This window comes from Rhodococcus sp. OK519, assembly GCF_003051005.1.
Taxonomy (GTDB): domain Bacteria; phylum Actinomycetota; class Actinomycetes; order Mycobacteriales; family Mycobacteriaceae; genus Prescottella.
On record NZ_QAOW01000008.1, the window covers coordinates 230687 to 276258 of the forward strand.

The following is a 45572-nucleotide window of genomic DNA, read 5'->3' on the forward strand; positions in this document are numbered from 1 at the left end:
AGGAGCCCTAAATGGATCGTGACGATGCAGTCGTCGGTGAGCGTTACGCATACCGTGCACGGGCCGTGGACCCGCTGGTCGAGGTCGAGGTACTGAAAGTGGGAACGCAACGGCCGGCTCGGGTTCAGATTCGATGGGTTGACGAGGAGTTCGAGGGACGGCAGGAGTGGGTGCCGCCGACCCGGTTGAAGGTGGTGTGGAGCGGCGTCGAGAACTTCGTTGCTGACGAGGCCCGGTGGGCGGCTGTTCGAGAGCCGTCGCCGGGCAGGAACTGCATAGAAGACTCGGTGGTGTGGGAGATCTTCGACGCCGGCATCGACGCCGATATCGCAGAGTGCGGCTACAACGCGGATTCCGGTGTGATCAAGATCCATGACGTCACACGACTTTCGGAGCTGCTGGACATCCCGGAGGTGGAGCTTCGAGCGGATCCGCGTTCCTTCGAGCTGGGGTCAACGCTGGTTGCCTCCTGGGTGATCACCGAGCTGGTGTCACGGCGGGCGGCAGTCAAGTTCGCCGACCGGTTGTTGGAGCAGGTCGCGGTCGATGACCAAAAAGCACAGCAGGAAGCTATTCACGGCTACTACACGCGCGGCCGGAGTCGGGACGACGTCCGCCATATGTCTGCGGAGATCTGCCGGGAGGTGGACGTCGAGTACGGCGCACCTCGCCGGGCGCTGATGCGGGAGTGGTGTGGCAGCGCGGCAGTCGAGCGGCAGGACGAACTGGTGGCGCTGCGGGAGGAAGTGCTGAGACTGGGAGGGCTGGTGCAGCAGGCTGCCGATCGGTTGCGTCAGGCCGGGTTCTCCGCCGATGCACACGACCTCGAGCGGCGGTTGGGCGTTCCGGTCGACGAGGTGCGCTAGATCCTTCTCGGACGATTCGGCACGGCTAGCGGAATCTCGATCTGGGGGTCGGTGGGTAGGCGGCATCCATGTCGGAGGGCATGTATGGGTCGAGGTCGTCGTCGGTGGCGTCCGGCTCGTCCCATCGCTGGAGCTCGACGTGCCGGAGCGGGTCGAGGCGATCAGCCTCAGTAGAGACGAACAGCTGCCAGCCGCGGATCTCGCTGGCAGTCCCCGGGTTCTTGCACCTGTCGAGGAGTTCTTCAAGGTCCTGGGCGTAGGCGCGCAGCCGGCGCGCGTGGTCGAGGTCGTCGAGTTGAGAGAGAACACGGGCACGGTTGTGCGCGAGTGTGAGCTGGCGGCGCGCATCCGTGCGGGCGGTGCGCCAGAGACGTGCGAGTCGTTGTTCTTCCGCCTCATGCGCGAGGGTTCTGTCGAGGTTGTCCTGTGCTTGCCGTTCGAAGTCGTCGAGGATTTCGGGGAGTTTGTCGTCGAGAGTCCAGCGGGTGCGATCCGCCCACCGGCGAACGCCCCATTTCTGGTCGTAGTGCAGGATCAGTCGGCCGGAGGGCACCGTCACCGTGCGGGCGCTGACCCGTTGCCAGGAGTACTTCGCACTCGCCACCTCGTCGGCCGGGTATTCGTCGACCTTGTCTTCCTCTTCGCCGAGCACGTAGCGCTGGGTGTATCCGTGGCGTTGGAGCTGGAATCCCGGAGAACCATCGGGGTGGAGTTCCAGCTGGTATCCGCGGCGCAGGGTTTCGGTGGCCAACGCCTGCATGATGCGCAAGGCACGAGGACGTGCCTGTTCGGAGACCCCCAGCCTGGGCGGTTCGGCCAACAGGAGCCGCACCGCAGGGTTTTGTTCGTCGACCTCGGTCGGCACCGGTACTGGGCGGCGGGGAGTCGGGATCGGGGGCTGATCGTCGAGGTAGATGGCCAGTGGTCCTCGATCGCGGCCGGTGTGCCGCAGGTATTTCCCGTCGGGGATGAGCCCGGACCCCAACGCCGCGTGGATGGCGCGGCGCCATGCTGCGCGTTCGGCCTGGGTCGGGGATGCGAGCTCGATACGACCGTCGACGAGCAGTCTCTCCACCAGTTCGGGCGGCGAGACCGCTGGCGGCCCCGGCACCGCCGGCTTCGGTATGGGCGTCGTTCGAGGGGAGGGAAGGCGGCGGTGCTTCTTGGCCGAGAAGTGGTCATCGGGGTAGACGCCGTGGTCAAGGTAGTACCGGCCGGCGGGCTCGATGACGGCGCTCCACCCGTCTTTCTTCGACACCGCGACAAGACGCCTGTTTTGCAGAGAAAGCGCCGTGGTCTTGTAGGTGTGATCGGACCACTCACGCGGCGGGCAACCGTCCGCGATCCACCGCAAGATATCGAGCTGACGGGGACTCAACGGCGAGGACAGCGACATTCTCTACTGGTACCAGCTGCCGACCACAGATTGAGCGATGTCGGCGAGTCGGGCATCACTCACAGGTGTTGACCATGACTGGATTCGAAGACAACGTAAGGGCCAGCGCCCGGCCGGACACTTCTTCATCCGGCCGAACACTTCTTCATATGGGCGAGAAACCGCATCGGCACCATCGCCGGGAGACAGGCAACGCTTCTCCACGCTGCGGGATACCTGTGCCGGGCAGGTGTCCGCGGAGACTGCCCCCTGTTGCCTTGCGTCTGGCCCTGGTCTACTGCTCACAAGGGCCGGAGAACTACGGTCACCCCTGGTCGGATTTGGTCGAGTCAGAACCCTTATCGATCCGACGGTTTGAGTGTCTGGCTTCCGCCCGATTCGCGACCTCAGCACTCAGCTGTAACACAACACCGAAAGGCAACACCATGCCCAACAACAACATTCACGACCCGTCTGTCGAGAACGCCGACAGATCCTTCAACCTCATTCCCCTGGAGCAGGCTCCCGGTTTGGTTCTCGGGATGGTCGCCCGCTTCGCTGAAGGTCTGCCAGAACCAATGGTCATCGGCGCGAACGATCAGCCAGTGGCCGCCTTGATCCCCATCGATGACCTCCTTCGGCTTCGTGAATACGACCGGCGTGCTCTCGATTCCGAGGATGCGTTCTACTCCGAACTCGATCACCGGCTTCATCATTCGGACATCGAGCAGGCGGTGATAGACCTCGCCGACTTCGCCCGGTCTCTCGGGCCGATCGGAGAGCAGCGGGCCGACCGACGTCCCCACAACGAACAGGACTGACGAGGTACCCAGCCCCCACACTCACCCGGATTCGAGGGGCCACGGGAGCGCACAGCCCCCTTTCGCCACCCCGGCCGAACCGCGTTGTCAACGGCGGAGTGGAGGGGCCTGAGCGCAGCTCGTTCCAGGCGGTGAGGGTGTTCGCCAGCGCCTGCTGGCACCTCGCGTCCCAGACCTTGACCGCATCGGCGGTGGCGAGCCGCAGCTCCCACTCGCTGGCAGGGGCCGCGGGTGGAGCGACCCGGTTGCCGCGTTTCGGGTTCACGCAGCGTCCGGTGCGGGGACGGCACCGTGATCCTCGCCGGTGTCGGCCGCCAAGATCGCCTCAGCCAGGTGGCCGGTCAGTTTCCGGTCATCATGGCGAACCAATCCCGCCAACCGGATTTGAACCCCTGCTTGTACGAGGCCGGGAACCGCTCGGACGGCGGCAGGGTGAGCCAAGCGTCTGCATCGTCCGGTCCCGCGGCAGCTGCGTGTGCGGCGGCGGCATCCCATCCGGCTTGCTGTCCGATGTCATGGCGTTCGATGTACTCCGAGTCCTCCCATAACAGTCGACGCAACTTGTCTTTGTCGGTATCGGCGAGATGCCCGTACCGCTCCTTCGCGATTCGGCCGGTGACACCCAATTCGGAACCGATCGTGCTCCAGTCATACTGCGCATTACGGGCCGCCCAGATACCGCCGACGAACGCCACCTCGGACCGTGCGCGGACCGCAGCCCGGAGTAGACGCAGCGCCCTGATGTCACGCCATGCGACGGCCCACTCCGCAGGTGTCGGCTCCCAATCCTCGAACATGCGGCTGTACTCGTCGGCGTGGGCGATGATCTCCTCCACTGGCTTCAGCGACGGCGGTTCATCGTCGAGAAACCCGTACTGCGCCTTGACCTCGAGGACCGTCTCGTCAAGGGCGACGGCGATCGCAACCCAGCCATCACCGGCCTCCCGCGCTGCGCGGACAGCGTTGAACAAGTCGGTGTCGGATCCGCCGCGCGCCGCCAGGATCGCCCGGAAGTGCCGTGCGTCGCGAGCGGGACAATTTTCGGGATCTACGCTGTCGAGTCGATACTCGTTCTCGTCACTCACGCCCATCCCACTTCCGCAGAGCACCCTCAACCGCCTCACAGGACTGTGCGACGCACTCCAGATCGGCGGTGGGGAGCCCCTGCATGCCAGCCTTCACCCCTATCACGTCTTGTCGCAGCGATTCGTTGAAATGCCCTCTACCCCAGGATCGATAGGCATCGAGGACTGGAGGCCACCGCGGTGACAGGTTGCGCATGTCGTTACTGGTCTCGTCGGCCCAGGAGACCACCGCCAGTTCCCCCGTGAAGGGCTGCCCGACACAGTACGTCGCAAGCTCACATCCCCCGTCGGGCGTGGTCGATCACGTTGTCGACAGCGATCTCGGTGAACTGTCCCGCTTCGAGGTCCTCGAGCGGGCTGTTCCCGTCGAGCATGTCGGTCGCGGTCAGCCACCAACTCGCGGAACCGTAAGGGTCTGCGCCGACGTAGAGGCGTCGGTTCGCGTGACGGACGACGTCGTAGATCCGGTGCCGGCAGGTGTCGAACTGGAAGACCGGGTACAGGTAGTTCGGGCGGGCGCCGACGGGCAGGCCAATCAGATCGCCTGCCTGCCGGTGCTCTTGGGCGACACTGGGGGTCGAGGCAGCGGCCGGTGCCAGAATCCGGGCGACCTCCGTGGAGTCGACCACGACCAGTGAGTCGAGGATCAGCCTCTTGGCAATATCCAGGTCCGACTGCCGTGACGTGGCCATACATGCGAGGCTACCTCGAACCTGATCTAGGACAGTTCGGGCGGGAAGTCGTTGGCGCTCCGGATCGACGTGACCGCCTGGGACGAACGAGGCGAGAACGTCCTCTTCCAGGGTCCCCTTGTCTATAGGACCGTCTCCGTACACGCGGGTGAGATTGATTCTCGCGCCGAAGAGCTCGAACATGGGACCGACCCCGTACACGCGAGTGAGATGCTTCCTGATCTGGTGAGATGCACTCGACTGCAACGGTTCCCGATCAGTTCCCGGTATCACGGAGTGGGGGCGGGAGGTCCATTGCTGGCCTCTGTTGGCCTGCCTTTCGGCAGGTCTGCCGGACCCCAACACCGGGCCGGCCGTGACCGGCTAGGTGTTGGGGTGTCGCAGCGTTTAACGTCGGCCGTATCCACGGGCGACGGGGTGAGGGCGAGTGAACGGATGTTGCGGGCAGCGTTGAGATCACGGTCGAGGACTAGGCCGCACTGCTCGCAGTGATACACCCGCTCGGACAGACGCAGCGTGGCTTTTACTGCGCCGCAGCCTGAGCAGGTCTTCGAGGTCGGCACGAACCTGTCGACAATGACCAGGCATGCGCCGTACCACGACGTCTTGTAGTGAAGTTGTCGACGAAGCTCCCTGAACCCGGCGCGGCGGATCGACCGGTTCAGGCCGGCCTTGGAACGCCGACTGTTGGGCAGGAAGCTGCCCGGGTGGTCGGGGTCGGGTTTGGGGTGCGGGGCGGCTGTCATCCCAGCCACCGCCAGATCTTCGATTCCGACCGTCTCGAAGCCGATCGCGATCCGTTTCGTCACCTCATGCAAACGTCCCCGACGTCGGACCGCGTCGACGCGCTGCAACCGCGCGATCCTGCGGGTGGTCTCCACCCATCCTGCCGAGGGGCCCTGCTCATGGGTGGGGCCGCGCTGCCGGGCGGCACGGCGTTGAAGTCGGCGCAGACGCTGCCAGAAGGCGGCAGATGGGTAGCCGGCGGTCAGTTCATCGGTCGACAGCGCGACCAGCGAATGCACTCCCACATCGACGCCGACCGCTCCGGCGGTCCGCTGCCGCCGGGTGGTCACCGGCGCCGAAATCACCTCGGCAGGAACATCGAGGACGATACTGACCGTCCATCCGGTGCCGCGCCGGACGAATCGAACAGATTTGGGGATAGCACCACGCTGGATCCAGCGACGCAGCCGACGGGTGTTCTCGTGTACCCGCAGCGAACCAAGGTTGGGGACACGAATCCGGTGGCCCTGTTCGATCACCTTCCACGGATCGGTACGGCGGCCGGTGACGCTGAGGTTGAAGATCGCGAACGAGTCCTTCGAACGGCCCTTTTTCTTGAACCGTGGCCATCCGGCGGGACGGCCGTCCTTGCGTGGCTTGCGTGGTGGCCGGTCTGGAGACCTGGCACGGTCCCAGTAGCGGACGATCGCGGTGTCGAGGTTGCCGAGCGCGGTACTCATGGCGTGTCGGGGGACGCCGTGGTTCTCGGCGTGCCACCAGTGGAATCGGCTGTTCGGGTCGCGGGTGAGTTCGGTGAACCGACGACCGAGCGAGGTCCTGTTGGGACGCCGACGCAAGTCCTGGGGCGCCTGAAGCAGCGACCCCCTACGCCAGTCCACATCGCCAAGCAGGGTCTGCGCCTCGCCCTCGGTACGGGTGACCGCGCGGGCGCGCTCGCGCAGCCACGCATACTGCCGTGCTTCCCATTCGTTGATAGTGGCCAAGCCCCAGTTGTACACCGCGCGAGAGGTGCCAGCAGACCGCTCGAGCAGCAGCTGCTGACGGTCGGTCAGTGCCGCCGCATCGAGGTGAAGCAGCACTGCGCGTGAACATGTCATGTCGGCCATAACGGATTCCCTCGATCCTCGATCAGATCTCGTAGTCCTCCTTCTGGTGTAGCACCCCCAACCGATACGCAACAGAGGGAAGCGCGGAATTTCCTTCCAGGGAAGGGTTTTCGCCGATCCGAGCCGATGCTCCCTCTGACCGTGTCCGGCGCCCGATCCGTGGCGTGGGAGTTTCCGATGAACAATCCAGGAACCTCGATTACGAACAGCTGGTGGTGAATTCAACGACGCGCCGAAGCGGAGACCGCGGACTGCACCTGGCGGCAATCCCGGTGCCGGGGCATGCGAGCGGCGGAGAGAATCGAAGCAACGGCACCCGAGAACCGAAAACAGTGGGAAACAAAAGACATTCACAGAGTCCCGAAATTTCTTCCGAAGTAACGAGATCGAGTTTCCCTCCACCGCATCCCGCCGACACCGCGTGGGGTCGTTGGGCGACAGAGAAAGCGCCGCTGTATCGCCCGGCGAATCCGAGCCCGGATACCTGGCACAGACGCACTACCGGCAGCCCTCACGACAAACCTGCCACACCGCCACGTCCACCCGGACGAGGCGCCCACACCACCGCCGATCCGACACGACCGGCCCGCGACGAGGGTGAACACACCCGGGCCCACCCCGGTGGCGCGCTCGCCCCCACAGCACCCTCCGGGTGCTCACTCCGCGAGTGTCCACCGCCCCCAAATCCACCCCGACTCCGGGGCCGCACCGGCCACCCTCGCCAGCCCGGCCGACACCCGGCCGGCGAGCACCGCCAGGCGGCCGAATCAGGCCACCCGACAGGGCCGGTGACGTCACCAATTCACTCGTGCCGGATCGCCGCGCGACAGGGGTGCCAGATCGACCCGAGGCACCGGCACCGACCCCTGCCCCCGTGTCCCGGCGACGGGCTCGTGAACTCCAGGAGTCCGGCGAGCGGGGCTGCCACGTCGGCACCCGGATCCCTGGATCCGTCACCGGTGTCGCCCCGGGGGACGTCCGACCACTGCGACAGCAGTGTCGGAACATCCTTCGCGACCGGGTCGCGTCCACCCGGGTGGCGAGCGAGCGAGCTACCCGCGCATCGAGGTCCGGTCACCGGGGGGTGACACCCCTGCCGTGCCAGCGGAGCGCAGCAGGGCGGGCCACCGGGCAGCCGGCCCCACCCGTCGCAGACGAGCGCGCCAGGGGCGCGAACCAGGTCGGCACGACGCAGCGGCAGCAGTGGTTGGGAGCGAGCGAGCAACCACCCCGGGAAGGGCCGCAGGCGCGCAGCGCCGAGCACCGGTCCGGACACAGGCCGCGGCGGATCGGGCACCCCGCAGGGGTCGTCGTCAGGAGTGAACGAGAAGGCCGCCCGCGGCCGCCCGAGAGAGCCCTGGCGGCGATAAGGACCCTCGCGCAGCGAGGGCGACGAGGCGCCAGCCGAGGAGGTCGTCCCGGCTCTGCCGGGCAAACGAAGGGTGTAGTGAGCGAAGCGAACGAAACCCGAAGTGCGTCACGACTCCTTATGCCCTTTTTGATTCGAGCCATAGTAAGCGGCTCCGAGCGTCAGCGAGGGGAGCTTGCGTAGTTGGCGATCTGGGGAAACAGGCAACTTTCGCCGGTCTTGCGACCCGTCGCAGGAACGTGAGACACCCTCGATACAGGGGGTCGCAAGAGCGGCGTCGATTTCAGGTTTCCCCAGTAAGAAGCGGGTGCGTTTTGCGCCCTATGATCTACGTCACTGACGCGCATGACGCAAATGCGCCGGAGGCGGGTTTGTGGCCCGGAACCGCCGGGGAGCGCAGCAAGCGGCGGGGCCGCATCGGTGTAGTGGCGTCAGGGTCACACGGGTCGCGCCAGCGGGCCGTGCCAAGCAAGGCGCAGCCGTGGGCCGTGGCGTCAGCCGCGGCTTCCTCGTTGGGTCTGCGCCGTCTCAGGGCATGCGTGCTCGCGCGCTGACACAACATCCGCGAAGGCGCAGTGGTGTCGTGGGTCCGGTGCCCGCGCGTGAGCGCGTCTCGAAGAGCAGCTGGCGCCGGTGAGGGCCCCACGACGACACGTAGCCGCAGCGGCCGGCGACGGCAGGTGTGGTCTCGCAGCGCCGTCAGGCGCGTCCCCATCCCGCGCCGCAGGAGCGGGTGGCCGAGCCTGTGTCGAGGTCTTCTCGTCCGTCTCGATCCCCGGTGCCGCCGGTGTCGCACGGCTGCTTCGGAGGCCCCGCGAGAGGGGTGCACGGGTGCGTCAGGAGCGGGCTGGGTGACCCCGATCGGCTCGGGCAGTGCGGTGCCACCGCGCGGTCACAGGGCTCTCGTCACCGGCTCGCTGCGGGCTCTTGTCACCGGCGGCCGCCGTCCGGTCGAGGGACCTGCGGCCAGCCCCCGCAGGCGGTGGGAGCACCGTCTGGGACCGGGCGCAGACGGCTCCGGAGAGGGGGTCTGGGGGAGGGGGTGACGTCACGACTGCGCGGCCGCCGTAGGGGGCTGCCGATTGGTGTCACAGCGGCGGCCCGTGGCCGCCACCGAGAGCGCCAGAAGCGGCCGCCGTAGCCGCTTCCGTGGGAGCCACAATGCTGGGCTGGGGTCGCGTGAGCGGCACAGGTCGGCACAGGGCGGCCGCGGGGTGGCTGCCGGCGGCGGCCGCCTTCCCCGGCCGCAGGATCCTGCGGCCGGCTGACGGGAACAGGGCGGCTTCTGCGGCGCACGTGGGTAGGTCGCAGCGCTCTTCTGCGACCGGCTCCGGCGCGCAGCGTCCGGGGCCGCCAGGTCACCCATCCGTGCATGGTTCACCTGGCCCCACGTGCGCCGCAGAAGCTGCTTCGTATCGGTGCGGGAGTATCTCGGGGACGGCAAACAGAATTGGGCACGCAGTGCTCGTTTCCGGCGCCGTTTCTGGTGGGCACATGACTCCCGGAACGGGCGTCGAATGGGTATTTCATGTGCTCGGAATTCGCCTCATTCGCGTAAATGCGGATTGGGTATGGATATCACCGCTCCGAGAATTGTTCACCCGGTGCCGGCACCATTCTTGGCGGGCCGTAGAGAATCACGGGAGCGGTGCGGCCGGGGTCGCCGGCCGCCGCGAGCGTCTGCAGAAGCCCAGGTCACGGGGTTGTGGCAGTTCTGCGGCGTGTCAATGGTGTTCCAGCGGCGTCGCAGTGGCGTCTCGGCGGCCAGGGTGCAGCTGGCGCGGCAGACACGCCTCTGTGCGGATGCTGTGCGGACACTCGCAGGCGACAGTGCCGCCGCACGGCATCCGCAGCACGGTGCGTGAGTGGACAGTGAGCGGATAGTGACCGGCCGCTGTGCGTACAGCAGACGCACTATCGCCGTAGAACGACCGCTCTACGGCCACAGTGTCACCGCAGTGCCGCCGCACAGTGGCCGAAGTGGCGATACCGCCACACAACCGCCACCGTGTGGCGAATCTGCGGCGGCTATCTGTCCGTTGTACGTCCTGGCGTGCCTAGTGCGGTCGGTGTGCGGATGGTGTGTAGCCGCTCAACGGCGTATCCGCCGCCACGTCTCCGCCACTCCTCCGCCGCTGAGCAGCCGCAGTACAGCCGTTCAGTGGCGGATGTGCGGCGATACTGCGCCGCGGTGGCACCTGCTGCGCGATGACGGATGCACGGCGGAAGTACAGAAAGAGAGAACCCGCACTCTGCCTGAAGCAGAGTGCGGGTTCTGTGTTCGGTGGTGGCGCGCCGTGATGCGGTCGCCGCGTTGCCCCCGCGGCGAAGCTGCCCGCCAGGCGGCATCCTGGCCTCGTGTGAGAATCCTCCGGTGACTTCGAAGGTGCGCCGAGTGCTCACGGGACTAGCGACCGTGGCGACCGTCCTGATCGGCGGCGGACTCATGTTCGATCGTCATGAGACCCGTGACTATGCGCAGTGCACGGACGCCACGAGAGTCCTCCGCGACGCTGCTCAACTGCCGGTCGACCCGGACGTTGTCAGTGTGTCGCTGGTCCGGGCTTGTGAGGACGCGAACCGTGTCGGCCTCGTTGTGGCCGGGATCGGCTCATCCGCGAAATCTTGCGGATCTCCCGCCCGACCAGATCGTCCAAAGCCGACCGCGCATCACCAATCCGCAGCAATCGGGGTGGAACCGTTTGCAGCCGGGCTGCGTCGAACCACACAGGGCTCCGCTGTGAGCCCGGAGCAGCCGTGCTCGGTACCGCGCGCGGCGCAGAAGGACTTGGAGGGGTGCGTTGGGGGATCAGCTGGGTGTCGACACTGAGGCGTTGCGTTCGCTCGCTGCATCGTTGACGGGCGAGGGTGATCGGATCTCGGGTATCGACCCGTCCCGTCCGATCGACGCCGCCACCGCCGCAATGCCGGGATCGTCGGTCGGAGCGGCCGCGGCCCGCGCCGGGCACCCCCTGCTGCGGTCCTACCGCAACACCGCCGAGCGGCTGCGTGACATGTCCGCGAACGCGGAGGCGAACGCCCGCGGCTATGACGAAACCGACGACACCTTCCGGCGGGACCTCGCCGCCACCGGTGGGGACAATTAGATGGTCACGCTCGCACAGCTCCGCACCTGGCAACCGGATCTCCTCGCCGCGGCCGGCACCGCCGTCGCCGCAGCGAACCGCACCTTCGGCGACGCGATGCAGGCGGCCGGATCACATGTCGACACCGCCATGTCGAGTTGGCACGGCACCGCCGCCGCGGCCGCCTCGTCGCGATCCGCCTCGGAACAGGAAGCCGGACGCCGCATCACGACAGCGGTCACCGCCCAGGCCGACGCATTGACGAACGCCGCGGCCTCGATCGGTCCCGCCCGGCTCACCGCCCTCTCGATCGCCGACGAGGCGATGGCCTCCGGATTCGCGGTCGCCGACGACGGACGGGTCAGCGCCCCACCGTTCGTCAGCGGTAACCCCGTCGCCGACCTACTGATTCAGGCACAACTGGGCGAACGGGCGGCCGTGCTCGAGGCCCGGCTGATGCCTGCTCTCGCGACGGTCGGCGAACTCGACGCCCGCGCCGGCGCCGCCCTGGACGCCGCGACCGCCCAGCTCGGCGACGCCGGCGAGACCCGAGCAGGGAGTCTCGGCGCCGGCGCGCTCCCCGAGCCGGCACCCGACGCCTCCGCCGCCGACAACAAGAAGTACTGGGACTCGCTCACCGAAGAACAGCAACGCCGGATCATCGACGAGCACCCGGAATGGGTCGGCAACCGCGACGGCATCCCCTCCGCCGTGCGACACGAGGCGAACGTGGGCCGGTTCGACGACGAACGCGCCCGCCTCGAAGCCGAACGCGACCGCCTGCAGGCGAACCTCGACGACAACCTCTTCGGCGGCACGTTCACCAACGACGACGCCGCGCTCTGGTACACCGAGCAGAAACTGCGCGACCTCGAGGAGATCGAAGGCATCGTGGCGGAAAACCCCGACGGCCAGCTGATGCTGCTCGACCTGCAGTCCGGCGAACGCGGCATGGCGGCCTTCGCCGTCGGAGACCCCGACACCGCAGACCACATCTCCGTCACCACCCCCGGACTGAACACCAACATCGACGAATCCTTCAACGGCATGGTCAATGAAGCGACATACCTGCAGACCGAGGCGGAGAAACAGCTGGATCGCACCGGACCCGCCGACGAGACCGTGGCGAGCATCGCATGGTTGGGATACGAACCACCGCAGACCACCGGACCGGGAGCCCTCGACCTCGGGCGCGGCGGACTGGACGTGGCCCAGACCGACCGCGCGAACGCCGGTGCCGCGAAACTCGCCGGCTTCTACGACGGCCTCGATGTCGCGTCCACGCAACCGGACCCGCACATCACTGCCCTCGGCCACTCCTACGGATCCCTCACCACCGGTCTGGCCCTCCAAGACCCCGGCCCCGGCCAACCCGTCGACGACGCCGTGTTCTACGGATCACCCGGCATCAACGCCGACGACGAATCCGACCTCGGCCTCGCCGAAGGACACGGCTACGTGATGGAGGCCGACGAGGACCGGATCGTCACCGAGATCGGCAAGACGCACCGGTTCGGCCCTGACCCCAGCACCGCCGACTTCGAACAGCTCTCCACCAACGCAGGCACCAGCCCCGACGGCGTCACGCGAGACGGCGTCCACTCACACAGTCAATACTCACAACTCGGCGACAACGGGGAGCTTCGAATGTCGGGATACAACATGGCAGTGATCGTGGCCGGCCAACCCGAACTGGTGGTGCGCTGATGAACCGACGCACACTACCGCTACTGGCGGCGATCGCAACGACCGTGACAATCCTGACCACCGGATGCGGAGACCTCGAAACCATGGGCAACCCCTACAACCACACCGACGAAGAAATCGCTGCCGCGGCCGCCCTGCTGCCCACCCTGCCCACCCTCGAGGACACCGAGAAGCAGATCACCGATGCGGTGATGCAGATCGCCGACGCCGCAACAGCCATCGCACCAGAACTGCAGTGGGAATGGCGACGCAAGCGGACCCAGTTCAGCTGCGGCGGCGCCTTCGGCAAGACCGACGGGCTCCAGATCGACCTACAGAACTACGTCTCTCCTACCCCGATCCCCGACGCCGCCTGGCCCCGAATTCTCCAGGCTGCCCGAGACATCGCCGCGCCCCTCGGCATCACCCAGCTGAACGTCCACGTCGACGAGCCGGGCGATCACGACGTGGTGCTCACCAGCGACGACGGCAACCGGATCACCTTCGGTACAAACGTCGCCGCGGTCATCAGCGCCACCACTGGCTGCCGACTCCCCGCCCACCGGACCGACCCGACGCCGTAACGCGTCAACCCCCGATTGCCGCCCGCCCAGCACACCCGACCGACCACTCCGGGAGCGACACCATGACAAGCAGTGCACCGCTCGACGACCTCGCCGCGAAAGCACGCCGAGTCCACGAAGCGGTGACACTCGTGCGCGGACGGGCCCAATCCGCGGGCGGGCACGTCACCGCTGAAGTCGACGCCGCCGGCCGTATCACCGCGCTGACCATCACCGACACCGCCCTCGCCGGCGGCGCCGCCGCGCTCGCGGCGATCGTCACCGACACCCACCGCGCAGCGTGCGCCAAGGCCGAGAGAGCCGCGCAGGCCCTGCGTGACGAACTGGTCGCCGACCCCCGGGTCGCACAGATCGTCGCCGGAACAGGCACGAACGCCCCTGCCGCGCCGCGTCACCACCCCACACCTGTCGAGGACGACGACGCGTACTACGCCACCAGGTCGATCCTCCGGAGCATCTGACAACAGCGCTGAATCACCAGCGGAAGATGGCCGAGGACAAGACCTTGCGAGAGGCGATGCGGTACCTCAAACAGCAAGTCGCCAAGCGTCTCTGGTGAATCATGCGCGATGACTTCGAGCAGCGCTTAACCCTGCCTCGACCGCGTAACACAGATCGGGGAGTCGAGCTCAACAGTGCGGCATCGCCCGAACGCGCTGGGTAGCGTGCAGGAATGGCCGTTGCAGAGTTGGGATCGATAACTTTGGACTGCGACGATCCTCCAAAGTTGCCCGATGCCGAACGGGCACCCGGCACCGTGCCACCGAGTTCCTGGCGTTCCTGCGCAAGATCGATACCGAAGTGCCCGCAGATCTCGACGTGCATCTGGTGATGGACAACGCCTCGACCCACAAAACCCCGGCCGTGAAGCGCTGGCTCGCAGTGCATCCCAGATTCGTTATCCACTTCACGCCCACGAGTTCGTCCTGGATGAATCTGGTGGAACGGTGGTTCGCGGAGCTGACGAACAAGAAGCTTCGCCGCTCCGCTCACCGATCCGTACGTGAACTCAATGCCGACATCCGCGCCTGAATCGACGCCTGGAACGAAACCCCGCAACCTTACGTATGGGTGAAGACCGCTGAACAGATCCTCGAATCCATCGCGAACTACTGCGGCCGAATTAACGACTCAGGACACTAGCTCAGTAGCCCCCGACGGAACGCTGCCAACTCTTTTTCCAAAGTGCTGGTGCCGTTCGCCACGCGTCGCGAGGCAGCCTTGGTTGCTTCGGTGACGGCGCCACCGGCGAGACGAACGCCCGCGGTGGCGAACTGGATCGCCTCTTCAACGCTGCGGACAGGCGCCTGCTTCGTCACCTTGCGTGCGACAGTCATTCGATCAGGTCGTGGGTGGTGCCGCGCTCGAGCCTATCGATCGAGGCCAGCAGCCGACGGGCGTTCTCCGGGCTCCTGATCAGGTACGCCGTCTCCTTCAACGACTCGTAGTCGTCGAGAGCCACCATCACCACCGGCGCATGGCCAGCCCGGGTGATCACCACTTCCTCACGGTCGGCGGTGACGGCGTTCAAGGTCTCGGCATATCTCGCCCGCGACTGCGAATACGTCATCGTCTTCACGGGCCGACCCTACCTGGAAAAACACAGGACCCGCGTCTGCCGGAGGCCGCAGAGTCACAGCCCCCATCTACGTCGACTCCCAGGTGGCGGCAACGATCACGTCGGCCGCCTGCTCGATCTCGGCGTCGGTGCCCGCGCAGCCGGTCAGCCACGCCACGATCGACACCGGCCGGCCGGCCACCAGGGACGGCTGCGGCTGCGTGAGCAGCGCCTGCACCGTCAGCGGGTGCAGATCGTCGTTCAGCAGCGGCAGGACCTTCTCCAGATGAGGGACCGCGCCGACGGCGATGAACTGGGCAGGCGGCAGCAGTCGGCCCTGGCCCGACGTAAACGCCCACAGGGTGCCGTCGGTCAGGCGCTGGCGGATGCAAGTGGTGGTGACACCGAGGCGCTGCGCCGCGTCGTCGACCGACAGGGAGCTGTGCACCAGGTCCTGCATGCGGATGTCCCGGTCCACGCGAGCCGCCGTGGCGGCCGCGGGGTCGGTGACGAAACCGGCCTCGGCCAGCAGCGTGGCGTCGTGTTCGGACAGCGCAGGCCCGGCAGACGGGTCTGTCACGCAAGCCTGCGGTTCAGTTCGGCGGACACCGTGGCGACCCTCTTCGCTACCTCCGCGACCTGCCGCTTCCTTGAGCTCGCAGCGGCGATGACGGCATCGTGCACGAACGTTTTCAGCGACACGTTTTCGCGTTCGGCAGCCTCCCGCAGTTCCCTTTGCTCTTCGTCGGTGAACGTGATGTTGAGTGATGGCACGGCGGTGGTCCTTTCTCATCAGTCCCTCGCCAGGATGCCTAGTCGTTCAGCGGCCAGGCAAGGGTGAAGCCGCATCGGCGGCGGGCTCCGGGGCTCGGATCGTTCAGTCGCCGAACTCGAAACCTTGGTCGCGCTGGCTGTTAGTGTTGCTGCGCGAGCATCGAGTCAGCTCAGAAGCTTCCGACGGAGTGCCGCCAGCTCTTCCTCTGCCGTGCTGGTGCCGTTCAACACGCGTCGCGCGGCAGCCTTGTTTGCTTCGGTGACGGTGCCACCCGCGAGACGAACACCCGCGGTGGCGAACTGGATCGCCTCTTCAACGCTGCAGGCAGGTGTCTGCTTCAGCACCTCGTGCGCGAGAGTCATGCTGGCGCCCTTCTCTGTGCGGTTCGGTCGATCGCATTCTCGATTTTACGTGGTTGTTGATCAAAGCGTCGGCAGTGAGACGATCAGCGTCGACCTCGGCGGACGGCGAGGCGTCGTAGCGGATCTGCCAGCTGTGACCTGCAGTCTCCAAGTTCAGCGCGGGAGCGCGGTGAGACCGTGTTTGCGCATCAGAGCCTTCACCGCGTCATGCTCGTCGTTGATGTACGCCCGGGCGAGCAGATCGTTGACGGTGTCAGCGAGCCGCGGATCGTTCTCGTCGACGGGAACGACCAGCATCTGGCCGTGGCCGATGAGCGGGCTGTTCGCGACGAACAACGCGGTGCGCTTGTTCCCATCCTCGAACGGCTGAGCCTCGGCGAGCTCCACGAACAGATCCAGTGCGTACTCGACGACGTCATCGCAGGCCAGTGAGTCGATCAGCTGCTGGAGACCATCGTCGGTCAGCGCGGGAGGCATGTGCCGGCCGTAGCGGGTTCCGACGCCGATCTGCTGGTCGTCGGTGCGCAGCTGTCCCGGGTGCAGTGCGCCGCTGCGGGTGATCTGCGCGTTGATCGCGCGGACGTAGGGAGCATCGACCGGCTGATCGTGGTGGTCGATGACGAACTGAGCGACGTCCCGGAGGTCCTTGAGCAGCGCGAGGTCGGCGCGGGAGCAGATACCGGCCAGGCTTCCTGAGCGCAGGAAGTTCTCAGTGTCGAGGCGGCCGACAGCGAGACCGTCGAACACCTTGCCTGAGGTGTAGACGACGCCGGTCAGGTCGGCAACGATGATCATGGGCAACAGCGTGCTCCGTGCATGTGGTCGGAGGCCGGCCAGCGGCCATCCCCGAAATCACGCCAGGACCCCGTTTTCAGCTCCGCCCCCTCTTCACTCCTGATTGCTGCGCGGTTACCGATGAGAATTTCAGTTCCCGCAGCGTCTCCGGCAAAAGGCCACCTCAGCGCGTATGTCGTCGAGTGCCGGGTAGATTGACCGGCCAACTGGCCACTTGACCAGCTTGAGTAGACGGCCAGGGCGCCGAACTGGTCTGATTCGCCGGAGTCGCTAAGGTAGGCCCGCCAATCTGTGCTGCAAAGTCGAACGGTATCGGTCGACATGAGTAGATCGCCCGGCAGGACGGCCACTTTGACGGGTTTCCCGACCTGCTCAGGTCTATTCAGCGCTACCTTGCTCCGTGGCGCACATCGAGGTTCCCGGCGAACGAGTTCCGCCGCCACCTCCTGGATGCCGACCTCGAGCCGATACCCACGCGATGAACATGAACAGTCGCCAGCACTTGCTCAAGGTGCGGCTCACCCGCCGCATCGCAGTCCCACGCCACCGCCCAGCTCGCCACCAAAACGATCGCTGTCTAACTACCAGGAAGGATGAAGTAATGAACAGTCACCCTGCCTCCCCCTCAGTCGATGAGGAGCTGACTCGGCTCGTCGGCCTGCTCTCCGAGCTGTCCCGCATCGAACTCGGAGGGACCGACAACGCCTGTCACCGGGTCGGCGCAGCTGTCCTCCTTCGCCTCGCCGACCGCGACGGTAACCACCAGCCCGCCGCGCTCGGCCGCGTCGCGCTCGAAGCCCTCGTCGCGGCACTTGGCGGCGACCCTGACGCGAGTATGCCCTCCGTACCGGCTCGAACTGAGCCGGCGCCACTGCTAGAGCCGGAGACGCCCCGGCCGCTGGAGCCGGTGGTCGAGGAGCCGACCGGGCCTCCGCCGAACCGAATCTCGCCGATGCCCGACGGCAGCACCCGGGTCTACGTCGGTTCTGCAGCCAGGTTCGCAGACAGTGATCGGGCCTGGTCTGCGCAGCGCCGCGACCAGGTCGAGCTGTTCCACTGGCGGGTGACCTGGTCCTACTCGCCGCAACTACTCGCGGAGATGAAGGAACTCATCCCGGCCACCGGCCGAGCCTGGACTGGCACTGCGTGGGCGATCACCAATGGCCGCGTGACCACGCTCCTCGATCACCTCGTTAGCGTCGGGTGCACCCTCACCACCGACGACCCGGCAGTACTCGACTCGCCGCTGACCCGCGACTACTTCGAGGACGGGGTGCCGTGACCAACGTGCACCTGCAGATCGACCGCGTCACCGTCGACGGCGAGGAAATCACCCGCATCACCGCACCCTCCGTCCCGACAGCACCCGGATCGCGCAGGTGTCGTCGAGTTTAGGAACCGACGATGGCGCCTGGTGCGACGGAGTGATCGATCTCCGCGGGAGCCTGGCTTGTGACTGATGCGCCGTCTGAGATCACCGCAGCCAGGTTGTCGATGTTCTCGTGGTCGGCGTCGGCCGGGAACATCCACTGGACGTCGCGGCGGTCCGTGGTTATGCCGATGGTTGGGCGCACGGCCGCATCGTGTTTCGGGCGTGGGCGCACAAACCTGACCTCGTCCAGCGGATAGATCGAGCCGAGTTCGCCGTGCCGCAGAAGGGTTCTCGGAGTGGCGGTGACGATCCGGCGGTCAGTTACGGCCACGAAGGTGCTCGAAGTGAGCTTCTCGACCACTGCGCCGGCCTTGCTTGGACGGAGTGCGTCCCAGGTGGCGTCAACTCGTTTGGCGAGGAGCGCTGGTATGACTCCAGTGAGGTTGTGAGCTCCAGTCTCGTAGGGGAACGCGACGCTGCGAAGCGTCTCGCCGTCCTCAAGGAACCACCGAAGGACATGAAGGTACGGCTCAAGATCAAGGCCGTCGGGCGCGCACAGAGTTTCTGGTACAGCAGGCATCTCGACTGCCGGATGGAGCGTGTTGGCCAGCGGTTCGATGGCTTCGAGGAGCTGCTTGCACGTCAGTCGGGTTGCCTTCGCATCTTTGCGCTTCTTCGTGAGCGGAACCGTAGCTCGGCTGGGGAGCTCGGCGATGATCCGCAACTCACGCACGAGTGATTTCGTGAGCAGCCTGATCTCGTGGAGGGACTCTTCGATCTCGGCGGGTAGGTTCCGTGCGATCTGGTCGAAGAGCTGCGCTTCGCTCTCGTCGCTAACGCTTCGGGTTCGGGCGAGCGAAGCACGAATCGCCTGGTACTCGGCGCGTGTCTTCAGCGAACTGAGCAGCGCATACGTGTCGAAGACGATCGCTTCGGCGTTGGACTCGAGGTACTGGCGGCGCGCGCGTCCGTCCAGTTTCCCTATCTCCTGAACGTGTCCGACCACGTTCTTCCGATAGAGCTTCAACTCTTTGTGAATCATGGGGCCGCTAGAAGCGATGGGCTCCCAGACAGAGTCCGTGATGGTGTCGAGTTCGCGAGCCTCCTTGATCGCCTCATCGACGGCCTCCGTGAGCCCTTCGAGTTCGGCCCACTGCTCGTTCCGGATGGTCTTGAGTACCTGTGTGGTGATTGCGATGTTGGTGCGGACGAGACCCGAAATTTCACCGAGCTGCATCTGGAGCGCGATCATGGCTACGGCCGGACCGATTGCTGCGGCGGCCGCGGCGGCCGTCATCGAAGCCGGAATGAAGCGTGCCTGCGCGACCAGCTTGCCGTCCTTGAAGATCGCTCCGAGCAGTGCGCCGTCTTTTCCGGCCATCTGCCCGCCGCTCTTCAGCAGGGACAGCGTCGCATCGTTGACCCGGTAGAGGCCCTGCGCGCTTGATACAGCCTCCGCAACGTTTCCCACTATCGTGCCCACGTTGCCGAGCGAACCCAGAGCAGTCGAGAGCTGTGTCCGGTCGAATGATGGCACCAGATCGAGGCTGATGAGTTCGAGGCCTTCGGGGACTTCACCGAACACCACTGCGACACCGGGTGTCACCTCGACGAGGGTCATCGATGGTGCGACTTCCAGAGCATCCGAGCTGTTCTGCCCCTCTTCATCAGGCCGCATGTCGACGCTTTCGTCTTCGCTGGCAACCTCTTCAGGCGCGCCGTCCATGCGTGCTCTCCTTCTCGTCGACGAACGCAGTTTCGACTTCTTTCGACACCCCTAGCGCGAGTTCGCGATTCAAGATGTTGATCATCGCAGCACTCTAGCCCTGTCGCCCTACCTATCTGGCGGTGCGTGGACCGGTGTCCAGCGCGATTCTTCGCGCACCTTGTAGCAGCGGCGCTCAGCTCGTCCCCGCGATGATCGCCGCGCCGAGCGTGTCGCTGAGCAGATCGAGCGCTTCGAGGTGCGGGTCCGCCGGTGGCGGGCCGGCGGCTATCGTTGCTGCCCATATCAGTTCGTTGTCGCGTGTGTCGAGGCCAAGCGCAGCCGGGACAGCCAGCGTGAAGTCGCGCTGATGTGCATCGCTGCGATCAGGCGGCGGCGGTCCGAACCGGTTCGCGAGCCACGCATGCCAGAGCAAACGCTCGGCACGGTGCCTCAGAGTACGTTCGGTCGCGACCATGTCGAGTCCTGCAGCGTCAGCCACATCGTCCAGTGATCGTGCTCCGGGACCCACAGTGCCCTTCTGCCGGGTAATCAGTCCGGCAACCAGCAGATCCGTCAGGATCGCGTAGCCGGTCGACCGGCTGACCCTGGCGGCCGCGAACGCCGCGTCCACGGTGCTCACCTGACCGCTGTGGATGAGGTGGTAGATGGTCCGGCCGCGCAACCCCAGCACGCTCCAGGCCTGGTGAACAGGCTCGACGCGGGCCCGCCCGATCGCGGCACTGTCGGGCGCTGCAGTTGCAGGCGTGGTCAGGGCGTACCGGTCGGGGAGCTGACCTGCACCGCGGGCGACACGCAGCACCGGTGACCCCGGAGTGTCTCGGAGCAGTCGCAGCGCCGCCCACACCGTGGACTCCGACATGAGCCCGGCCGCGTGCGACAGGCTCCGGCCGCCGATGGCTACCACCGGCACACCCTCGACGAGCTCGCCGGCCAGAGCAGAGGTGTAGGCGAGAGCCTGCACGACGGCAAGCAGGATCGGTCGCTGGCGGGATCCGGGGAACTCCTGATCGATCCAGGTTTGTGCGGCGGCGAGCCAGCGGCGTCGGATCGGATCGCTGCGCGAAGAATCGGTCCCCCTGCACCCCCCTGTGTGCTTGTTCTCGTGCGTGAGATCACGGAATTGGGGGGCTACGCTCGCGGCCCAGGTCAGAGCCTTAGCAACGTCCCCCCGCAGGGATTTAGCAATTAGACGCGGGGCCACGTACCGGGCGTAGGCCTTGCGCAGGCCGGCGTAGTCGGCGGTCCCGAGCGCAGCCTCGATGTCGGCGGCGCTGGCGCCACGCAGCACGACGCTGCTGATCACCGATTGCCTGGCCTCGGAGGGCGACGGCCAGCGGGAGGAGTCGGTGATCTTGCCGGTCCGCGCGAACGTGGCCACCGGCGTCGGTATGGCGCTGGTCAGGCGGTAGCGGGGATGCAGGCGGCGGTCGTCGCCGACACCGACGAGACGCTCCTCGCAGGCCAGCGCAGCCTCCACGACCGCGACCGCAGTGCGAGGACGAGACCGACGCGCATCGGCGCCGCCGAGCAGAGCGACCAGGCGGGCGGCAACACCGTGGTCGGATCGCAGGGTGAAGGCCTCGACTGCGGCCGCGAGGGGGCCGTCGAGGCGTCGGTGGCCGCCTTCGCGGCACAACGACCCGGGGACGCTGATACAGCCGTGCGAGTTACCGAGCATCGGGGACTTGTCGAAGGTCGGCAGGCGCTCCTCGAGCGCATCCAGCAGTTCTCGGAGGTCCTCGACTCGCAGTGGCGTGTCGGTGGGCAGCGGTACGAGCACGTGCCGGCCACCGCTGGTGGATCGGTCGGTGACCGTGCGTCCGCCGCACTCGTGCAGCCACGCCAGGATCCGCTCGACATCCGCGTCGACCTGGGCGGCGCCGTGGCGCTTCGCGTCGAAGTCGAGCGCCAGCAGCACGGTGCGGCCGTGCTTGTTGTAGAGCGGCACGGCTGCCGGCGAACCGGGTAGTCGGCTCTTCAGGCCGGACGAGGTGGCGAACTTACCGTCGTCGCTGGGCTCGGACAGGCGCATGGAGCGCCGCGCGGCCATCAGTGGGGCGAGGAATCGCCACACGACATCGGGCGACGACTCGCCCCCACGTCCGTTAGATCTTGAACCTATGTCAGGGTGCGTTGTACCCTGAGACCTGTCTGGCAAGACAGTCCCTTCGGGGAAGTGCAACACCGAGAAGCAAGTTCGTACCTTGGTTCTCACTCAGAACTCAATCGAAAACCCTCGTCCCCGGTGCAACGGGTGACGGGGGTTTTCTTTGTCGAGCTGAGCTGTGTTGCTGAGTGTGTGTCGAGGACGCGCGTGGTGGGTGGGGTCCCTGTTGTGGGGAGGCTCTGTTACCTCAGGCCGCAGTCACAGCCCCATTCGGCAGAGCCTTCTCATCGAGCTCACGAATCAGATCAGCGCGACCGGCGTAGCTCGCGAGAAGATCGGCGATGTACTGGCTCACAGAGCTCACGCCGGCGGCATGTCGTCGATCTTCGAGGATGCGGAAAACGTCGTTGGGAACGCGTGAGGTGATGATCGTGCGCGGGCCCTTGCTCGGTGTTGTCATTGGCGGCTCCCTTCAGCCATCCGACCAGGCTGCAACAGCAGGCTGCCATAACGCTGCGACTCTGCGCAAGCGACATAAAGGCAGGTCAGAGCCACTATTTTCCTACCGACTAACTCGAAACATCGCCTTTCCCCAGGCAGATCCTGCCGCCGAATAACTAACTCGAATAACAGAATCTTGACCGCGAGCTTTTTCGGACGAACCCACCACCTACCCCAGCAGTTCAGCCAGTGCGTCCACTTCCGACGCGTCGGTGTGGGCGTAGGTCCGCAGCACGAGCGTCCCCCCGTCTGCGTGACCGAGCCACGCCGCAACCGCGGACGGTGTCGCCCCTGCGGCGATCAGCCGTGACGCCGCGGTATGCCGAGCGGCATGGAGCCTTCGGTGGGGCACCTGCGCGTACCGCAGCGCCTCCTTCCACCAGTCGTCCAGAGTCCGCGGCGCCACTGCTCGCCCGTCCCAGTGCGTGAGCACGTGGAGATCTCGGGCCCCGACCCATGCCTCACCAGCTCGCTTCCTGGCGATCTGCTGTCGTTCTTGTGCGCCCCGGAGGACGGTCAGCACCGAGGCTGGCAGTTTCAGTGATCGCCGCGCGCGGGCGGTCTTGCCATTCTTCTGATCGATCGTGCAGCCTGTCACGCGCACTCGGGTCTGCAACGCCACCATGATGCGGCCGGCATCCAAATCAATTGCGCTCCAACGCAGCCCCGCCAGCTCACCGCGCCGCAGCCCGATCAGCGCAAGGTGCACCATCGGCGCGTGAACCACGGCCATGTGCTGAGGCGACCGTGGCCCGCCAACCAGGGGCAGATCCACCCTGGAGTGCATCTTCACCAACCGCGCAACCTCGTCCTCACCGAGTCGGTCGGACAAGTCCAGGGCGCCCTCGTAGGCGTCAGCGTCGTCCTTCTTGCGTAGCGGCTTGATGTACTGGATTGGATTGTCGCTCAGCACCCGACGCCGCTCCAGGTCTTTCCAGACAGCCTTGGTGCGCGCGAGCATCGGGTTGATCGAGGTTCGTTTCCACTTCCGCCCGCCTGGCCCGGAACCAGCGGCCAGGTCCTGCACGAGCTGCTCCACCTCGCTGTCGCCGATCGTCCGTACGTCGCGACCATGGAACCGGTCGACAAGTGGCGCCAGCGCCGCCGTGTAGGCCGCAAGCGTGGTCGGGTTGATTCGCTGCGCCGCGAGCCAGCGCTCGACCGCCTGAGCCACCGTGATGACCCCCGCCTCCTCGGCCGCAGCCTGAGTGGCTTCCTTCTTGAGCGTGTCCTGCAACTCGTCGAGGAACTCCCCCGCCGCCTTCGAGGTCTCGAATCTTCTGCGCAGCTGACGTCTCGCGCCGTCTGGGCCTGCCACCCGCACCCGGACCTGGTACCGGATGTCCCCGCTCGGCAGCTCGACTTTCTCAACGCCATTTCGCAACGCCACGCTCGCGATACTAACGATCGCGTGTCATGGCTGTGTCACATCGGAACATTGTTGGATCTTCCGACGTCAGGGGCGGTTTCTCAAAACCGCCCCTGACCTTGGCGGAAGCGGAGGGATTTGAACCCCCGGTGGGTTTAACGCCACGCTCGCTTTCAAGGCGAGTGCATTCGGCCGCTCTGCCACGCTTCCGTGGCGAATCCTAACCGCACGGGCGGCGGCGGGTGAAACCGATCAGCTGACGGCGCGGTCACCGATGGCTGCCTCGACCTTGTCGAACACCTCCGCGAGTGCCCGCATCTCCTGCCTGTCAAGCAGATCGATCAGGTAGTTCCGGACCCCGGAGACGTGCGTGGGCGCCGCTTCGGCGAGACGTTGCCGCCCCACATCGGTGATGACCGCGAGCACGCCCCGACCGTCCTCGACGCACTGACTGCGCTCCACCATGCCCTCGGATTCCATCCGACGGATCTGATGGGTGAGCCGACTGCGCGACGACATGACACCGTCCGCAAGGTCGCTCATCCGCAGTGATCCGTCGGGCGATTCCGACAGCATCACCAGGATCCGATACTCCGCCAGAGACATGTCGTGCTCTGTCTCCAACTCTCGGTTCAGTACAGCCATCAATCGTTGACTGCCGTCTATGAAGCCGCGCCACGCGCGCATCTCATCGGCACCGAGCCACGCCACCCCGGCACCCGTGGTTACTCGAGCATCTGCTGTCACCAGTGCATCGTAGTGCTACCTGTCGTTCGACAGTGTGCAGCACACTCGTACGAATTTCGTGAGCTTCGTCAATCCGGCCGACACCGATGCCGACTCGGGATCCGCCAACGGCATTGGAGCCCGTGGTACCCACAACCCCTTCGCGGGCAACATCTTTCGAGCGAAAAGAGGAGACCGGTCCGACCTCTGCGGTAATCCATTCGGGCATGCGAGTTGCCTTGGCGGCCGGCACTGTCCGCGTGCGCGGAATCGGGCCTCGTCCGCCCGTGCCGATGCAGGGAACGCTCGCACGGTGATGTGACGTGGATCCGACTAGCGTCGAGGGCATGTACGCGATCACAGTTTCCGAACCCGGCGGGCCCGAAATGATGTCCTGGTCCGAGGTTCCCGATCCGACACCGGGCCGCGGCGAGGTCCTCCTCGACGTCGCCGCCACCGCCGTCAACCGTGCCGATCTGCTGCAACGGCAGGGCTTCTATCCGCCGCCGCCCGGCGCCAGCGAGATCATCGGCCTCGAGTGTTCGGGGGTGATCGCCGAGATCGGCCCCGACGTGCACGGCTGGAAGGTGGGCGACCGCGTCGCGGCGCTGCTCGCCGGCGGCGGCTACGCCGAGAAGGTCGCCGTCCCGGCCACCCAACTGCTGCCGGTGCCGGAGGGCCTGGATCTCCGCGCCGCGGCGTCGCTGCCGGAGGTGGCGTGCACGGTGTGGTCGAACGTGGTCATGGAGTGCGGCCTGCACGCCGGGCAGGTGCTGTTGATCCACGGCGGCGGGGGCGGCATCGGCACTCACGCGATCCAGGTCGGCAAGGCCCTCGGCGCCCGCGTCGCAGTCACCGCCGGTTCGGCGGACAAGCTCGAGCGCTGCGCCGAGCTGGGCGCCGAGATCCTGATCAACTACCGCGAGGCCGACTTCGTCGAGGTGCTGCGCGAGGCCACCGGCGGGCACGGTGCCGACGTCATCCTCGACAACATGGGGGCGTCGTACCTGGACCGCAACATCGACGCGCTCGCTCCCGACGGCCAGTTGGCGATCATCGGCATGCAGGGCGGACGCAAGGGCGAACTGGACATCGGCAAGCTGCTCGGCAAGCGCGCCCGCGTGCTGGCCACGGGACTGCGGGGACGCCCTGAGACGGGGCCGTCGAGCAAGGCCGCGGTGATCGCCGCGGTCCGGGACAAGCTGTGGCCGCTGGTGGGCGAGGGCATCGTCTCACCCGTCGTGCACGCGGAGCTGCCGATCACCGAGGCCCCGACGGCGCACGAGATGCTCGACTCCCCCGACACCGTCGGAAAGGTGGTCCTCAGCGTCCGGGAGGTCTGACTACCCGAGCGCCCCGAGGTGCTTGACGAGCTGGTTGATCTCGTAGCGGGTGGTGTAGGGCGCGAGGCCGATGGTGATCGCGCCGCCCTCGTCGTTGACACCCAGCGCGTCGAGCAGTCGGCCGCCGTTCTGGGGCCCGCTGACGGTCGCGATCCGGTTGTCGGCGAGGTGCGCGGCCACCTTGTCGGCGGGCACACCGGCGACAGTGAAGCTCAGCGTGGGCACCCGGATCGGCGACCGGCCGATGACCGTCACCTGCGGGAGCGCGTCGAGCGAGCGCATCAGGTAGTCGAACAGTTGATCGTGGTAGCCCTGCAGCGAACTGATAGACGCCTCGAGTCGCTGGCGGCGGGTGCCGGTCGCGGTCTCCTCGAGCCCGGCCAGGAAGTCGATGGACGTGGTCAGGCCGGCCAGCAGCGCGAACTGGTGGCCGCCCACCTCCATCCGCTCCGCGCCGCGGGCATACGGGTTGAGCGAGACGGCAGGGATGCGATCGAGCAGCGTCGGATCGCGGAACACCAGCGCACCCACCTGCGGGCCGCCCCACGACGGCGCGCTGACGGCGACGACGTCGGCGCCCAGATCGTTGATGTCGAGGTGCGCATACGGCGCAGCACCGATGGCGTCGACCACCAGCAGGCCGCCCACCTCGTGGATGCGGTCCGCCGCAGCGCGCACGGCGGGCGCCGATCCGACGATCGGCGACGCCGCGGTGAGCGCCATCAGGCGGGTGGTGGGCTGCACCAGTTCCTCGAACTGCCAACTCGGCAGCTCACACGTCTCGATCTCCACCTCGGCCCAGCGGACCTGCGCGCCGTAGCGGCTGGCGACCCGGAGCCAGGGGGCGACGTTGGCCTCCTCGTCGAGGCGGGACAGCACCAGCCCGGTGCCGAGTCCCAGCCGCGAACTGAGCGACTCCGCGAGCCACGCGAGCAGCACCGCTCGATCGGCGCCCAGCACCACACCGGCGGGATCGCCGCCGACCAGGTCCGCAACGGCCTCACGTGCCGCGGCGACGATCGCCGCACTGCGCCGCGAAGACACGTGCCGCCCACTGGACGACGACGCGGAGGCCCGGAAGGCCGTCGACACGGTGCGGGACACCGCGTCGGGAATCTGCATGCCGGCTTGCGGATCGAGGTGAACCCATCCGTCGCCCAATGACGGGATCAGTCCCCGTACCCGGGCAACGTCGAAAGCCATGCCCGACACTCTAGGACCCACTGTCAACACGGTGTGATTCAGATCCGACTTTTCGGAACGTGTACTAGCACACGACACTTTCGACACCACCAACCCGCCCTCGCCAATACGCCACGGAACCGTACAAGATGGAGCCATGACGCAACCGGAGAACGAACGAGTGCTCGTGATCGGCCCCGACGGTCACCCGGTCCCGGTGGCCGGGCCCGCCCAGGCGGCGGCCACCGAGAACGCGGACGGCGGCGACTCTCTCACCGACATGGTGGAGCAGCCGGCGAAGGTCATGCGGATCGGCACGATGATCAAGCAGCTGCTCGAGGAGGTGCGGGCGGCACCGCTCGACGACGCCAGCCGAACGCGACTGCGGGATATCCACAAGTCGTCGGTGCGCGAACTCGAGCAGGGCCTGGCGCCCGAGCTGCGGGAGGAACTCGAGCGGCTGACGCTGCCCTTCACCGACGACACGGTGCCCACCGACGCGGAGCTTCGGATCGCGCAGGCGCAGCTCGTCGGCTGGCTCGAGGGACTGTTCCACGGCATCCAGACGGCCCTGTTCGCGCAGCAGATGGCGGCGCGGGCGCAGCTCGAGCAGATGCGCCAGGGCGCCCTGCCGCCCGGCATGAGCATGGGCCCGCAGCATCGGATGCAGGGCCCCGACGACGGCGCGCAACCGCCCGGCACCGGCCAGTACCTGTAGCGCGCGCCACGGTCACGCGGGCAATTCCGACGCGAGCGGTAGGCTCGGAACTCGTGTCAGCAGCAGCCTTGGATCACGAACCGGCGTCCGACCCCGGCGTCGACGACGTTGTGTCCGATTCGCAGACGTTCCGTCGCGCGTTCCAGGACCTGCGGGACGGGTTCGCGCAGCGCGAGCTGTGGCTGAATCTGGGCTGGCAGGACATCAAGCAGCGGTACCGCCGGTCGGTGATCGGTCCGTTCTGGATCACGATCGCCACCGGCGTGCAGGCCACCGCGATGGGCATCCTGTACTCGGCGCTGCTGGGGATGTCGATCCAGGAGTTCCTGCCGTACGTCACTGTCGGCCTGATCGTGTGGAGCATGATCAGCGCGTCGATCCTCGAGGGCTCCGAGGTGTTCGTCGCCAACGAGGGCCTGATCAAGCAGTTGCCGTCGGCGCTCAGTGTGCACATCTACCGCCTGGTGTGGCGGCAGATCCTGTTCTTCGCGCACAACCTGCTGATCTACGTGATCATGCTGGCCGCGTTCGGGGTGTGGCGGGATCTGACGTGGACGGACCTGTCCGCGATTCCCGCCTTCGGCCTGCTCATCCTGAACGCTCTGTGGGTGTCGATCGTGTTCGGCATCTTCGCCACCCGCTATCGCGACATCGCCCCGATCCTCGGCAGCCTGACGCTGCTGCTGTTCGTGCTGACCCCGATCTTCTGGTCCACCGAGGCCCTCAAGGCACAGGGTGGGCAGGTCGCCGAGCGCGCGAGGATCGCCGAGCTGAATCCGTTGTTCCACTTTCTCGAAATCATCCGCGCGCCGATGATCGGCCGGGACCAGCAGGCCTACCACTGGTACATCGTGCTGGCCTTCACGGTCGTCGGCTGGACCGTCGCCATCTTCGCGCTGCGCAAGTACCGGGCCCGCGTGGCCTACTGGGTCTGAGGGTTCGAGGAGCAACTGACATGACGAGCAATGTGAGCATCGATACGCGCGGCGCGTGCGTGGACTTCCCCATCTTCGACGCCAAGTCGCGGTCGCTGAAGAAGGCGTTTCTCGGCAAGGCCGGCGGATCGATCGGCCGCAACGACTCGGATGTCGTCGTGGTCGAGGCGTTGAAGGACATCACGCTGTCCCTCAGGGAGGGCGACCGAGTTGGGCTGGTCGGCCACAACGGTGCCGGTAAGTCGACGCTGCTGCGACTGCTGTCGGGCATCTACGAGCCCACCCGCGGCAGCGCCCGCGTGCGGGGCCGTGTCGCGCCGGTCTTCGACCTCGGCGTCGGCATGGACCCGGAGATCTCGGGCTACGAGAACATCATCATCCGCGGCCTGTTCCTGGGTCAGACCCGCAAGCAGATGCTCGCGAAGATGGATGAGATCGCCGACTTCACCGAGCTCGGCGAGTACCTGAACATGCCGCTGCGCACGTACTCGACGGGCATGCGCGTGCGCGTCGCGATGGGCGTCGTCACCAGCATCGACCCCGAGGTCCTGCTGCTGGACGAGGGCATCGGCGCCGTCGATGCCGAGTTCATGAAGAAGGCCCGTATCCGGCTGCAGAAGCTGGTCGAGCGGTCCGGCATCCTCGTGTTCGCGAGCCACTCCAACGAGTTCCTCGCGCAGCTGTGCGACAGCGCGATGTGGATCGATCACGGCCAGGTTCGCATGCACGGCGAGATCGAGGACGTCGTGCGCGCCTACGAGGGCGACGACGCGGCCGACCACGTTCGTCAGGTCATCGCCGACGTCAAGCGGGAGCAGGACGACGAAGAGAAGGCCTCGTGACCGAGAACATCATCGGCGTCGTCGTCACGCACAAGCGACGCGAGTTGCTCGCGCAGTCCCTGAAGGTGCTGGCCGACCAGACTCGGCCGCTCGATCATCTCGTCGTCGTCGACAACGCCGACGAGGCCGATGTCCGTGCGCTGGTCGAGGGCGCCGACGTCCCCACCACGTACCTCGGTTCCAAGCACAATCTCGGCGGCGCGGGCGGTTTCGCACTCGGCATCCTCTACGCGCTGTCGCTGGGCGCCGACTGGGTGTGGCTCGCCGACGACGACGGCCGCCCCGAGGGCCCCGACGTGCTCGCGACGCTGCTCGGCTGCGCGAAGAAACACGGCCTCACCGAGGTGTCCCCCGTCGTGTGCGACATCGACGAGCCCGACCGGCTGGCATTCCCACTGCGCCGCGGCGTCGAGTGGAAGCGGCTGCGCTCCGAACTGGGAGACGACGACCTGCTGCCCGGCATCGCGTCACTGTTCAACGGCGCGCTGTTCTCGGCCGACGCGATCGACGCCGTCGGCGTCCCGGATCTACGCCTGTTCGTCCGCGGCGACGAGGTGGAGGTGCACCGCCGCCTGGTCCGCTCGGGCCTGCCGTTCGGCACGTGCCTGCAGACCGCGTACGTGCACCCCAACGGCGCCGACGAGTTCAAGCCGATTCTCGGCGGACGGATGCACACGCAGTACCCGGACAACGAGACCAAGCGCTTCTTCACGTACCGCAACCGCGGCTACCTGATGTCCCAACCGGGCATGCGCAAGCTGCTACCGCAGGAGTACGCGCGCTTCGGCTGGTACTTCCTCGTCAGCCGACGCGATCCCAAGGGTTTCGTCGAATGGATGCGGCTGCGCGGCCTCGGGCGCCGGGAGCGGTTCACCCGCCCCTGATCACGGGTGGCTGCGGCCGATCGGAATCACGTCCACACGGATGACGGCGTCTCGCCGCAGTTCGGGGCTTTCGCGGATCGGGTGTCGGTCCTGCGCAGTACGGGGAACCCTGGCAGCATGGGGTGCGGACTCGACTTTCACACGCGAGAAGGGCGCCCAGCATGCTCGATCGGTTCAAGAAGTCGTCGCGGCTCAAACTGCAGCGGGCGATCGCGGAGGTGGTCCACGAGTCCGACCGCAAGACCCGGATCGGGCAGGAGAACCGACACGACCAACTGCTCGCCGAACTCGCCGCGAGCAACGGCGAGATGAAGCGGCTACTCGACGAACTGGCGCAGACCCGCGGTCAGGTGGCCGCGGTCAGCGAACGCCTCGACGTCCTCGAACAGCGCGCGCGACGCGACATCACGCACGCTCTCGACATCCGAGCCACGGCGGAGAGCGCGCAGTTCGTGCTCGACCACATGCCCGCCGCCCCGGTGTTCTGGCATCCCCACGACACGCTGCGGTATGCGCTGGAACTGGTGAAGGTCGACGGTCTGGCCCTCGAATTCGGCGTCGCCAGCGGCACCACGCTGCGAATCGTCAGCGAATCGCTGCGCGCAACCGGGCACGAGGTGTGGGGGTTCGATGTCTGGACGGGCCTGCCCGAAGCGTGGCGCACGGGCTTCCCGGCCGGCGAGTTCGCGCAGCGGGACGTGCCGTCCGTCCCCGGCGCGCAACTGGTGTCGGGGCTGTTCGAGGACACCCTCCCGGGCTTCCTCGCCGAACATCCCGGCCCGGTGGCCTTCGCGCACCTCGACGCGGATCTGTACTCGTCGACTCGAACGGTGCTCGATCTCATCGGTGACCGCCTGGCACCGGGTTCGGTCCTGGTGTTCGACGAGTACTTCAACTACCCCGGTTGGCAACAACACGAGCACCGGGCGTGGACGGAGTTCGTCACACGCGCCGGGCTCGAGTTCGACTACCTCGCGTACACCGCCAACCACGAGCAGGTCGTGGCCCGCATCCGCGAATAGCGTTGTGGTGGTCTACTTTCCGTAGAGCCGAGCCCAGTTCTCGCGACTGGTCAACTGCGGCATCGCCTCCCGGAAGAGACGCTGCGTGTCGGCGCCTTCCTCACGGAACTGCTTGAGCACCTTCGTCATCCGGGCGCCGATCTCCTTCGCGACATCCTTGTCGCGGCGCCGGATCCGCACGCCCGACTGCGACGCGTCGGTCACGACGGCGTGGTCGAACAGCGACACGTGCCACCAGTGCGAATCCGCCGCCGGGATGCTCGCGATGCCGTGCTGCGTGCGACCGAGCCACTGCATCGCGGCACGCTTGGCCAACACCAGATCCATACGGTCACTGTCGGGTTCGGGCCCGGCGATCCGGGTCACCAGATCCGACGACCGAATCCCGGGAATCGCGTCGGTGGGGTACTTGACGGTCTCGGGGAACTTGCCACGTTCCTTGCGGATGGCGCCGAGTACTGCCTGGCCGCCGTCCTCGAGCACACTCGGGCCGGTGAGGAAGTCCTCGATGCCGCGCAACATGGTGTACGCCAGTCCGTACTGCATCGACACGATGTACTGGCTGAGTTCGCGACCCATGGTCACGCTCAGCGCCTTGGTGTCGAAATCGCTGTGCAGCGCCGCCACGATGAGCGAATTGCGCACGCTGAAGTACTTGGCCCAGTCGTCGCGGTCCTTCCAGTGGAAGTCCGCGTGCCACACGCCGGCATTCGGAAGCGTGACGGTGATGAATCCGGCTGCCCGAGAACGAATTCCGTACTCGATGTCGTCCCACTGGAAGAACATCGGGATGGGCAGGCCGATCCGCGAGACGACCTCGGCCGGAATCAGGCACGACCACCACGCGTTGTAGCCGGCGTCGACGCGCTTGTCCTGGCGCTTCTTGATCAGGTTCGCGTCGTGCAGCGAGTTCGCGGCCCAGCGGCCGGCACGCAGCTTCGACAGGTCCGCTTCCTCGGCACTGACGTGCAGATTCTGCGGGTTCATCAGGTACAGCATCTGCGCGCCGACGAGCATGGGCTCGATCGTCACGTTCGCGAAGGCGTTCATCCGCAGCACCGTCTCCGGTTCACACAGGATGTCGTCGTCCATCAAGAGCACGTTGGCGTGCTCGTTGATCGCCGACACCTCGTACATTCCACGCGTGAAACCGCCTGCACCACCGAGATTGGGCTGACGCAGATACACCAGCTTGTCGCCGAGCTTCGCCGCGACCTCGGTGAACAACTCACGGTCGGAGACGTGGTCGGTGCCCTGGTCCACGACGTAGACCGCATCGATTCCGGCCACCATGCGCTCGTCCCCGGCGATGGCCGCGACCGTGTCGGCGCAGTCGTCGGCACGGTTGAAGGTGCAGATCGCGATGGCCGCGGGGCGGATGACCGAGGGGGCGGGAACCGTCCACTCGAGTTCACGCACGACCAGCGGGCCGTCGATTGCCCTGAACTCCAGCCACAGCCACCCACCGTCGAGGTAGGTGTCGAGCTTCGCCGACAACGATGCGGTGCCCGCCCCGTCGACCTCCGTGGTCGCGAGGGTGCGCACGTTGCCGCCCGAGTCCGAGCCGCGCAGCAGCACGAGGGACCGGCCGCCGGCGTCGTGGGCGAAGCCGACCTGCACCTCGTGCACGGTGGTCCAGCGCTGGTAGTAGCTGGCAGCGAATCGACCGAAGTAGGCGTCGGTGTCGACGATCGCACCCTTGTCCAGGCGCACCTCGAACCGCTCCCGATGCGCGGAACCCGACACGATGCGCGCGTACATCTCGTCCTTGACGCGGGCGGTGGGGCCGGTGAACAGACCACGCTGAACCAGCAGGCGGTCCGACGCCGTGTGCTCCTGGAGAGCGTGACGTACCGCCGTCGTGCTCCCGTCCACAGGTGCCACCGACGCCGACTCGCTCATAGTGCTCCTCACGCATTTCCCACGACATTTCCGGTCGGGACACTGCCCTTCCGTAGTCGCAGGATATCAACTCGAGACGGGCGTCCCACGGCGTGCGAATCGGGACCGGCGCTGCCCGAACCACACGGCGGTCTGCAGAAGCACGATGACGAGCGCCGCCGCCGCGGCCACGGCACCCGCTTTCAGGCCCGGTGTCGCGTACTCGACCACCAGCGTGTGATCGCCCGCGGGCACATCGACGGCCAGGAGCCCCGCGGGGCCGTCGGACAACTCCACGGGACTGCCGTCGACGGTTGCGGTGTAGCCGGGCCACGCCAGTCGCGCGAACACCATCCGTCCCGCCTCGTCCGCGGTGAAGCGGATCTCTTCCCGGCCGGGGGCCGACGATTCGGTGGTCGCGACGATGCCCGGCGACGCCCACGTCATCCGGCCCGCCTCCGGCAGCACCTCGTCACGGACCCACACCACCCGCACCGGGGTGTCGTACGCGACGTGCCAGCCCGGGGGCGGATCACCGGCCGCGGCGTCGGGCAGCAGCGCACGCTGGAGCACCAGCGTCGAGACGCCCATGACGTCGATCAGCGGCGCCGGGGTCTGTGCGTCGGCCGGCTGCCACAGCCGCTCGTACGCGTCCTTGCAGGTGGCGCCGCGGTAGTCCATGCACAGTTCGTCGGCGAATTCGGCGAAGCCCATGCCGGTGTAGCTGGCGATCGACTCCACACCGGCGGCGCGGGGCAGGTTGCCGAACAGGATCTCGCCGTTGCGGGCGTCCTCCGGTCCGGTCCGGTCGAGCGCCGCAAGCTGCAGCACGGTCCCGCGGTAGTCGGCGGTGCCGGTCTCGATCCGGGACAGGTCGTAGGCGGGTGCCGCAGTTGCCGGGCCCGGCGGCGTGCCCACCGGCTTGGGTGCCGCGGCCGGGAAGAGGCTGGTCTGCAGGAACAGGACGGCAGCGGTACCGATCACGGCCACCGCCGTCAGCGCAGCGGACCCTGCTCGCCGGTACCCGATCAGCAGTGCCGCGACGAGTGCCGCCGTCAGCAGCAGTCCGAGCAGATGCGCCGGCGTCTGATCGGGACGGACGGCCCACGCGAGGTAGGCGCCCGCCGCGACGATTGCCGAGGTCGCGATCGCCCGGCGCCGCACGTGGTCGGCGGCCAGTCCCGCCGACAGCGCGAGCGCGAACAGCACCCCGCCGGCGAGATACAGGTACTCGACCAGGCGTACCGGCCACCGGAACAGCCACAGGTTCGACGGCGCCAGCGTCGCGAACAGGTAGACGCCGCCGACGATGAACACGCTGATCGATCCGACCGTCCGCGCGCGCAGCGAACGCCACCGGATCCACGGCAGCAGCGGCAGCACGAACCACGCCAGGTAGGTCGTGGGGATCGCCTCGAGCCGGCCGTCGGCCCACGTCGACATCGACGGGAGGTAGGTGGGCGAACTGCCGGCGACGAGGTCTCCGATGTCCGGCACGAGGAACGTGTCGTTCGCGATGGCCGCCAACTGGTCGCGGGTGGTGACCTCGCTGCTACCGAGAAGCGGCAGGAACACCAGCAGCGCGATCGCGCCGACACACGCACCCATCACCACCAGGTGCAGCAGGCGTCCGTAGCCCCGCGCCACCAACAGTTCGATTCCGACAGCGGCGAGCACGACGAGGACGCCGAGCGTCGCGTACGGGTTGCCGGTGGTCAAGGCGAGGAAGCCGAACAGGAACGGCACGAGCGGGTTGGTCGCGCCCCGCGAGAAGCGGCGCGACGCCCACCAGAAGTGGGTGACCCACGTGAACGCCATCAACCCGGCGGGCCACCCCGACGCCTCGTACCAGAGCGTGAACCCGGAGACAGGCAGTGCCACGGCCACGACGATCGCCGCGAAGCGGCGCGCGCCGTACTCGCGGGCCAGGAGGTACACGCCGGCGGCGAGGATCGCGAGGATCTCGACCATCACCGCGTACGACGCGAGCGACAGGTTGTCGAACCGGGACACCAACAGGAAGTTCGCCCAGTTGAGCGGGTTCCAGATCCCGTCCAACCCCTCGGCGGCGTAGTTGCCACCCATCCAGCCGGCCGGGTCCATCGGAGGCCACTGCCGGTCGCGCAGGCTGTCACCGAACATGTGCCACATCGGTGCGAACTGCTCGTGCTGGTCGCCGACGTAGAAGAAGAGCGTTCCCCGCCACTGTGCGATGGAGGCGATGACGGCCGTCACGAGCCCGACGCCGATCGCGACCGACCAGTCGGGCAGCCGATCGTTCAGCCGCCGGAGGCTCGTCGCCCGCCCGCTCGTCACCGTGCTCCTCTGCGTCGTCGTCGCTGCCGTCACTGGTTCGTACCCCTCGTTGACACCCGGGCGAGCATAGGCCAGCAGCGACTCGAGTCCGGAATTGTCCGGCTTGCCTCAGCTGCTCTCGGTGGCCGTCTCGACGACCACCGTCGACGGCGGCTGATGCGTGAGGATTCGACGCGACAGCAGGAAGGTCACCGGAATCGCCGCGACGGCCGCGATGAGCGGAGCGATACGGTCGTCGACTCCGAGGAACGTGACCAGCAGGATCATCCCGACCGTCGTCACGATGTAGTTGGTGGCGTTGGTGAGCGGGAACAGCGCGAACTTGCGCCAGGTCGGCCGGGTCTTGAACGTCCAGTAGCAGTTCAGGAAGAACGACCCCACCATCGAGATCGCGATCGCGAGCAGGTGCGCGGCCAGGTACGGCATCACCGTGTTGAACGCCAGGTACAGCGCGTAGTACACGCCGGTGTTGACGACGCCGACGACGCCGAAACGGATGATGTGGCGCATCACCGCTTCTCCACCTCGCGGCCGCCGGGCTCGGTCTCGGCCACCAGGAAGTGGGGCCTGCGCTTGGTCTCGTAGTAGATGCGCCCCACGTACTCGCCGATCACACCGAGGAATATCAACTGCAGCCCGCCCATGCCGCAGATCGCGGCGATCAGCGTGACATATCCCGGCGCCGACACCCCGTGCGCCAGGGCGAGGACGACCATGACGATCACGTAGACGAAGGATGCCGCCGTCACCGCCGCACCGAGGTACACCGCGAGGCGCAGCGGGGCGTTGTTGAACGACATGATGCCGTCGATGCCGTAATTGAGGAGCCGCCGGAAACTCCACTTGGTCTCGCCACCGCCCTGCCGGGCGACGTTGTCGTAGTCGACGGTCGCAGTGGGGAAGCCGATCCACGAGAACATGCCCTTGGAGAACCGGTTGTACTCACGCATCTGGAGAAGCGCGTCCACCGCACGGCGGCTCAGCAGCCGGAAGTCGCCGGCGCCGTCCTCCATGTTCACGTCGACCAGCGCGTTGACGAGGCGGTAGTACAGCCGCGAGATCATGGTGCGCCCGAACGCGTCGCCCTCGCGGGTGCGGCGGGCGATCACCTGGTCGTAGCCGTCGGCGTGCAGGCGGAGCATGTCGATCAGCAGGTGCGGCGGGTGCTGCAGGTCGGCGTCCATGATCACGACGGCGTCGCCGCTGGCGTAGCGGAGTCCGGCGAGCATCGCGGCTTCCTTGCCGAAGTTGCGGCTGAAGCTGATGTACCGGCAGCGAGGGTCGCGCGCGTGGATCTCGCGCATCAGCCGGACGGTGTCGTCGCGGCTGCCGTCGTCCACGAGGACGAGTTCGATGTCCACGTCGGAGTCCGCCAGGGTCTCGACGACCTGCCGAACGAGTTCCTCGAGAACGTCCTCCTCGTTGTGACACGGAACGACGACGGACAACAGCATTTCGACAATCTCCTCGATCGACCCACGCACCCCGCGAGGGTGTCCCCGCAGGTACGCCGGGCACCCCCCAGCTTAAGGGGCATCAGTTTCGGGTCGGGCACACCCGTCTCAGCTGAGCGTGCCGATGCCGAGCGATCCTGCGGCCAGCGAACCGATGCCGGTCTTCATCGAGCCGTAGGTGAACGACCCGGTGTTCACCGACCCGAGATTCCCGGACCCGGTGTTGGCCGACCCGACATTCCCGGACCCGGTATTGGCCGACCCGACATTCCCGGACCCGGTGTTCGCGGATCCGACATTGTTCGAGCCGGTGTTGGCCCATCCCAGATTGAAAGATCCGGTGTTGTCGGGGCCGATGTTGTTCCAGTCGATGCTGCTCGCGGCGAGCAGTCCGAGACTGCCCAGCCCGGCCGCCACGGCCGAACCGATGGCCCCGGCCTGAATCTCGGCGGGTCCGACGTAACCGACGCCGACCGCGTCCTGGCACGGGACCGGCAGCTCGAGATTCGGAGCGACCGACGCGGTGGCACCGGCCAACAGCCCCTCCACCCGAAACGGCGAGCACGGCGGTGCGCCCGCGACCGGGTCGGCGGCGGCGGTGCCCGCGAACCCGGTGGTCAGTGCGGCGAGTGCCGACGCGACGACCAGCGTCCGGCACACGGTGCGACGACGACGTGAATTGTCCAGCGATCCGGCCCCCATACGAGCGCCCCCTCCGGTTCTACGACCGAGTGTCAGATCCCGACTCGAGTGCTGGTCACGCTACCGCGACGATGCCCTCGGCGTGGCCGGATCGGGGCGTTCGCGCAGGCTGGGGCTACTGCCCGGTGCGCGCGTATCCCGCCTCGGTCGCGGCCTTGGCCGGGCGCCACCACTCCGGGTGATCCCGATACCACTGCACTGTCGCCTCGAGGCCGCTGCGGAAGTTTCGGTAGTGGGGCTCCCAGCCCAGTTCGGTGCGCAGCCGCGTCGAGTCGATCGCATAGCGAAGGTCGTGACCGGGGCGGTCGGCGACGAAGTCGAAATCGTCGGCGTCGCGACCGAAGATCTCGAGCAGCATGGCGATCACGGTGCGGTTGTCGACCTCGCCGTCCGCGCCGATCAGGTACGTCTCGCCGAGCGTGCCGCGCTCGAGGACGTCCCACACCGCGCGGTTGTGGTCGTCGACGTGGATCCAGTCGCGCACGTTGCGGCCCTGCCCGTACAGCTTGGGGCGGACGCCGTCGAGCAGGTTGGTGATCTGCCGCGGAATGAACTTCTCCACGTGCTGGAAGGGGCCGTAGTTGTTGGAGCAGTTCGACAGCGTCGCCCGGATCCCGAACGACCGTGTCCACGCCCGCACCAGCATGTCGCTCGACGCCTTGGTCGACGAGTACGGGCTCGACGGGTTGTAGGCGGTGGACTCGGTGAACCTGGCCGGATCGCTCAGTTCGAGATCGCCGTACACCTCGTCGGTGGAGATGTGGTGATAGCGGACGTCGTGGTCGCGGACGGCCTGCAGCAGCGTGAACGTGCCCACGACGTTGGTGCGCACGAACGGCCACGGGTCGGCGAGCGAGTTGTCGTTGTGCGACTCGGCCGCGAAGTGGACGACGGCGTCGGAGTCGGCCACCAGGCGGTTCACGATGTCGGCGTCGGCGATGTCGCCGTGCACGAAGTCGATCCGGTCGGCGACGGCGTCCAGTGAGGACTTGTTGCCGGCGTACGTCAGCGCGTCCAGGACCGTGACCCGGACGTCGGGGCGTTCGGTGACGGTCTGGTGGACGAAGTTGGAGCCGATGAACCCGGCGCCACCGGTGACGAGCAGCCTCATACCGGGGAGACTACCGAGGGACCGTTCCCGCTCACGCCGACGCCGGTTCCGGCTTCGCTTCCTCCTCCGCCTCGCCGGGGATGGAGGTGCCGCGGAGGGAGACGCCGGCCGTCTCGCGGAGGAAGGCGACCGAGACGAGACCGATGACGCAGGCACCCATCATGTAGATCGCGGGGAACAGGTTCCAGCCGGTGGCGTGGATGACGGCGTCGTTGACGAGCGGGGCCGTGCCGCCGAACAGTGCCGTCGAGACGTTGTAGCCGATCGCGAATCCGGCGTAGCGGACCTGCGTGGGGAACATGGCCGGGAACGTCGCGGAGATGGTGGCCAACTGCGGCAGGTACAGCAGTCCCAGCACCGCGAACGCGATCAGCGCCCACACGAATCCCCGCGCCATCAGCCAGTACATCGGCACGGCCGCGACCAGCAGTCCGATCAGCGATGCCCACCACATCGGCTTGCGCCCGAGCGTGTCCGACCAGCGGCCGAAGAATGGAATGCACGCCATCATGACCAGTTCGCCGACCAGGACGATGATCGTGGTCGACTGCGTGCTCAGGCCGAGCGTCGACTCCAGATAGGTCGGTTGGTAGGTCAGCAGCGTGTAGTTGACCACGTTCAGCGCGACGACCATGCCGGTCAGGACGAGGATCGGCCGCCAGTAGTTCTTCAGCAGGTCGGCGAGCCCGCCCAGGATCGAATCCTGGCTGTCGCCCTGCGCGGCCACCTCGTTGAACACCGGCGATTCGTCGAGCTTGCTCCGCAGATACCAGCCGACCAGGCCCAGCGGCAGCGCGATGAGGAACGGGATCCGCCAGCCCCACGCCGCCATGTCGTCGTCCGAGATCATCAGCTCGCACAGCATCACGACGGCGGTACCGGCGGCGAATCCGCCGAGGGTGCCGAACTCGAGGAAGCTGCCGTACCGGCCGCGCTTGTCGTCGGGCGCGGACTCGGCCATGAAGGTGGCCGCGCCGCCGTACTCGCCGCCGGTGGAGAAGCCCTGCACCACCCGCAGCGCGATCAGCAGGATCGGTGCCATGATCCCGATCGACGCGTACGACGGGATCGCCGCGATCAGCGCCGTCGCACCCGACATCAGCAGGATCGTGGTCGCCAGGACGGCCTTGCGGCCGAGCCGGTCGCCGAGCGGACCCCAGATCATCCCGCCCAACGGCCGGAGGACGAACGAGATCGCGAAGCCCAGCATCGTGCCGAGCGAGCCGAGATGTCCGGGGAAGAAATTCTGAGTCAGGTAGGTGGCGGTGGTGGCGTAGACGCCGTAGTCGAACCATTCCGTCGCGTTGCCCATCGCCGAGCCGGTGATGGCTTTGCGCAGCGTCCGACGGTCCACGTCGCCGCCCGGTGCGGTGGAGTCGTCCACCGTCGGGCGCCCGGGACCGTACGTCGATTCCTGCATTCGTAGGGTCCCTTCAGCCGGGGAGCTGCAGTCGGCAGGTCTTGTTCATCGGTCGTTTCGACGCTAACGGGACATGAACGACTCTGCATGGGACGAGGAGACGGGCAGACGATTGAACACGGAAGCATAGAAATACGAACCAGTTGCCCGGTTTGCGGTTATCGTGGCCACTTCGATCTGCTCGAGTCCGACCACGGAGGCTCCATGTCCAACCCTGGCCCTGAGGGCTACCCGTCGATGCCCGGCCAGAACCCGGCACAACCCCCACTTCAGGGATCCTGGCCGGCGGGCCATCCGACGGGCCCACCTCCGCATGCCCCCGCACCCGTCACCGCCCCGAAGCACCGACCGATGCTGATCGGCGCTCTCGCAGCGAGTGTCGGCGTCATCATCGGCAGCATCGGACCGTGGGTGACGTTCCTGGGGCTCAGCGTCGGTGGCACCGAGGGCGACGGCGTGATCACTCTGATCCTCGGCGTCCTCGCCGCGGCAGCGCTCGGTGCACTGCTGACCCGGACCGCGCCGCCGCGGTTCGGCCTGCCGTGGGCCGGCACCGCCGTCGGTGCGATTTGCCTGCTGGTTGCCATCTACGACATGGCCAACCTGTCCACCGAGGACGAGGAGTTCTTCGGGAAGATGATCGGCCCCGACATCGGGTGGGGACTGTGGTTGCTCCTGCTGTCGTCCATCGCGCTGTGCGCAACCGCGACGATCGCGGCGATTCAGATGCGTAGGAGCTAGCTCTTTCGCACTCCACCGCGCTCGCGCGGCTCCCCGTGAAACACTGCTCTACATGCGCGGAATCATTCTGGCTGGTGGCACGGGCAGCCGGCTGCACCCGATCACGCTGGGCGTGAGCAAGCAGCTGGTGCCCGTCTACGACAAGCCGATGATCTACTACCCGCTGTCGACGCTCATGCTCGCCGGGATCCGCGACATCCTGATCATCACCACCCCGCAGGACGCGAGCCAGTTCCAGCATCTACTGGGCGACGGCTCCCGGTTCGGCATCTCGCTGAGCTATCAGGTGCAGCACGAGCCGAACGGTCTGGCGCAGGCGTTCGTGCTGGGCGCCGACCACATCCGCTCGGACTCGGTGGCACTGGTGTTGGGCGACAACATCTTCTACGGCCCGGGCCTGGGTACGACGCTCACCCGTTTCCACGACGTCAAGGGCGGCGCGGTGTTCGGGTACTGGGTCTCCGATCCGGGCGCATACGGCGTCATCGAGTTCGACGACTCCGGCGCCGCGATCTCGCTCGAGGAGAAGCCGTCGGCGCCGCGGTCCAACTACGCGGTGCCGGGGCTGTACTTCTACGACAACGACGTCGTCTCGATCGCACATGATCTGAAGCCGTCGGCGCGCGGCGAGTACGAGATCACCGACGTCAACCGCACGTATCTCGAGGCCGGACGACTGCAGGTGGAGGTGCTGCCGCGGGGGACCGCCTGGCTCGACACCGGGACGTTCGACTCGCTGCTCGACGCGTCGAACTACGTCCGCACCATCGAGCAGCGGCAGGGCCTCAAGATCGGCGTGCCGGAGGAGGTCGCGTGGCGCCGCGGCTTCATCTCCGACGACGAATTGCGCGAGCGCGCCGAGCCGCTGGTCAAGTCCGGTTACGGGACGTACTTGTTGGGGCTGCTCGACCGCGGCCGAGAATGGTGACCATGGATTATCGAGAGTTGAAGGTTCCGGGGGCGTGGGAGATCACGCCCCGACAGTTCGGCGATCACCGCGGGGTGTTCCTCGAATGGTTCAAGGAGCCCGGCTTTTCCGACATGATCGGCCGCAAACTCGATCTGGCGCAGGCCAACTGCTCAGTGTCCGCGGCTGGCGTGTTGCGCGGCGTCCATTTCGCCGACGTCCCGCCCGGCCAGGCCAAGTACGTCACGTGCGCGAAGGGCGCGATCCTCGACGTCGTCGTCGACCTGCGCGTGGGCTCCCCGACATTCGGGCAGTGGGACTCGGTGCTGCTCGACGACGCCGACCGTCGCGCGGTGTTCATCTCCGAGGGCCTGGGTCACGCGTTTCTCTCGCTCGAGGACGACTCGACGGCGATCTACCTGTGCTCGACGGGGTACAACCCGGAAGGCGAGCACGAGGTGAGCCCGCTCGATCCGGGCATCGGCATCGACTGGCCCGTCGTCGGGCGCGACGGCAGCCCACTGCAATGGACGCTGTCCGACAAGGATCTGGCCGCGCCGACACTGTTGCAGGCCCGCGATTCCGGCGTGCTGCCGGTGTACCGGGAGGGCCACGACTGAGCCTATGAGTGCGTCCGGGGTGCGCCGCGCCAGCGCTGCAATCGCAGTGCTCGCGGCGGCGGGCCTCGCACTCCTGGCCATTCCGCTCGAACACGGCACAACCGACGCCTCCGCCCCGGTGCAGGTGACGGCGCCCGTCGTCGCTCCGCCGCCGCCCCCGCCGCCGGCCGTCCCCTTGGCGCCGCAGCAGATCGCGGAGCGCGTCATCCCGACGATCGTCACCATCACCACACGCTCCGCCTTCGGAGCGACGGCGGGCACCGGAATCGTTCTGCGACCCACGGATTCGGCGGCCGTTGTGTTGACGAATCATCACGTGATCGACGGCGGGCTGGAGATTTCGGCGAAGAGCATGCGCGACGGCACCCCGTACCCGGCGGAGGTGCTCGGCTACGACAACTCACGCGATCTGGCGGTGCTGCGCCTGCCGGGGGCGGCCGCCCTGCCGCCCGCCGTGCTCGGGTCGTCGCAGACGGCGCGCGTCGGCGATCCGGTGACCGCGATCGGGAACGCGGAGGGTGGCGGCGTCCCGCAGTCGGCGCCGGGCGCGGTCACCAAGCTGGGAGTCACGGTGCTCACCCGCAACTCCGCCGACGGGTCCCGCAACGAACTCGCCGGGCTCATCGAGGTGAACGCCGATGTCCGGCCCGGCGATTCGGGTGGCCCGCTGGTCAACGCGTTCGGCGAGGTGATCGGGGTCAGCAGTGCCGGCAACGCAGTGGAGCGGGACACGCCGTCGGCGCCCGCACCGCAGTCGTACGCGATCCCCATCGACTCCGCGATGGGGGTCGTCGATCAGATCCTGGCAGGCCGTACGTCCGATTCGGTACACATCGGCCCCACCCCGCAGCTCGGAGTGAGCGTGCGCGACCACATCGACGCACAGGCCGGGACACCGTCCGGCGCGCAGGTCGTCCTGGTGAGCGTCCGCTCCCCCGCCGAGGGTCTGGGCTTGCTGCGCGGCGACGTGATCGTCGAGTTCGACGGCGCCGCGATCCGCACAGCGGCCGACCTCACGCTCCGAATGATCGCGCGGCACCCGGGCGACCGCGTCGACGTTCGGTGGGTCGACGCGGCCGGAGCGCAACGAATGGGCTCGATGGTGCTGACAGAGGGCCCGCCGCGCTGACTACCCGCCGATGCCGAGCTTGCTCGCCAGGCGCTGCAAGTAGGCGACGACCTGCTCCTCGTCCGCGTCGGGCATACCGAACAGCGCCTCGCTGACGCCCAAGTCCTGCCAGCGGGCGAGCTTGTCGGCGTCGGGCTTGCCGGCCAGGACGATGATCTCGGGCTGCCCGGTCCGGCCGGCGTCGGCCCAGATCTTGCGCAGCAGCGTGACGTTGTCCTCGATGTCCTGCTCGATCGGGGTGGTGATCCAGCCGTCGGCCGAGCGCGCGATCCACGCGAACGTCTTCTCCGACGCGCCCGCACCCACGAGGACCGGCGGACGCGGCTGCTGAATCGGCTTGGGCCACGCCCAACTCGAACCGAACTTCACGAACTGTCCGTCGTAGGACGCCTCCTCCTGCGTCCACAGCGCCTGCATCGCCTCGAGGTACTCGCGCAGCGCGGTGCGACGCTTCTTCGGGTCGACGCCGTGGTCGGCGAGTTCCTCGGCGTTCCAGCCGAATCCGACACCGAACGTGACGCGTCCGCCGGACAGGTGGTCGAGCGAGGCGATGGTCTTGGCGAGGGTGATGGGGTCGTGCTCGAGCGGTAGCGCGACGGACGTGCCGAGCCGGATCCGCGATGTCACCGAGGCGGCGGTACCGAGCGCGACCCAGGGATCCAGGGTGCGCATGTACCGGTCGTCGGGCAGCGCGTCGGTGCCGGTGCCGGGATGGTTCGACTCCCGATTGACCGGGATGTGCGTGTGTTCGGGCACGTAGAACGCGTCGAACCCACACTTCTCGACGGCCTGGGCGGCCGCCGCGGGAGTGATGCCTCGGTCACTGGTGAACAGGCTGATGCCGTAGCGCACGATCTGACTCCTCCGGGTTGGTCGGTTGTCAGAAAATGTAACCGGTTCCACTCACTATCGGAAGAGTCTCCAGACAGGTGTCCAGCCGGCTAGCGGATCCTGAAGATGACCGCGCGCTGGACCACGAAGTTGATGATCGTCGCAGTGCCCTGCGCGATCACGAAGGCCAGCGGAATCCGCCACCACTCGTCCGGGAACACGTGGGCCATGACTTGATTGAGGCCCACCTGGACCGCGAACGTGACCGCGTACAGCGCAACCACCGCGATGAATCGGGCCCGGCTCGGCTCGGCCTTGAACGTCCAGCGTCGGTTGATCAGGTAGGCCGTCGTGGTGCCGGCGATGAAACCGATCGACTTCGCGACGGGCATCGGCAGACCCACCGCGAGCAGAAGCAGGTACAGGCCGAAGTCGACGACCGCCGACAGTCCGCCCGTGAGCACGAAGCGCACGATCTGTGTCTTCAGGTCCAGCGCGTCGTCGGCGATGGACTCGGTGACGGGGATCTCGACCGGCAACGGGACGTGCGGCTCGTGGGCGTGGGGGGTTCCGGACACGCACCGAGACTAGGCGACCCGATCCGAGCGCACCGGCGTGACATCCCACACAGGCCACTGGACCTCGAGCGCACTCGAGGTTGCAAGATCAACGTCATGACCGTTTACACGCTGCCCGATCTGCCCTACGACTACGCCGCCCTCGAGCCGCACATCTCCGGCAAGATCATGGAACTCCACCACGACAAGCACCACGCCGCCTACGTCGCCGGCGCCAACGCCGCCCTCGACAAGCTCGCCGAACT

42 protein-coding genes, 1 tRNA gene and 2 pseudogenes are annotated in these 45572 nt (G+C 67.1%); 19 read left to right on the top strand and 26 right to left on the bottom strand.

Annotated features, from left to right (window positions below; all coding sequences use genetic code 11):
• Positions 1-11 precede the first annotated feature (11 nt).
• Positions 12-866 carry a hypothetical protein gene (locus C8K36_RS19925; protein ID WP_107986249.1) on the top strand — a complete coding sequence of 285 codons (855 nt, stop codon included), beginning with the start codon at positions 12-14 and terminating at the stop codon, positions 864-866.
• Positions 867-891: 25 nt separating this feature from the next.
• Here the strand turns inward: C8K36_RS19925 and C8K36_RS19930 are convergent, their stop codons facing one another.
• Positions 892-2262, bottom strand: coding sequence for a hypothetical protein (locus tag C8K36_RS19930; RefSeq protein ID WP_107986250.1), 1371 nt, complete (start codon positions 2260-2262; stop codon positions 892-894).
• A 425-nt stretch (positions 2263-2687) separates the two neighbouring features.
• Between C8K36_RS19930 and C8K36_RS19935 the strand changes: the two genes are divergently transcribed.
• Positions 2688-3062, top strand: coding sequence for a hypothetical protein (locus tag C8K36_RS19935; RefSeq protein WP_107986251.1), 375 nt, complete (start codon positions 2688-2690; stop codon positions 3060-3062).
• A 341-nt stretch (positions 3063-3403) separates the two neighbouring features.
• Here C8K36_RS19935 and C8K36_RS24890 read toward each other — a convergent pair whose 3' ends face one another.
• The 3 genes from C8K36_RS24890 to C8K36_RS19950 form a co-directional block, all read right to left on the bottom strand.
• Entirely contained in the window at positions 3404-4147 is a 744-nt protein-coding gene (locus C8K36_RS24890; protein ID WP_181319645.1) for a hypothetical protein, read from the bottom strand.
• 275 nt (positions 4148-4422) lie between these two features.
• A complete protein-coding gene (locus C8K36_RS19945; RefSeq protein WP_107986252.1) occupies positions 4423-4839 on the bottom strand; it encodes a hypothetical protein in 417 nt (138 codons plus the stop codon).
• A 269-nt stretch (positions 4840-5108) separates the two neighbouring features.
• On the bottom strand, positions 5109-6692 hold the full coding sequence (locus C8K36_RS19950) for an RNA-guided endonuclease InsQ/TnpB family protein (RefSeq protein ID WP_107986253.1): 1584 nt from the start codon (positions 6690-6692) through the stop codon (positions 5109-5111).
• Between the two features lie 4170 nt (positions 6693-10862).
• Between C8K36_RS19950 and C8K36_RS19955 the strand changes: the two genes are divergently transcribed.
• The 5 genes and pseudogenes from C8K36_RS19955 to C8K36_RS19975 all read left to right on the top strand — a co-directional run bounded on the left by C8K36_RS19955 (position 10863) and on the right by C8K36_RS19975 (position 14560).
• The gene (locus tag C8K36_RS19955; protein ID WP_107986254.1) at positions 10863-11168 is read left to right on the top strand and encodes a type VII secretion target; all 306 of its coding nucleotides are present in this window, start codon (positions 10863-10865) and stop codon (positions 11166-11168) included.
• On the top strand, positions 11169-12854 hold the full coding sequence (locus C8K36_RS19960) for an alpha/beta hydrolase family protein (RefSeq protein ID WP_258195507.1): 1686 nt from the start codon (positions 11169-11171) through the stop codon (positions 12852-12854).
• Positions 12854-13417 (top strand): LppA family lipoprotein, encoded by a 564-nt coding sequence (locus tag C8K36_RS19965; protein ID WP_107986255.1) that lies wholly within the window; start codon positions 12854-12856, stop codon positions 13415-13417. The genes C8K36_RS19960 and C8K36_RS19965 overlap by 1 nt, the downstream gene beginning before the upstream one ends.
• A gap of 62 nt (positions 13418-13479) precedes the next feature.
• Positions 13480-13878, top strand: coding sequence for a YbaB/EbfC family nucleoid-associated protein (locus C8K36_RS19970; RefSeq protein ID WP_107986256.1), 399 nt, complete (start codon positions 13480-13482; stop codon positions 13876-13878).
• Between the two features lie 181 nt (positions 13879-14059).
• A pseudogene (locus C8K36_RS19975) lies at positions 14060-14560 on the top strand (IS630 family transposase).
• Here the strand turns inward: C8K36_RS19975 and C8K36_RS19980 are convergent.
• From C8K36_RS19980 to C8K36_RS20005, 6 genes are all read right to left on the bottom strand, one after another.
• The gene (locus C8K36_RS19980; RefSeq protein ID WP_146176509.1) at positions 14557-14754 is read right to left on the bottom strand and encodes a hypothetical protein; all 198 of its coding nucleotides are present in this window, start codon (positions 14752-14754) and stop codon (positions 14557-14559) included. The pseudogene C8K36_RS19975 and the gene C8K36_RS19980 sit on opposite strands and share 4 nt — an antisense overlap.
• Entirely contained in the window at positions 14751-14996 is a 246-nt protein-coding gene (locus C8K36_RS19985; protein ID WP_107986258.1) for a type II toxin-antitoxin system Phd/YefM family antitoxin, read from the bottom strand. Before C8K36_RS19985 ends, C8K36_RS19980 begins: the two co-directional genes overlap by 4 nt.
• A gap of 67 nt (positions 14997-15063) precedes the next feature.
• Positions 15064-15555, bottom strand: a complete 492-nt coding sequence (locus tag C8K36_RS19990; protein WP_107986259.1) for a hypothetical protein — start codon at positions 15553-15555, stop codon at positions 15064-15066.
• Complete coding sequence (locus C8K36_RS19995) at positions 15552-15749, bottom strand: hypothetical protein (RefSeq protein WP_107986260.1); 198 nt, start codon at positions 15747-15749, stop codon at positions 15552-15554. The genes C8K36_RS19990 and C8K36_RS19995 overlap by 4 nt, the downstream gene beginning before the upstream one ends.
• Before the next feature lie 165 nt (positions 15750-15914).
• The gene (locus C8K36_RS20000; protein ID WP_107986261.1) at positions 15915-16112 is read right to left on the bottom strand and encodes an antitoxin VbhA family protein; all 198 of its coding nucleotides are present in this window, start codon (positions 16110-16112) and stop codon (positions 15915-15917) included.
• A 153-nt stretch (positions 16113-16265) separates the two neighbouring features.
• A complete protein-coding gene (locus C8K36_RS20005; RefSeq protein ID WP_107986262.1) occupies positions 16266-16907 on the bottom strand; it encodes a Fic family protein in 642 nt (213 codons plus the stop codon).
• Positions 16908-17508: 601 nt separating this feature from the next.
• On the opposite strand from C8K36_RS20005, the gene C8K36_RS24600 reads away from it, so the two are divergent.
• A complete protein-coding gene (locus tag C8K36_RS24600; protein ID WP_146176510.1) occupies positions 17509-18189 on the top strand; it encodes a hypothetical protein in 681 nt (226 codons plus the stop codon).
• A 109-nt stretch (positions 18190-18298) separates the two neighbouring features.
• Here the strand turns inward: C8K36_RS24600 and C8K36_RS20015 are convergent, their stop codons facing one another.
• From C8K36_RS20015 to C8K36_RS20040, 6 genes are all read right to left on the bottom strand, one after another.
• Positions 18299-20005 carry a hypothetical protein gene (locus C8K36_RS20015; protein WP_107986264.1) on the bottom strand — a complete coding sequence of 569 codons (1707 nt, stop codon included), beginning with the start codon at positions 20003-20005 and terminating at the stop codon, positions 18299-18301.
• A 175-nt stretch (positions 20006-20180) separates the two neighbouring features.
• A complete protein-coding gene (locus C8K36_RS20020) occupies positions 20181-22082 on the bottom strand; it encodes a hypothetical protein (RefSeq protein ID WP_146176511.1) in 1902 nt (633 codons plus the stop codon).
• A gap of 280 nt (positions 22083-22362) precedes the next feature.
• On the bottom strand, positions 22363-22575 hold the full coding sequence (locus C8K36_RS20025) for a toxin-antitoxin system (protein ID WP_107986266.1): 213 nt from the start codon (positions 22573-22575) through the stop codon (positions 22363-22365).
• Between the two features lie 210 nt (positions 22576-22785).
• Positions 22786-24006 carry a site-specific integrase gene (locus C8K36_RS20030; RefSeq protein ID WP_107986267.1) on the bottom strand — a complete coding sequence of 407 codons (1221 nt, stop codon included), beginning with the start codon at positions 24004-24006 and terminating at the stop codon, positions 22786-22788.
• Positions 24007-24105: 99 nt separating this feature from the next.
• A tRNA-Ser gene (locus C8K36_RS20035) sits at positions 24106-24195 on the bottom strand.
• A gap of 42 nt (positions 24196-24237) precedes the next feature.
• Positions 24238-24672 carry a MarR family transcriptional regulator gene (locus tag C8K36_RS20040; protein WP_107986312.1) on the bottom strand — a complete coding sequence of 145 codons (435 nt, stop codon included), beginning with the start codon at positions 24670-24672 and terminating at the stop codon, positions 24238-24240.
• 386 nt (positions 24673-25058) lie between these two features.
• Here C8K36_RS20040 and C8K36_RS20045 point away from each other — a divergent pair, with 386 nt between their 5' ends.
• Positions 25059-26054, top strand: coding sequence for an NAD(P)H-quinone oxidoreductase (locus C8K36_RS20045; protein ID WP_107986268.1), 996 nt, complete (start codon positions 25059-25061; stop codon positions 26052-26054).
• On the opposite strand, the gene C8K36_RS20050 is transcribed toward C8K36_RS20045, so the two are convergent.
• On the bottom strand, positions 26055-27257 hold the full coding sequence (locus C8K36_RS20050; RefSeq protein ID WP_107986313.1) for a cysteine desulfurase-like protein: 1203 nt from the start codon (positions 27255-27257) through the stop codon (positions 26055-26057).
• 136 nt (positions 27258-27393) lie between these two features.
• Between C8K36_RS20050 and C8K36_RS20055 the strand changes: the two genes are divergently transcribed.
• The 5 genes from C8K36_RS20055 (at position 27394) to C8K36_RS20075 (ending at position 31637) form a co-directional block, all read left to right on the top strand.
• Positions 27394-27954 (top strand): bacterial proteasome activator family protein, encoded by a 561-nt coding sequence (locus tag C8K36_RS20055; RefSeq protein WP_107986269.1) that lies wholly within the window; start codon positions 27394-27396, stop codon positions 27952-27954.
• A 53-nt stretch (positions 27955-28007) separates the two neighbouring features.
• Positions 28008-28889 carry an ABC transporter permease gene (locus C8K36_RS20060; RefSeq protein WP_107986270.1) on the top strand — a complete coding sequence of 294 codons (882 nt, stop codon included), beginning with the start codon at positions 28008-28010 and terminating at the stop codon, positions 28887-28889.
• Between the two features lie 20 nt (positions 28890-28909).
• Entirely contained in the window at positions 28910-29731 is an 822-nt protein-coding gene (locus tag C8K36_RS20065) for an ABC transporter ATP-binding protein (protein WP_107986271.1), read from the top strand.
• Positions 29728-30615, top strand: coding sequence for a glycosyltransferase (locus C8K36_RS20070; RefSeq protein ID WP_107986272.1), 888 nt, complete (start codon positions 29728-29730; stop codon positions 30613-30615). Before C8K36_RS20065 ends, C8K36_RS20070 begins: the two co-directional genes overlap by 4 nt.
• A gap of 161 nt (positions 30616-30776) precedes the next feature.
• Positions 30777-31637 carry a class I SAM-dependent methyltransferase gene (locus tag C8K36_RS20075; RefSeq protein WP_107986273.1) on the top strand — a complete coding sequence of 287 codons (861 nt, stop codon included), beginning with the start codon at positions 30777-30779 and terminating at the stop codon, positions 31635-31637.
• Positions 31638-31649: 12 nt separating this feature from the next.
• Here the strand turns inward: C8K36_RS20075 and C8K36_RS20080 are convergent, their stop codons facing one another.
• The 7 genes from C8K36_RS20080 to C8K36_RS20110 all read right to left on the bottom strand — a co-directional run bounded on the left by C8K36_RS20080 (position 31650) and on the right by C8K36_RS20110 (position 40521).
• Entirely contained in the window at positions 31650-33539 is a 1890-nt protein-coding gene (locus C8K36_RS20080) for a glycosyltransferase (RefSeq protein ID WP_107986274.1), read from the bottom strand.
• Positions 33540-33605: 66 nt separating this feature from the next.
• Positions 33606-35834, bottom strand: coding sequence for a hypothetical protein (locus tag C8K36_RS20085; protein WP_107986314.1), 2229 nt, complete (start codon positions 35832-35834; stop codon positions 33606-33608).
• Between the two features lie 108 nt (positions 35835-35942).
• The gene (locus C8K36_RS20090) at positions 35943-36344 is read right to left on the bottom strand and encodes a GtrA family protein (protein ID WP_258195508.1); all 402 of its coding nucleotides are present in this window, start codon (positions 36342-36344) and stop codon (positions 35943-35945) included.
• Positions 36344-37288 carry a glycosyltransferase family 2 protein gene (locus tag C8K36_RS20095; protein ID WP_107986276.1) on the bottom strand — a complete coding sequence of 315 codons (945 nt, stop codon included), beginning with the start codon at positions 37286-37288 and terminating at the stop codon, positions 36344-36346. The genes C8K36_RS20090 and C8K36_RS20095 overlap by 1 nt, the downstream gene beginning before the upstream one ends.
• Positions 37289-37396: 108 nt before the next feature.
• Complete coding sequence (locus C8K36_RS20100) at positions 37397-37990, bottom strand: pentapeptide repeat-containing protein (protein WP_107986277.1); 594 nt, start codon at positions 37988-37990, stop codon at positions 37397-37399.
• A 115-nt stretch (positions 37991-38105) separates the two neighbouring features.
• The gene (gene rfbB / locus C8K36_RS20105) at positions 38106-39101 is read right to left on the bottom strand and encodes a dTDP-glucose 4,6-dehydratase (RefSeq protein WP_107986278.1); all 996 of its coding nucleotides are present in this window, start codon (positions 39099-39101) and stop codon (positions 38106-38108) included.
• A 31-nt stretch (positions 39102-39132) separates the two neighbouring features.
• Positions 39133-40521, bottom strand: a complete 1389-nt coding sequence (locus C8K36_RS20110; RefSeq protein WP_107986279.1) for an MFS transporter — start codon at positions 40519-40521, stop codon at positions 39133-39135.
• Positions 40522-40725: 204 nt separating this feature from the next.
• Here C8K36_RS20110 and C8K36_RS20115 point away from each other — a divergent pair, with 204 nt between their 5' ends.
• From C8K36_RS20115 to C8K36_RS20130, 4 genes are read left to right on the top strand one after another with little or no spacing between them, the layout of a single operon-like run.
• Positions 40726-41262, top strand: a complete 537-nt coding sequence (locus tag C8K36_RS20115) for a hypothetical protein (protein WP_146176512.1) — start codon at positions 40726-40728, stop codon at positions 41260-41262.
• Positions 41263-41314: 52 nt separating this feature from the next.
• Positions 41315-42190, top strand: a complete 876-nt coding sequence (gene rfbA, locus C8K36_RS20120) for a glucose-1-phosphate thymidylyltransferase RfbA (protein WP_107986281.1) — start codon at positions 41315-41317, stop codon at positions 42188-42190.
• Between the two features lie 2 nt (positions 42191-42192).
• Entirely contained in the window at positions 42193-42789 is a 597-nt protein-coding gene (locus C8K36_RS20125) for a dTDP-4-dehydrorhamnose 3,5-epimerase family protein (RefSeq protein ID WP_107986282.1), read from the top strand.
• A gap of 4 nt (positions 42790-42793) precedes the next feature.
• Positions 42794-43918, top strand: a complete 1125-nt coding sequence (locus C8K36_RS20130) for a S1C family serine protease (RefSeq protein ID WP_107986283.1) — start codon at positions 42794-42796, stop codon at positions 43916-43918.
• Here the strand turns inward: C8K36_RS20130 and C8K36_RS20135 are convergent, their stop codons facing one another.
• Positions 43919-44770, bottom strand: a complete 852-nt coding sequence (locus tag C8K36_RS20135) for an LLM class F420-dependent oxidoreductase (protein ID WP_107986284.1) — start codon at positions 44768-44770, stop codon at positions 43919-43921. It lies immediately after the preceding gene.
• Between the two features lie 89 nt (positions 44771-44859).
• On the bottom strand, positions 44860-45327 hold the full coding sequence (locus tag C8K36_RS20140; RefSeq protein ID WP_107986285.1) for a GtrA family protein: 468 nt from the start codon (positions 45325-45327) through the stop codon (positions 44860-44862).
• 96 nt (positions 45328-45423) lie between these two features.
• On the opposite strand from C8K36_RS20140, the pseudogene C8K36_RS20145 reads away from it, so the two are divergent.
• Positions 45424-45572, top strand: a pseudogene (locus tag C8K36_RS20145) (superoxide dismutase); the annotation flags it as partial.

What these genes read in the sequence shown, in the direction of transcription:
- C8K36_RS20110 (WP_107986279.1), bottom strand. Translation starts at nt 40,521, where the DNA reads ATGCAGGAATCGACGTACGGTCCCGGGCGCCCGACGGTGGACGACTCC.
- C8K36_RS19930 (WP_107986250.1), bottom strand. Translation starts at nt 2,262, where the DNA reads ATGTCGCTGTCCTCGCCGTTGAGTCCCCGTCAGCTCGATATCTTGCGG.
- C8K36_RS24600 (WP_146176510.1), top strand. Translation starts at nt 17,509, where the DNA reads ATGAACAGTCACCCTGCCTCCCCCTCAGTCGATGAGGAGCTGACTCGG.
- C8K36_RS20000 (WP_107986261.1), bottom strand. Translation starts at nt 16,112, where the DNA reads ATGACTCTCGCGCACGAGGTGCTGAAGCAGACACCTGCCTGCAGCGTT.
- C8K36_RS20040 (WP_107986312.1), bottom strand. Translation starts at nt 24,672, where the DNA reads ATGCGCGCGTGGCGCGGCTTCATAGACGGCAGTCAACGATTGATGGCT.
- C8K36_RS19950 (WP_107986253.1), bottom strand. Translation starts at nt 6,692, where the DNA reads ATGGCCGACATGACATGTTCACGCGCAGTGCTGCTTCACCTCGATGCG.
- C8K36_RS20050 (WP_107986313.1), bottom strand. Translation starts at nt 27,257, where the DNA reads ATGGCTTTCGACGTTGCCCGGGTACGGGGACTGATCCCGTCATTGGGC.
- C8K36_RS19970 (WP_107986256.1), top strand. Translation starts at nt 13,480, where the DNA reads ATGACAAGCAGTGCACCGCTCGACGACCTCGCCGCGAAAGCACGCCGA.
- rfbB (WP_107986278.1), bottom strand. Translation starts at nt 39,101, where the DNA reads ATGAGGCTGCTCGTCACCGGTGGCGCCGGGTTCATCGGCTCCAACTTC.
- rfbA (WP_107986281.1), top strand. Translation starts at nt 41,315, where the DNA reads ATGCGCGGAATCATTCTGGCTGGTGGCACGGGCAGCCGGCTGCACCCG.
- C8K36_RS19935 (WP_107986251.1), top strand. Translation starts at nt 2,688, where the DNA reads ATGCCCAACAACAACATTCACGACCCGTCTGTCGAGAACGCCGACAGA.
- C8K36_RS19960 (WP_258195507.1), top strand. Translation starts at nt 11,169, where the DNA reads ATGGTCACGCTCGCACAGCTCCGCACCTGGCAACCGGATCTCCTCGCC.
- C8K36_RS19965 (WP_107986255.1), top strand. Translation starts at nt 12,854, where the DNA reads ATGAACCGACGCACACTACCGCTACTGGCGGCGATCGCAACGACCGTG.
- C8K36_RS19980 (WP_146176509.1), bottom strand. Translation starts at nt 14,754, where the DNA reads ATGACTGTCGCACGCAAGGTGACGAAGCAGGCGCCTGTCCGCAGCGTT.
- C8K36_RS20080 (WP_107986274.1), bottom strand. Translation starts at nt 33,539, where the DNA reads ATGAGCGAGTCGGCGTCGGTGGCACCTGTGGACGGGAGCACGACGGCG.
- C8K36_RS20055 (WP_107986269.1), top strand. Translation starts at nt 27,394, where the DNA reads ATGACGCAACCGGAGAACGAACGAGTGCTCGTGATCGGCCCCGACGGT.
- C8K36_RS20005 (WP_107986262.1), bottom strand. Translation starts at nt 16,907, where the DNA reads ATGATCATCGTTGCCGACCTGACCGGCGTCGTCTACACCTCAGGCAAG.
- C8K36_RS20125 (WP_107986282.1), top strand. Translation starts at nt 42,193, where the DNA reads ATGGATTATCGAGAGTTGAAGGTTCCGGGGGCGTGGGAGATCACGCCC.
- C8K36_RS20025 (WP_107986266.1), bottom strand. Translation starts at nt 22,575, where the DNA reads ATGACAACACCGAGCAAGGGCCCGCGCACGATCATCACCTCACGCGTT.
- C8K36_RS19945 (WP_107986252.1), bottom strand. Translation starts at nt 4,839, where the DNA reads ATGGCCACGTCACGGCAGTCGGACCTGGATATTGCCAAGAGGCTGATC.
- C8K36_RS19925 (WP_107986249.1), top strand. Translation starts at nt 12, where the DNA reads ATGGATCGTGACGATGCAGTCGTCGGTGAGCGTTACGCATACCGTGCA.
- C8K36_RS20065 (WP_107986271.1), top strand. Translation starts at nt 28,910, where the DNA reads ATGACGAGCAATGTGAGCATCGATACGCGCGGCGCGTGCGTGGACTTC.
- C8K36_RS20090 (WP_258195508.1), bottom strand. Translation starts at nt 36,344, where the DNA reads ATGCGCCACATCATCCGTTTCGGCGTCGTCGGCGTCGTCAACACCGGC.
- C8K36_RS20075 (WP_107986273.1), top strand. Translation starts at nt 30,777, where the DNA reads ATGCTCGATCGGTTCAAGAAGTCGTCGCGGCTCAAACTGCAGCGGGCG.
- C8K36_RS20015 (WP_107986264.1), bottom strand. Translation starts at nt 20,005, where the DNA reads ATGGACGGCGCGCCTGAAGAGGTTGCCAGCGAAGACGAAAGCGTCGAC.
- C8K36_RS20115 (WP_146176512.1), top strand. Translation starts at nt 40,726, where the DNA reads ATGTCCAACCCTGGCCCTGAGGGCTACCCGTCGATGCCCGGCCAGAAC.
- C8K36_RS20130 (WP_107986283.1), top strand. Translation starts at nt 42,794, where the DNA reads ATGAGTGCGTCCGGGGTGCGCCGCGCCAGCGCTGCAATCGCAGTGCTC.
- C8K36_RS20100 (WP_107986277.1), bottom strand. Translation starts at nt 37,990, where the DNA reads ATGGGGGCCGGATCGCTGGACAATTCACGTCGTCGTCGCACCGTGTGC.
- C8K36_RS20095 (WP_107986276.1), bottom strand. Translation starts at nt 37,288, where the DNA reads ATGCTGTTGTCCGTCGTCGTTCCGTGTCACAACGAGGAGGACGTTCTC.
- C8K36_RS20045 (WP_107986268.1), top strand. Translation starts at nt 25,059, where the DNA reads ATGTACGCGATCACAGTTTCCGAACCCGGCGGGCCCGAAATGATGTCC.